Raw genomic sequence first — 57671 nt, forward strand, 5'->3', positions numbered from 1 at the left:
TAACAACTTTTCGAACTGTAGTATCTAGCGTAGCAAATAATTTATTTTCTGCAAACACATCACTTTTACTTACAACATTCATCAAAGTTGATTTCCCAACATTTGTATATCCAACCAATGCTACTCGAACCATTTTTCCACGATTCTTTCTTTGCACTGACATTTGCTTATCTATTGTTTCTAATTTCTTTTTTAACAAAGAAATTTTATCACGAATAATACGACGGTCTGTTTCTATCTCTGTTTCACCAGGTCCACGCATTCCAATCCCCCCTTTTTGTTTATCAAGGTGGGTCCACATTCTTGTTAATCGTGGCAATAAATATTGATATTGTGCCAGTTCTACTTGTGCTTTAGCCGAACTTGTTTGTGCTCTACTAGCGAAAATATCTAAAATTAAGTTTGTTCTATCTAATATCTTACAATCTAAAATACGCTCAATATTTCTCAATTGTGCTGGTGATAATTCATCATCAAAAATAGCTGTACCTATGTTATTAGATTCAATATACATTTTAACATCCTCTAACTTACCACTACCTAAAAATGTTTTAGGGTTAGGTTTTTCCATTTTCTGCACAAAACGTTTTACCGTAATACCTCCTGCAGTTTCAGTTAAAAACTCTAATTCATCTAAATATTCCTCAGCTTGTTGCTCGTCTTGATGTTGGGTTATAATACCTATTAAAACCGCTTTCTCAGATATGGCTACTCTTGTTTCAATCATAGAATGCAAAAGTACAAATTTCTTGTTGTTACAAACACATTTAAACTAGCAGATTAAAATTATAACTGACATTTTTGGAACCTTCAAAAATCAATACTCTAATTATACAAAACATAAAAAAAACCTCATTGAAAAATGAGGTCTTTACACACAACTAAAAAGTTATTATTTCGCCTTTACAACTAAAGGCATTCTATAAACCTTATTTTTTATAATTAACTCACTTGAGATTTTTTTATAGTTTAATTTTGACTTTACATAACCACATACTTGTTCATTTTTACAATCAATATCAAGAATAACGATCTCACCATTCTTATTGATTAAAAACTCAACACTTGTTTTAACATCTTTAGATACTGTAAAACTTGTTTTCCCTAAAAGTTCAACAATTTTACTTCTAATTTCATTTTTTGCAGGGTTTTCGTTAACCGCAAAAGAAGAGGCGCTTAACAACATTACTACTACAAGAACAACTAATTTTTTCATTTTTTTAAAGTTTAAAAAGTTAATAATTACGTCTTATCTAAACGCACTACAAACATAACTCAGCCTTCTAGTTTTTTCTGTATTTTTGAAGTTATTAAAAGTTTCTTTATTTGTTAGTTACGTATTAAACAGCTTCTTTATTTACAAGGGCTTAACATTGTTTATTTAAAAGAAATCTTCTCTTTATTTTCCTTTTTTATTAGTGTTTACCTCAAATAAATAGTATCCTTTTAAAACAAAATCGTTTACATATAGAAAAATTGAAAAAACAGTTAATTAGAAGTGTTAAAACATAATTAATTCATACCTTAGGAACCCTCGTTTTAATACTTTTTAATTTGAAAAATAGAAGAAAAAACACTTTTACAGTTGGATTTTATAATGTAGAAAACTTGTTTGACACAGTTAATAATCCGAACACAGCTGATGACGATTTTACTCCGAATGGAAAACATAGATGGAATAAGAAAAAGTATTATCAAAAAATTAGAAAAATAACATCTGTTATTTCTCAAATAGGAAAAGAACAATCGAATCTACCACCAGTTATTGTTGGTCTGGTAGAAGTAGAAAATGCTACTGTTGTAAAAGATTTAGTACGTCATAAAAACTTATTGAAATACAATTATGACTACGTGCATTTTGAATCAAATGATGAAAGAGGTATTGATGTATCCTTAATATATAACAGGAATTTTTTTATCGAGCTTTCTTCTAAGACCTATTCATTAAACTTAATCGATGATGATGGTTCACCAGACTACACTAGAGATGTATTAGTAGTTAAAGGAAGTCTCTATAACGAACTTGTTTACATTATTATAAATCATTGGCCTTCGAGAAGAGAGGGTGAAGAAGAAACAAAGCACAAACGCATTAAAGCCGCTGAATTAAACCAATACATAATTGAGGAAATAAAGAAAGAAACTGAAAATCCTAAAATACTCATCATGGGAGATTTTAACGATAACCCTACAAGTGAAAGTATTCAAAATCATTTGGTTTCGGAAGAACTTTATAACCCAATGAAAGAATTATATAAAAAAGGTAAAGGAACTTTAACGTATTATAAGGAGTGGCATTTATTTGATCAAATTATCATTTCGAAAAACTTTTTTGATTCTAATAGCTATCACAGTTTCTTAAAGGCACGTGTTTTTGCTAAAGATTGGTTGAGAAGCCATAGAGGAAAGTATAAAAACAGTCCTTTTAGAACCTATATTGGTCCTTGGCATCAGGGAGGATACTCTGATCACTTCCCTGTATATTTAACTTTTGAAAAAGAAGAATAGTGGATTCTATTCTTCTTTCTTTTCTTCAGTTTCTATAATTCCTAGACGCTTAGCTCGTTTCTCCCAGCTTTTTCTGGCTAAGTTTTGAAGATCTTCTACATTGTCGCTTTCATCCATAATTTCAAAACCAAGTAAGGTTTCAATAACATCTTCTTGAGTTACTAAACCACTTACAGAGCCATATTCATCTACTACTAATGCTAAATGCTCTCTTTGTTCAATTAACTTCTCAAATAAACTTGGAATTGATAAATCTCTAGAAGCAACAATGATATTCCTTTTAATAGAACTTAAAGGCTCATTTCCTTTATTATCTACCATTGCTAATAACATCTGATCTTTTAATATATATCCAGTTATGTTATCCGCATTATCTGCATACACCGGTACCCTTGAAAAGCGTAATGACTTATTTCCTTCAAAAAAAGATTGAATTGTTTGACTTTCATCAGCTGTTTTTAATACAGTACGAGGAGTCATTATATGTTTTGCTTGTACTTCTTTAAAGTTAATCATATTACGAATAACTTTACTTTCACTTTCTTTAAAAACTCCTTCTTGTTCTGCAATATCAGTCATCGCATGAAAATCTTCTCTACTTAATACACTTTCTCCATGCGCACCTTTACCCCCTATTAATTTAGTAGTTAATTGGAGCATCCATAAAATCCCTGTCCATTTTAAAGGAAAAATTAATGCATTTAGAGCTTTCGCAGTAAAATTGGCTAATCCTTTCCAATAGGTAGCACCTATTGTTTTTGGTATAATTTCAGAAACTACTAAGATTAAAATAGTCATAATAGCTGATACTATTCCTACCATATTAACTCCTAAAACTTCAAATTTATATGGTAATTGTTCTGCTTGTACCCCAACAAGAATTGCTCCAACAGTATGTGCAATTGTATTTAGGGTTAAAATAGCAATTAAAGGTTTATCAACATCTTTTTTAAGCTCTTCTAACTCTGTTGCAAAAGCTTTCCCTTCTTTTTTCTTTACATTAATAAAGGTTGGGGTAACACTTAATAATACCGCTTCTAAAATAGAACATAAAAAGGAAAAAAATATAGATACGATTGCGTAAACTATTAATAAAGTCATTCTTCAAAATTTTATTCAAAAATACACAAAAAAGAAAACCTTAAGAATTTCTTCTTAAGGTTTATTATTTTTTATTAGATAGTTTCTAATTAAAACGTATAATTAACTCCTAAACCAAATACTTCTCTTGTTTGAAAACCTCTAAAGGCGTTATCATCATAAATAGTTTGTAATGCTAAGTTTGCTGATAAAAACTTATTAATCTTCATTACAACATTTACAGTATAGTCGATATCTACATTTTGAAAATCTTCTAAGTAGTTACTATATAAGTTTAAAATATTTTCTACAGATACATTTTCCATTAACTCAAACTTGTAATACCCGCTAATTGAAGCACCTAATTCATAACGTGTAGTCTCGTTTGGAGCAACTCCAAAATAAGATCCTCCTGCTGGTAATCCGTTTGTGAAATCAGCATCTACAACCACTAATTTAGAAGTTGCTGGCGCAATGTTTACTTTTAAGTTATCGTGTTTTTTCCACAACATACCTGGTCCAAATTGGAAATATGCTGGTGAGAAAAAGTGTGAAGTTTGCACTCCATTTACATCTGTAGAAGACATTTGTGTTTTAAAGTTAAAAAACGCTGAGTAATACCAATTACCATGAGCTTTTTTACCTAACAAAGAGTTTAACTCAAAACGATCATCTGTTTTTTGTAAGCTCTGACCTCTTAACTTTGTTAAACCGTAAGAAGCAATTATTTTGTTATCCCAATTCCAATCTCCTTTCGCATAGTTGAAATCATAGTTTAATCCTAAAGTTCCAGAAATATTGTTAGTTCCTCCAGCTAACCAATTGTTAAATGCAGATTGATTAAATAAAAAGCTAATATTTCCTTCTTTTTTCCATCCTTCTTTCTTTTCTTCCTTTTTTTCCTCCTGTGCACTCACTGTTAAAGCTCCAAATAAAACAGCTATAGCTAATAATTTTTTCATTGTTTTGTTATTTTACTATTTTGATTTTTTAGCGCGCAAATATACGTACTCGCTATAGTTAGACAAAGATATTTTAAAAAAGTCACTTTTGATGGAAAAGATAATTAATCCCTAAACCAAAAACTTCTTTAAATTGTATTTTACTAGAAGCATTGTCATCAATAATAGCATGAAACCCAAGGTTCATAGACAACCATTTATTAACTTTTACAAAAAAGTTTAATTGATAATCTACATCAACATTCTGAGGGTTATTCAAGTAATCAGAGTAGACTGCTAAAATGTTTTCCATTGTTACATCTTCCATGATTACATATTTAAAGTATGCCGATAAATTGAAACCTAAACCTAGATCACTGGTTTTCCCTTCATCAACACCATATTTACCAGAAAACTCATCTGTAACAAAGGTAAAACGTGCAGTGGCTGGCGCAATATTTATACGTTCATTGTCTGATTTTTTCCATAGCATACCTGGTCCAAAACTCCAATATGCTGGTGCAAAAAAGTTCGACACTTCTACTTTCGGTTCTTGTTTATAATCATATCCTTTAGTATACTGTGTTTTAAAATTACTAAAGAATGAAAAAAACCAATATCGCTGTGCTTTTAAACCCAATAAGGAATTATACTCAAATCTATCGTCGGTTTTTCTGATTCCTTGTTCATCTACATAACTCAACCCGTAACTCGAGATTACCTTGTTATCCCAGTTCCAATTTTTCTTTTTGTAGTTAAAATCGTAGTTCACTCCAATATTTCCAGCAATACTATTGCTTCCCCCTGCAGTCCAGTTAGAAAACGAAGATTGATTGAATAAAAAAGTTAGCTTCCCTCCTATAGTCCATTTTTTGGGAATGCTATCTTTCTTTTCTTGAGATTGGATTAATTGAACACAACAAATGAAAACGAGTAGTAGTATTTTTTTCATTTTGAAGCTTACTAAGCAGGGGGTTATTTTTTCTTTTTAAACAAGGGTACTGTTGAACATGCCTCACCAAACATAATGGTTCTGGCAACAGGTTGTATTTTTTCTATTAATAAGGTATACGCTGAAGGAGGGATAGGTTTATTCGCACATCCTTTTACAATAACAGGCTTGTTTTCGTACTCCGTTATGTCTAACTCACTAATAATCTCTTGGTAAAGTACTGTTTCTAACAACTCCAAGCTACCTACTACCACTTTATTAGTGTACACAGATAATTCAGTTGTTAATAATAGATAAGCCCATGATGGAATAATAGCATCAGTTGAACATGTCAATGCTACATAGGTATCTTGGTACTGTGCCCAATCGTGATTTTTAACCTGCTCTCTAAAGTCTTTTTCTCTTAAGATTAAGCCTTCAAACAACCAATCTTTAACATCAAAAACCACACGACTCCCTTTTGGATAGAAATCTTCCAAATCAATAGTAACTAATTTACTATTGGCTACTCTATTTACAATTTCATCTGCCATTTTATAAAAGCCCTAATTCTAATTTAGCTTCTTCACTCATCATATCTTGTGTCCAAGTTGGATCAAAAGTAATTTCCACCTCACAATTATTAATTTCATCAAGTGTTTTTACTTTGTCTTCTACCTCAACAGGTAAAGTTTCTGCTACCGGACAATTTGGTGAGGTTAACGTCATTAATATTTTTGCATCATTATCTTCTGAAACAAAAACATCATAAATTAACCCTAACTCGTAAATATCAACTGGAATCTCCGGATCAAAGATTGTTTTTAATACTCTTACAATTTTATCACCTAACTCTTCTAATTTATCTTCTGTCATAATCTTTTCTTTAGTTTGTTAATTTAGATTGCTGTGCAATTGCATACATTTTTATTTGTTTCACCATAGACACTAATCCATTTGCTCTTGTCGGACTTAAATGTTCTTTTAATCCAATTTCATCTATAAAGCCTGTATCTGCATCTAGAATGGCTTGTGGTTTTTGGTCGGAAAAAACACGCAATAATAACGCTACAATCCCTTTTGTTAAGATAGCATCACTATCTGCGGTAAACTTTAAAATATCTCCTTCCAAATCAGAATGTAACCACACCTTAGACTGACAGCCTTTAATTAAATTTTCATCTAATTTATAGGTCTCATCAATCAATGGTAACGACTTTCCTAATTCAATTATATATTCATAACGCTCCATCCAATCCTCAAACATTGAGAACTCATCAATAATTTCTTCTTGTATTTCTTTGATAGTCATTTTTTAGAACTATTTTTGCACTGTCGCAGACAGATTTTATTTGAATGTGCAAAATTACATATTAAATTTAAGAAATGAGTAAATTATTAGCAGTAGGTACAGTAGCATTTGATGCAATTGAAACCCCTTTTGGAAAAACTGATAAAATTTTAGGAGGATCGGGAACTTTCGTTGGTTTAGCAGCTTCTCAATTTGGAGTAAAGACTGGTGTTGTTTCTGTAGTGGGAGGAGATTTCCCTCAAGACTATTTAGACATGATGAATTCTAAAGGAATCAATACCGATGGAATTGAAATCGTTAAAGATGGAAAGACCTTCTTTTGGAGTGGAAAATATCATAACGATATGAATTCTCGTGATACATTGGTAACTGAATTAAATGTTTTAGAACATTTTCAACCAGTAGTTCCAGAAGAGTTTAAAGATGCTGGTATTGTAATGCTAGGTAATTTACACCCATTAACACAAGCTTCTGTATTAGATCAAATGAACGAACGTCCTAAGTTAGTTGTCTTAGATACAATGAATTTCTGGATGGACATTGCTTTAAATGATTTACATGAAGTTTTAAAGCGTATTGATGTAATTACAATCAATGATGAAGAGGCTCGCCAATTAAGTGGAGAATATTCATTAGTTAATGCTGCTAAGAAGATTCATGAAATGGGACCTAAATATGTAGTAATTAAAAAAGGAGAACACGGAGCTTTATTATTTAATGAAGGAAAAATGTTCTTTGCTCCAGCATTACCATTAGCAGAAGTATTTGACCCAACGGGAGCAGGAGATACTTTCGCAGGAGGTTTCTGTGGATATTTAGCTAAAACCGAAGATGTTTCTTTTGAAAATATGAAAAACGCAATTATCTACGGTTCCAACTTAGCATCGTTCTGTGTTGAAAAATTCGGAACACTGCGCATGGAAGAGCTAACTAGCGAAGAAGTTCAAACTCGCTTGCAAGCATTTAAAGAATTAACACAATTTGATATCGAATTATCATAATTATAAATCCGCGCTTTTTGGTGCGGATTTTTTTATACAACAACACACACCTACAACACAACTAAATAACTAAAAATTAAATGAGTGACGCTATAAAACACGAATGCGGAATTGCAATGGTAAGATTGTTAAAACCATTGGAATACTATAAAGAAAAATATGGAACTGCATTTTATGGTGTAAACAAAATGTACTTGTTAATGGAAAAACAGCACAATCGCGGACAAGATGGTGCAGGTTTAGCAAGTATCAAATTTAATGTAGAACCTGGAACGAGATACATTAGTAGAATTCGTTCTAACAAAACACGTCCTATCCAAGATATCTTTGGACAAATTAACGAGCGTGTTAACGGAGTTTTCCAGAAAAACCAAGACAAACTTGATGATGTAAAATGGCAAGAAGAGAACATTCCATATTTAGGAAATCTATTCTTAGGACATGTTCGTTATGGTACTTTTGGAGGAAATAGTATTGAAAATGTACACCCTTTCTTACGTCAAAGTAACTGGAGACATCAAAGTTTAATCGTTGCTGGTAATTTTAACATGACCAATTCTAGAGAGTTAATGGACGAACTTATTGAATTAGGTCAACATCCAAAGGAAGCTACCGATACTGTTACTGTAATGGAAAAAATCGGACATTTCTTAGAAGATGAAGTAGCAGACATGTACTTAAAAGCCAAAGCAGAAGGATTAAATAAAAAAGATGCTTCACCTTTTATTGAAGAGCAATTAGATATACAACGTATTTTAAAACGTTCTTCGAGAAACTGGGATGGTGGATATGCTATGGCCGGATTAATTGGACATGGTGATGCTTTTGTATTAAGAGATCCATCAGCAATTAGACCTGCTTTTTATTACAAAGATGATGAAGTAGTAGTTGTTGCTTCTGAAAGACCAGTGATTCAAACTACTTTTAATGTTCCTATTGAAGAAATTAAGGAAATTGAACGTGGGAATGCACTTATTATAAAGAAAAACGGGAACGTTTCTATGAAAGAAGTGTTAGCTCCTAGAGAAAAAAAGGCTTGTTCTTTTGAACGTATCTATTTCTCAAGAGGTAGTGATGCTTCTATTTATGAAGAGCGTAAAAACTTAGGAAAATATGTTTTTCCTGAAGTTTTAAAATCTATAGATCACGATTTAGAAAATACTGTTTTCTCATATATACCAAATACAGCAGAAACTTCATTCTTTGGAATGATTGAAGCTGCAGAGGATGTATTAAACAAGCAAAAAACAGATGCTATTATCGCTGGTGAAGGAAAGCTTTCAAAAGAACGTGTTACTGAAATACTATCACAGCGTCCACGTTTTGAAAAAATAGCTATTAAAGATGCTAAGCTTCGTACTTTTATTACTGATGATAGTAGTAGAGATGACTTAGTAGCGCACGTATATGACGTTACTTACGGAGTGGTAAAACCTATCGATAACTTAGTTATTATAGACGATAGTATTGTACGTGGTACAACCCTTAAAAAGAGTATTATTAAAATCTTAGACCGTTTAAGCCCTAAGAAAATAGTAGTAGTATCATCTGCTCCTCAAATTCGTTACCCAGATTGTTACGGAATTGACATGGCTAAAATTGGTGATTTTATTGCCTTTAAAGCAGCAGTTGAATTATTAAAAGAAACAGGTAAAGAACAAGTTATAGAGGACGTTTACAATAAATGTAAACAACAACAAGCAAATCAAGACAAAGACATTGTTAATTATGTAAAAGAGATTTATGCTCCTTTTACCGATGAGCAAGTTTCTATGAAGATTGCTGAAATGTTGAAGACCTCTGAAATTAAAGCAGATGTTGAAGTAATTTTTCAACCGGTAAGCGGACTGCATAAAGCATGCCCGGATAATTTAGGAGATTGGTATTTTACAGGTGATTATCCAACAGACGGAGGTCATCGTGTAGTAAACAATGCCTTTATTAATTATTACGAAGGAAACGACAAAAGAGCATACTAAAAACAAAAACCGTCAATTAAATTGGCGGTTTTTTTATTCATAAATTCTATGAAGTACCCCACTTTATTTATCTTGTTTGTAGTATTTTTAGGTTGTTCTAAACCATCAAAAAACACATCTATGCAAAAGAAGATTGTTGTTGCACATCGAGGAGCCTCTGGTTATTTGCCAGAGCACACTATGGAAGCTAAAGCTATGGCCTATGCAATGCATCCAGATTATATAGAACAAGATTTGGTGTTAAGTAAAGATGATGTTCCTGTGGTGATTCATGATATTTATTTAGATGATGTTACCAATGTTCACGAAATTTTTCCTGATAGAAAAAGAGCAGACAATCGTTATTATGTAATTGATTTTACTTTTGATGAATTACAACAATTACAAGTTACAGAACGATTTGACCCTAAAACAGGAAAGCAATTTTACCCAAAACGTTTTCCAAAAGGAAAAGGAAACTTCAAATTACATTCTCTTCAGCAAGAAATAGAACTAATACAAGGATTAAACTATAGTACTGGTAAGGATATTGGGATTTATCCTGAAATTAAAAATCCAGAGTTTCATCATACCAACGGAAAAGACATTGCCAAAATTACTTTGGATGTTCTTAGCGAATATGGATATAAAACCAAATCCGACAAATGTATTTTTCAATGTTTTGACGCTAAAGAACTGGAACGTGTTAGAAAAGAGCTTAACTCGAACTTGTTTTTAGTTCAATTAATCGAATTTGAAGAAGAAACCAAACAATTAACACATTTTGCCACCTATGCAGATGGTATTGGGCCTTGGTACAAACAAATTTTATCGAAAAAAGTAGATGGGAAATTTACCTTTACAAATTTAGTAGAGCAATCTCATAAATATGGTTTAAAAGTACACCCGTATACTTTTAGAGCTGATCAGTTAGATGAGTTTTCTTCTTTTGATGAAATGATGCATGTTTTATTGATTGATGCAAATGTAGATGGTGGATTTACCGATTTTCCAGATAAAATGGTTGCATTTCTATCTAAACAGTAACCTCAATAAGTTTCTTTCTATAAACAGACAATAATTTAGATTTTGATATAAATCCTAAATACTTATTGTCTTTTACTACAGGAAGGTTCCAAGCACCGCTTTCCTTAAACTTCTGCATGACTTGCTCTGTGGTATCATCATGAAAAATAACGGCAGGAGCACTCTTCATTAATACCTCTATGGTTAACTTATCATACATCTCCTGTTCAAACAATAACGGGCGTATATCATCTAATAAAACAACTCCCATAAAACGTTGTTTATCATCCAATACAGGAAATAAGTTTCTGGATGATTTTGCCACCCCTTCTCTTAACATTTCTCCTAATGTCATGTCTGGATGAATGGCAACAAAATTCTTTTCAATTAACTTATCTATTTTCATCATCATTAACACATTCTTGTCCTTATCATGTGTAATCAACTCCCCTCTTTTAGCCAGTTCAATAGTGTAAATAGAATTTGATACAAAATACTTTGTCAATGCATATGAAATAGCTGCTACCAACATTAAAGGGACGAATAATTCATATCCTCCAGTAATTTCAGCAATTAAGAAAATAGCTGTTAAAGGAGCGTGTAGCACTCCTGCCATTAACCCTGTCATTCCAATAAGCGTAAAATTACTCTCGGAAACATTTCCTCCAAACTGATTAATCACTTTGGCAAATACATTTCCTAAAGCACTTCCCATTACCAAAGTTGGAATGAAAATACCTCCTACTCCACCTGCGGCAAATGTAGTAGTCATTGCTATGGCTTTAAACAGTGTAATTATCAATAAAAAAATAATGACCGTCCATGTATTCTCGAAATTTAAACTGTATGGAATATCTTTTAAAGCTTCTACGGCATTTCCTTCTAATAAACTATTAATTAAATGGTATCCTTCTCCATATAAAGGCGGAATTAAAAACAGTAGCAAACCAATGATAATTCCTCCAAAAATTAGGCGATGTTTAGGCTTCTTGATTCTTTTGAAAAAATTGGTAATTGCAAAATAGATTTTAGAAAAATATACCGAAGCTATTCCTGTTCCTATTCCTAACAGCACGTAAAACAATAAATCATTTATTTGAAATTCATCTTGTAATTGAAATCCAAGCAACACATCTTTCCCTAAGAAAAAATAAGAAGTGATCACTGCAGAAACCGATGCTAATAACAACGGAACTAGTGATGCAAAGGCCAAGTCTAAACTAAAAATCTCTACCGCAAAAATAATGGCTGCAACTGGTGCTTTAAACATCGATGACATCGCTCCGGCAGTAGCACATCCAATAAGTAACATCCGTGTTTTGGTATTCATATGAAACAACTGTGCTACTCCCGATCCTAATGCTGCTCCTGTGCTTACAGCAGGTCCTTGCAATCCTGCTGAGCCTCCAAATCCTACCGTAATAGGTGCTGTTAATAAAGAAGCATACATTTTATAGCGTTCAATGATTCCGCTTCTTTTAGAAATAGCATGTAAGGTAGTTGAAATACCGTGCCCAATTTCTTTTTTAACGAACCTGTTTTTTATGTAGAAAACAATAAAAAGTCCAATTATTGGAAATATAAAATAAAGCAAGTAATGAATATCTTTAATAAATCTTCCTTCTAAGATATCTTGAAAAAAGAAGGTAAGATTTTTAAGCACTAGCGTACCTAAACCCGCTAAAAAACCAACTAAAACACTCAGTACATATACAAACTGTCTTTCAGAAATATATTTATATCTCCAAATGAGTAATTTTTTAAATAGTTTTTTTGTGTTTGGCATTTTACGGTAAACTTTGCGGATAAAATAAACGATTGCCTCATTTCTCGCAACGATATTATTTATTTATTTTTTAAAATATCTGTTCCTAAATAACCATCGTTTTTATTGTAGTACCAAGCTCTATTCTTAGGCATTTTTATCCCATTGACAGTCACCTTATCAGATAATAAAATATACTCTCCACTTGTTGGTTTTTCTTTAAAAAACTGATACACTTCCATGGCATAAGTTTCTGGATTGAAATAGAAATACCAAGTATCTGAGCCTACTTTTTGATCATAGGTAACCTTCAAGACCAAATACTCTTTTCCTTTAAAAGTTTTACGTGTTACTTTATCATGAATAATAGTGCCCTGATCTTTTAACTTCATTGGAAGTCCGTACAAATAGGTATAATAATTCTTGTATAATTTAGCACGATCACAACTCAATTTATGTTCCTTTAAAATTGCTTCTGATGGATTCTCTTGTCCGTTAAACCCAATTCTACACGCATCTTTATCAATGGTATATTCTGTAGTGTTTTCTCCTCTAGATGCTTTTACATAAAAATATTCTTCTGGAAGATTTATTTGTATTTCACTATCTCTATTCGGGCTTTTAGGTGTTTCCATGGTAACTAACAAAGTTCCTTTGAATGTGTCCCAATTTCCATTCGGATCATGATATTGAATTGCTTTATCTAACAACTGTTTTCCTGTAAGCTCTTGGGCATACGATTGAACCGATAGTATCGAAATAAAAAGTATAAGTAGTTTTTTCATATTCTAAAAGTAGCAAAAAATCTTACACTCTTCTTTTATAAATCAATATCTAATAGTTTTTTCAGTTGAAAACTCCCTTTAGAAGTAAGTACTAGCTCTCTAGTATTTTTATGCTTTCGAAACCAATCATTTGCTAACATCATTTCTAAAAAGGCATCACCTAAAGCACCGGCGATATGGTGTTTTCTTTCACTCCAATCTAAACACTGATGAGCAAACGACCTTTTTACATCTTGAATTTCCTCAGTGTTAATTCCTAAATTTAAAAACCAATGTTTTCCTTTATTGGTAACTACATACTGCTTCTCTAAAGGGGCAATGATTTCTTGAGAAATCAAAACTTCTGTAATCTTCACTCCTACTTCACCTGCCAAGTGTTTGTAACAGGTTCTTGCATAGGTAAAAGCTGTAGTCTTTGGTCTTTTAACTTTTTTGTAGTCTTTTTGTAGAGAAAGTAAACTAGCCATAGATTCAATAACCTGAGCTACCTCTGGTGAACTAAACCTGTAATAACGGTGTCTTCCTTGCTTTTCTACAATAAGGATATTGTTTTGAAGAAGTTTTGCTAAATGATTACTTGCCGATTGCAAAGAAACTCCGCTACAGTTGGCCAATTCGGTTGCTGTATATGCTCTACCATCGAGTAGATTCCAAAGCATTATTGCTCTAGATTTATCTCCTAATAAACTGGCTATTTCACTAAAATCGTTTTCTAAACTTTCCATAGGATTAATCCCAAACTTGTGGTCTTGTAATGTTCAATGTTCTTAAATAACTTAATAATTGACCTGTATGAACAGCTTCATGATATACCATTCTATTTAAATAATCTCCCAACTGCTTTATCTGGTTTACTTCTTTTCGATCAATAATAATGTTTGTCAAATCGCTTTCAGATAGTTGTTCTATCATCGCATATAACTCTATTTTATACAGCTCTGCGAATTGTAATTCATGTTGTACATCTATAAACGCTAAACCTTCCCAGGGCGATGCATAATCGCCTAAATTACCTCTATTTTTTATAATGGTATGAAATAAATGCTCTGCTTCTAACACATGTCGAATCATCTCGATACAACTCATAGCTTCACTATCGGGTTTCCAATGTAAATATTCAAAAGGAATTCCTTTCCACAAATTAATACTTCTTCGTCTGGTTTCTTTAAAGTTTAATAAAATAATCGATTTTGAGTCCATGTTTTTTCTTTTCCTCAAAGGTAAATCGATGCTAATTTTAATAGTTCATTTTAAAATGAACTATTCCTTTTTTTGTTGCTCTTTCTTTGTTGAAATCATACATCATTTTATAAATAAAAAACATTCAAGTACTTAAAGATTATGAAAAAAGATTTTAATTATACGGCAGCAGTAATTTGGACTGGAAACAAAGGAAAAGGAACATTGAATTATAATAGTTATGAAAGGAGCTATACTATGAACATAAATAATAAACCACCAATTTTAGGTTCTTCCGATGTAGCTTTTAAAGGAGATGGTACAAAATATAATCCCGAAGAACTTTTAATTACGGCTCTAGCATCATGTCATATGCTTTGGTACTTGCATTTATGTTCTGAAGAAAATGTGATCGTAACCGCTTACCAAGATGGCATCTCTGGTGTTATGAAAATAGATTCTAATGGAAAAGGTAGTTTTTCTAAAGTAACCTTAAACCCAACAGTTACCGTTTTAGAGGCTTCTATGAAAGAAAAAGCAATAGCATTACATCAAAAAGCTAATGAATATTGTTTTATAGCTAACTCAGTCAACTTTGCAATTGAACACAACCCAATATGTATTGTTATGTCATAAAAACAAAACCCCGTTCTCCATTGTGAACGGGGTTTATATTTTATATATCATTGTGAATAAAACAAAGTAATTTTTGTCTTCTGAATTTCAGTAAACAAATTACTTCTCTTTGGCTCGTAATGACCTACTATTATTCTTTTACATCTAATTGAATGCTTAACTCTTTTAACTGTGCATTGTCAATCGTTGCAGGCGCATCAATCATTACATCACGTCCAGAATTATTTTTAGGGAATGCGATAAAATCACGAATTGTTTCTTGCCCTCCTAAAATAGCTACCAAACGGTCTAAACCAAATGCTAAACCTCCGTGTGGTGGCGCACCATATTCAAATGCATCCATTAAGAATCCGAACTGAGCTTTTGCCTCTTCTTCAGTAAATCCTAAATGCTTAAACATGATAGCTTGTGTTTCTTTATCGTGAATACGAATAGAACCTCCACCGATTTCATTTCCATTTAATACTAAATCGTATGCATTTGCTTTTACATCACCTGGTTTTGTATCTAATAATTCTAACTGACCTGGTTTTGGTGAAGTAAACGGGTGGTGCATTGCATGATAATGACCTGTTTCTTCATCTAACTCTAATAATGGGAAGTCAATTACCCATAATGGAGCAAACTCGTCTGGTTTACGTAAACCTAAACGCTCTGCCATTTCCATACGTAAAGCACTTAATTGTGCACGTACTTTATTGGTGTTTCCAGAAAGCACACAGATTAAATCTCCTGCTTTTGCTCCTGTAGCTTCCGCCCATTTTGCTAAATCTTCTTGATCGTAGAATTTATCTACAGACGATTTAAACGAACCATCTTCATTACACTTTACATATACCATTCCTAAAGCTCCTACTTGCGGACGCTTTACCCAATCAATTAATTTATCAATTTCTTTACGCGTATACGAAGCTCCTCCTGGAACAGCAATACCAACTACTAATTCAGCATCGTTAAATACTTTGAAATCTTTGTGTTGTGCTACTTCGTTTAACTCACCAAACTCCATCCCAAAACGAATATCTGGCTTGTCATTTCCGTACTTACGCATTGCTTCATCAAACGTGATTCTTGGGAATTTATCTACCTCAACTCCGTTGATTTCTTTCAATAAATGACGTGTCATTCCTTCAAAAATCTCTAAGATATCTTCTTGCTCCACAAAAGCCATTTCACAGTCTATTTGTGTAAACTCTGGTTGACGATCGGCACGTAAATCTTCATCTCTAAAACACTTTACAATCTGGAAATACTTATCCATTCCACCTACCATTAATAATTGCTTAAAGGTTTGTGGCGATTGTGGTAATGCATAAAACTGACCAGCATTCATACGAGAAGGCACTAAGAAATCACGTGCTCCTTCTGGTGTAGATTTGATTAAATATGGAGTTTCTACATCAATAAATCCTTTATCTGAAAGATACTTACGTACTTCCATAGAAACTTTATGACGGAACACTAAGCTATTCTTTACTGGATTACGACGAATATCTAAATAACGATATTGCATACGAATGTCTTCTCCCCCATCTGTTTCATCTTCAATTGTAAATGGTGGTAATTTAGCTTCATTTAAAACTTCTAATTCAGCAACTAATACCTCAACATCTCCAGTAGGAATATTTGCGTTTTTAGAAGCACGCTCAATAACAGTTCCTTTTACTTGAATTACAAATTCACGCCCTAAGGTTTTTGCCTTCTCCATTAAGTCTTTAGCGGTACGCTCTTCGTCAAAAATTAACTGTGTAATTCCGTAACGATCACGTAAATCTACCCAAATCATAAATCCTTTATCACGTGATTTTTGCACCCAACCTGAAAGGGTTACTTCTGTATTGATATGCGACGCTCTTAACTCGCCACAAGTATGCGTTCTGTACATTTCTTGAAATTTTGAGGTGCAAATTTAACTATAATGTCTGTATGCAAAAAATTACCATCCCTTAGTTTTCTCTTAAATATTGTAATTTTATAGAAAAAATTACAGAACTATTGAAAATAGTATTTATTCTATGAAAATTAACAACCCTGCAATATCTAAACAACAACACTATATCATCTTAACAGCCACTGTACTTATTTTCATCTTATTACAGTTGCCTGTTTTTTCCATAGTACAATATCCTTTTCGATTGTTAGGTACTTGGTTTCATGAAATGGGGCATGGAGTTACCGCATTATTATTAGGTGGTGATTTTAGTCATCTTGAAATTTATAGAAACGGTGGTGGTACTGCTTATACCAGTGTTAGTAGTGCTTTTTTACCCTATAACATTTCGAGAGCTTTGGTGGCAGCCGGAGGTCTCTTCGGAACAACCATTGTAGGTACTTTATTTATCATAAGTGCCAAAACCAAAAGAACTGCTTCTATAGCTTTGCGAATTTTAATTGCTTTTATAATCCTTTCATTACTGTTATGGATTCGTTCTTTTTGGGGAATCATAACACTTAGTGTTTTTGCCCTTACCTTAGGTATCATTTCATTTACCAAAAACAAAACATTAGAACTGAGCACCTTGTTGTTTCTTGGGTTACAAGCAATTTTTAGTAGTTACTTACAATTAGATTATTTATTCACCAAACAATTTATAAGGGGTAATCAAGTGTTAAACTCAGATACTCAAAACATAGCCGAAAATAGTTTTGGAACCTATTGGTTTTGGGCTTTATTAATTATCCTCATTAGCATTTACATAGTCTATAAAGGAGTTCGTTTTTATTTTAGAAAATAATATCATTCAAAGCGCTTTAAAAGTGTACATTTAACACACAAAAACCAGTTATGTATAAAAAATCTTGCCTCCCGCTATTGTTACTTTTAGTTTTTCTGAGTTGTAAAAATTCAAAAGAAACCACACAAACAAGTACTTCAAATTATTTTGATGTTTTAAACCAAGAGTTTACTGGTGATTTAGCCTATAAAACCACTTCTTTTGTAGAAAAATATTGGCGTATTGTAGGAAATACTGGTTTTAATAAAAGTGTATATAAGATTGCGGAAGAGCTGGAGAAGTCTGGATTTGTAAATGAAGAAAAGGCTACAGACGCTCATCTTTTAACGTATAGAATAGAAAAAAGACCTTTAGAAAAACCTACATGGGAATCGGTAGATGCTACTGTAACAATAAATGGTAAAGACATGCCTCTTTTACAACATAGCACCAATAGAAATATGATTGCTTTAAACTCTTACAGTACTCCTAAAGAAGGAGTTTCTGCTGAAGTTGTGTATGTTAAAGATCTAAACACTATTAAAGATCTTGATGTTAAAGGAAAAATTGTTTTTGCAGAAACTCATCCGCACAGAATATTTAACCAAGCCATTGTAGAAAAGGGAGCAGCTGGGCTTATTACTTATAGTAATCCAAAATATTTACAACCTCAAAAAAATACAACGTCTATTCAGTTTAGATCTATTCCATTAAATGAAGAGGTAAAAGCATGGGCAATTGCCATGTCTTATGAAGCGAAAGAGAAATTAAAAGCGGAGTTGTTAAAAGGAAAAGTTTTCTTAAACGTATCTATTAAAACCAATATTTATCCATCTGAAGAATTAACTATTGTTGCTGATATCAAAGGAAACAAATATCCGAAAGAACGTTTAGTCTTTAGCGCTCATATACAAGAACCAGGAGCAAACGATAATGCTACAGGTGTTGGAGTTGCCTTAGAAATGGCCATTCTTACTGCCAAACTCATGAAAGAGAAAAAATTCACCCCTCAAAGAACCTTAACTTTTTTATGGGGAGATGAAATTGTATCTACAAACAGATATGTAAAAGAAGATAATATTCGAGCTAAAAATATCAAATGGGGAATTTCTTTAGACATGGTAGGTGAAGACACTGAAAAAACCGGAGGAACTTTTTTAATTGAAAAAATGCCCGATCCAAGTGCAATTTGGACCCGTGGAAATGATAAACATACCGAATGGGGTGGACGAAAAATGAAGCTTGATGAAATGACACCGCACTATTTAAACGATTTTTTAATTGGCAAGTTTAAAGAGCAAGGTAAAAGAGCTAATTGGGTTGTAAACACAAACCCTTTTGAAGGCGGTAGCGACCATGTTCCTTTTTTAAAAAGCAATATTCCAAGTGTTTTATTTTGGCACTTTACAGATCAATTTTATCATACCGACAATGACCGAATTGATAAGGTTTCTAAGACGACTCTTAAAAATGTAGGAGTTGCCTCTTTGTCCTCTGCATATGCACTTTTAAACAGTGATGATACTACAGCTAACAAGATACTTCATAACATCGAAACAGCTGCCGTTTCTAGATTATTAGAAGAAGAGAAACAAAGTAAAATCTATTTGGAAAAAGGAGATTCTTTAGCTATCCAAAACAAGATTATTACTACTTGGAAAGATTGGTATGTTAAAGCTTCTCAAACAACTTTAGACATTGTAAAAGACTCAAAAAATCATCAAAAACAACTTAAAAAGACTACTAAAAAAATAGATTCTTTAGCTACTGAAATACTAAAAAGACTTCAGGAGTTTAAAAAGAATTAGTTTTTAACTTATCAAAATATACTGTTGCTGCTTTTTTAACTTTAGGAGCCAATATCAAAGTAGATAATACTGTTGGAATAGCCATTAATGCATAGGCGCTATCAATCAAATTAATGACAAAATCTAATTTGATAATAGAGGCTATTACAATAGTAACAATGTAAATATAGTTATAGGACTTCCCTATTTTAGAATTGGTTAAAAAACTCAAACAACTAAAACCATAAAACGAGTAGGTAAACAATGTTGAAAAAGCAAAAATCAATACACAAATAGTCAATATAACACTTCCTGAATTATACGGAAGTACTGCATCAAATGCTGCCAAAGTCATGGATATTCCATTCCCCTCAAAACCTTTCCAAACTCCAGAAGCTAATATGGCAAAAGCTGTTAACGAACAAACTAACAACGTATCTATTGCAGGTCCTAACATGGCTACCAATCCTTCTCTAATTGGTTCCTTAGTTTTTGCGGTACCATGCATCATTGGTGCAGTACCCAAACCTGCCTCATTAGAAAAAGCTGCTCTTTTAACCCCTATAATGATTAAAGCTCCTAAAGCTCCTCCTAAAACAGATTTTCCTGTAAACGCATCTTCAAAAATCAATGTGAAAATCGAAGGTATTTCTTCTATTCTTAAAAGTAAAATAGCAGCTACCGTGATTAAATATACTACTACCATTACAGGTACTAATTTCCCTGCTACACTTCCTATTCGTTTAATCCCTCCAAAAATAACCAAGGCTACAATGATAGCAATCGAAATCCCTAAGAGTAATTTAGCTGTAAAATAATTCGCTTCTTTTACTTGAAAAACATCTATTAACGTTTGAGTGAGTTGATTTGCTTGAAAGGCTGGAAGTGTTCCTACTAAACCTGCAGAAGCAAAGAATACAGCCAGAGGCTTCCATCCTTTTCCTAATCCTTCAGTAATTACATACATAGGACCTCCTTTGGTATTTCCATTTTCATCTTTCCCGCGATACATCACCGATAGGCTACAGGTAAAAAACTTGGTAGCCATTCCTACAAATGCACTTACCCACATCCAAAAAATAGCACCCGGACCTCCTGTTGCAATAGCAATTGCTACTCCACTAATATTTCCCATTCCAACCGTTGCTGCAATGGCCGATGATAAGGCTTCATAATGCGATAAATCTCCTGGAGAATCGTGCTTATCATACTTACCTCTTAATACAGCCACAGCATGACCTATATATCTAAAAGGAATTAATCCTGAGTATATAAATAAAAACAACCCACCTCCTATTAATAAAATTAACAAAGGGATTCCCCATACCCATGAAGAAAACTGGGCTACTGTTTCTTGAATTCCTAAAAACATATATTTCTATTTTAGAGTCAACTAATTTAACAAAACATAAAGCATTTTTACCTCTAAAAAGAGTAATTTAATCAGCTCTAAACAAACAAGAACTAAAACAACAGCACATGTCGGTAATAAACATTCAGGAAAAATTAAATTTATTTTCAGATAGATGGTCTCCAAAAAAAATTGGTGAGTTAAACGGACAACAAATACTACTAGCTAAAATTAAAGGAGAATTTGTTTTTCATAATCATGAAAATGAAGATGAACTATTTATGGTTTTAAAAGGCCAATTAATTCTTGAATTAAGAGATGAAACCATTACGGTAAATGAAGGCGAATTTTATATTGTACCCAAAGGAGTAGACCATAAACCTGTTGCTAAAGAAGAAGTACATCTTCTTTTGTTTGAACCTTTAAGCACCAAACATACTGGGAATGTAATGGCAGATATTACTGTAGAAAGTTACGAGTCTATTTAGTATTTACTATGTAGAAGCAACACTTTGCATTTGTTTTTTATAAATGTACAATACCCCTATATAAATCATATCTACTATACAGCATAACCCTCCTATAACAAGGATAAAGTTACTTTCTAATCCGAATAAAATAGTTGGAGCCAAAGTTCCTATCCATTTACAAATAGCAACTATCATAGAAAACTCTTCTATTTTTGCCCTTTTTAGCAATAAGTCTATAAACAAGAAAGACATTATTAAGTTTTGCAAAAAAGCTGCGTACTTTGCTCCTTGACTTCTTCCAAATTCATACAAAAACATATACTCTACGAGGAAGCAGCTAGCAAAAATTAATATAGACCAAGGAATAAAGAGCTTTCCGGATATTTTCTTCGGAAAGTATTGTTTACCAAACTTAAAATATTGGTACACAATCACCCCATCTAACACAAACCAAAAAATATTAATCCATCGTTGTAAGCTAATATCATTTACATCTAACTCATAAAAACTATAAAAGAACTCCCATCCAAAATTTAGTCCGAGAGCCAATAAAGGCATTCCGTAGCTTTTATACTTAAAACCATTGTAAATTAAAACGATGTATACCGTTGACCAGCAAAGTCCGCTAGTAATTTTTAATATTTCTTCCATGTAGATCGGGGGATAAAGAATTAATAGTTGTTAAAGGTACACTTATTATTTAATAGCAATACCTTTCTTTCCTAAGATATCTATATCACGAGCAAATGCTTCTTGAATGGTTTCTGCTTGGAAGATATAGGTTTTATCATGTAACTGATTGTTTTGAAAAAAAGTTACTTGAAAACGATTGTCTAAAGCAAACAATTCTGGTTGCATTACCTCAAATTTCGAATATGAATTTGCTGGTAATACATCTATCTTTCTTCTAAACAAAGAAGTCTTTTTCGTTTCTGAAAACCCCTGAGAAACAATCACCACCATTTCTAAATCAACTTCTTTTCTATTGATGATATACACTCCCCATTCATCTGAATGATCCTTTTCATTTTTATCTAAAACAACCGCAATTTCTACTCCAGTAACCTCAGGTATATGAATATCTTTTCTCATTTTAATCTATTTTATTGGTAAACTTAAAAGTTTGGTTTTAATTTTTTCGTACAATTCATTCTCCCATGTTATACTCTGTATTTCAGGAAAAGAATCATCTTTTCTAAAATCTTTTGGACTAATAATTACTTCTATTCCTTTATTATAAGCTTTGGACGCCACAACAAAAAGCTCTTCAACAGCTTCATCTCCTATAGGTACACAACCAATCGTTACATTCTTCCCATGAATAAAAATATCACCACCTAATTTAGTTCTACCATCCAATTTAGCTTTTTTCTTATCAAAAGAATTAGGATAGTTTATCTTTAAAGACAAATGGTATGAGCTATTTGGATTCAAGAATTCAATTTGATATATCCCTTCGGGAATCTGCCTATCACCTTCTACTAATTTCGGACCAATCTCACCACTAAAACCAGTAAACTTATATTCTTTTATAAAGTACCAAAAACCATTTCTCCATCCGAGAAGCTGCATCTTTCGTTCTTCTTTAAAAATTAAGATTGAAATCTTATCAGGAAAAGTACCAAGTCCAATTTTAGTTAGGTTCGGTTCTAGTTCTTCAAAAACTGATTTTTCATGTTTTTCGACAATAGATTTTACCGTTTCCTTGCCCTTTATTTTTGCAACAAGAGGTTGATAGAATGAACTATCTTCCTTAAAAAACACAAATAACCCAGCAAGAGCTATGAAAAGAAATATCCAAAAAATTGTTTTTTTCCTTATCATACTCCTACGCTATTTGACAATCTAGATAACCGATTTAAATTGCTCTAAGAAACGCTTATCGTTTTCATAGAACATTCTAATATCTGGAATTTGGTATAACAACATTGCAATACGTTCGATTCCCATTCCAAAGGCATAACCGCTATATTTAGTTGGGTCGATATTACAATTCTTTAATACATTAGGGTCTACCATTCCACATCCCATAATTTCTAACCAACCAGTTCCTTTGGTTATACGGTAATCAGTTTCTGTTTCTAATCCCCAGTAAATATCTACCTCAGCACTTGGCTCTGTAAATGGGAAATACGATGGACGTAAACGAATCTTTGATTTACCAAACATCTCCTTAGTAAAGTATAATAAGGTTTGTTTTAAATCGGCAAAAGACACATCAGTATCAATATATAAACCTTCTACTTGGTGGAAAATACAGTGTGCACGCGCAGAAATATCTTCATTACGAAATACACGTCCTGGGGAAATTGTACGAATTGGTGGTTCGTTGTTTTCCATATAACGTACTTGCACCGATGAAGTATGTGTTCTTAATAAGGTATCAGGGTTCTTTTCAATAAAGAATGTATCCTGCATATCACGTGCAGGGTGATACTCTGGTAAATTTAAAGCGGTAAAATTATGCCAATCATCTTCAATCTCTGGCCCCTCAGAAACAGTAAAACCAATTCGGTTAAACACTTCTATAATTTGGTTTTTCACAAGAGATATTGGATGACGTGATCCTAATTCAATTGGTTCTGCTGGGCGAGTCAAGTCTCCATAAACACCATTCTCCTCAACAGCACTTTCTAGTGCTTCGTTTAACTCACTAACTTTTGTCTCAGCAGATTTTTTTAAGTTGTTTAAAGCTTGTCCAAAATCCTTACGTAATTCAGCATCTACATTTTTAAATTCAGCAAATAAATCTTTTAACAATCCTTTGCTTCCTAAATATTTAATTCTGAATGCTTCAACCTCCTCTTTAGACGTAGCTTTAAAAGCTTGCACATCACCAATCAATTCTTTTACCTTATCTAACATAATTCTTCAAAAAAATTAAGTCGCAAATTTACGCTTTTTTATGAAAAAATAAGAGGAATTTCAACTGTTTACGAAAACGTTTAAGAAAGACGTTAAATAAAGTATAAAATAAAATTTAACGAATTGTAAATTAACTATATTTGCAGGGTAAATTTTGAAACAAATTATAACAGAACAACTAAGTTTTTATGGAATCTAAAATAAATGCTTTTATGGATTACGTTAAGGAACGTAATGCATATGAACCAGAATTTTTACAAGCAGTTCACGAAGTTGCCGAGGCAATTATTCCATTTATAGAAAATAACCCTAAATATCAAGGTAAAAAATTGTTAGAGCGCATGGTAGAGCCAGAGCGTGTTTTAATGTTTAGAGTACCTTGGGTTGATGATAATGGAGAAACGCAAGTAAATAGAGGGTATAGAGTTGAATTTAACTCTGCTATTGGACCTTATAAAGGAGGTTTACGTTTTCACCCATCTGTAAACTTATCAATCTTAAAGTTCTTAGGATTTGAGCAAGTATTTAAAAACTCATTAACTACACTACCAATGGGTGGTGGTAAAGGAGGTTCTGACTTTAACCCAAAAGGAAAGTCTGACCGTGAAGTAATGGCTTTCTGTCAATCATTCATGACTGAGTTAGCTCGTCATATTGGTCCTGATACAGATGTTCCTGCGGGAGATATCGGTGTTGGAGGACGTGAGATTGGATTTATGTTTGGTCAATACAAGCGTTTACGTAATGAATTTACTGGAGTTTTAACTGGTAAAGGTGCAACTTGGGGTGGTTCTTTAATCAGACCAGAAGCTACAGGTTACGGAAATGTATACTTTGCTGAAAATATGTTAAAAGCAAACGGAAAATCTTTTGATGGTAAAATTGTTGCTGTTTCTGGATCTGGAAACGTTGCTCAATATGCTACTGAAAAAGCTACTGAATTAGGAGCTAAAGTAGTTACTTTATCAGATTCTTCTGGATATATTTATGATGAAGACGGAATTGACGCTGAAAAATTAGCTTTCGTTATGGAGTTAAAGAATGTTAAGCGTGGTCGTATTCACGAATATGTAGAAAAATATCCATCAGCTAAATTCTTCAAAGGAGAAAGACCTTGGGGAGTGAAGTGTGATGTTGCTTTACCATGTGCAACTCAAAATGAGTTAAATGGTGAAGAAGCTAAAACATTAGTAGATAACGGATGTATCTGTGTGTCTGAAGGTGCTAACATGCCTTCAACTCCAGAAGCTATTGAAGTATTCCACAACGCAAAAATCTTATTTGCTCCAGGTAAAGCTTCAAACGCTGGTGGTGTTGCTACTTCTGGTTTAGAAATGTCTCAAAACTCTTTACGTTTATCTTGGACTCGTGAAGAAGTTGACAGTAAATTACACGGAATTATGAATAACATTCATGAAGCATGTGTAAAATACGGTACAGAAGGAGGTTATGTTGATTATGTAAAAGGAGCAAACATTGCTGGTTTCGTAAAAGTAGCTGAAGCTATGATTGACCAAGGTGTTGTATAATAATACACTCTTTTATAAAACTATATAATAAAAGCCTCATAGATAAATCTATGAGGCTTTTACTTTGATTTATAGAGATCTCATATATTTCTTTAAACCTATTTCTTTTCTCTTTTCATAAGCTTAAATTAATATGCCCCTCACAAGAGACTTCCCATTGGTTTCCAAAAAGGCATACCTCCCATTTCCTGAAAACAAAATACTATTCACAAAGCATATTTTTATAAAAAATAGAAAAAAGTTTGTTTCAAACAAACAAACTTCTATATTTGTTCTGTAATTAAAGAATTAACCGTCAGGTAAAATTGCTAACTGATACTACTCTTAACACTATTCTTTACCCTCTATTTTTTTGAAAACACAACCTTGTAAGTGCATAAGGTTTAAAAATATTTTTGCAAAAATTGTCATAAGTTATGAGTGACAAAAAAGAAATCATGGAAAAGTTAAACAATTACAAATAATATTAGCACCCTAAAAAATTGCAGTAGTGTTAATAGCATTTGTATTAAAAAATTAAATAGAAAAGATGAATTATAGAAACTTAAAATTATTGTTTTGTTTAGTAGTATCACTATCATTACTGTTATTTTCATGTCAAACAAACGATAAAGAAATTATTGAAAATGATAAGTTATCTTACTTAGAAACCATCGGAAAAGAACATAATGAATTGCTAATTGAGTTTTTAGAAAACAACAAAACGAACAACTTTAAAAACACCAAATCTTTAGTTAGAAGTTTTTATGAGTTTTCAATTAAAAACAACCCAGAATTAAAAGACTATGAAGAATTTTACAACAAGCAACTAGAGGGCTTTAATGTTGGTTTAAAAACATCTGAAATTTACGCTAACTTTAAAGTAGAACTCAATGTATTATCTAACAATAAACATATTAGTCAATACATGCGCGATAACTTATTATCTATAGTTAAGAACCCAACATTAGAGCATACATATGATGTAATTCATAAAATGCAACGTAATCCTAACTTGACAATTGATGAGAAGAATAGCTTAAAGGCGTTTGTAAATGTATTAGAAGCTTCAAAAGATTTATGGCAAAACAGCAAATTTGCTTTAACATCAAAAGGGTTAGACCCAAGTGAAAAAGCCATGATCGGAGACGCTTTAGGTGGAGCATTATGGTGGTGGACAGGACCTGCAGCAGCATTAATCGCAGGAGGTTACTCCCTTGCACTATACAATGCTTAATGTTAAACCAATAAATTTAAAGAAATGGACAAAAGATGTATTAAAATTATACGTAAAAATAGTTATGTAAGCTACGCAAATACATTATCGGTATTTGTAAATGATGAGAAATATGAACTACCGTCTAACTCTACCATAACTACTTATAATGATGACAAACAAGTTCAAATAACGGTAAAATTTCTTTGGGCAAAATCAAAGGTAAAACTTAACAACAAAGAGCAAAATTTTACAATCAATATAAGACCACTTGTAAGTAACAAAATACTATTTTTCTCAGTATTCACACTACTTAGTTTGTTCGTTTTTCGATACTATTATGAATCGAATGTATCTGAATTGATCTTTAAAACTGTTGGGTTTTCATTTATTGGTCTGATGTTTTTTTTATCTACCATCGGAAGCAGCTACTTCTATAAAATAGATGTCAATACCATAAAAACACAGTAAGAATCAAAGAGACTATCTTAAACCGAAGTATTATATAGTTCAACTTATCATAATACGATCAAAGTGCATCAAAATATTGGTGCACTTTTTCACTCCTTCTTCATTAGAATTTGAAACTATCTACAATTCCTTTTAGTCAAACCAACTAATACAGCTCTAAAAAAACGCCCAACAATTTTTCTTGAATACTCAAAGATAACCCATCTACATTTTAGATTTCGCGTTTCACCTAAGCATACAAACTACTACACGTACTCTCTATAAAATACTCTCCATTTAAAAAAGAATATCAATTTTTAAACTGGAACATATGAAAAAAAGAAAAGTAACCTTACTCAAACTAGGAATCCTTTTACTAGGAACCTCCTGTTTTTTATGGAATTGCGAAAAAGAAGACAAATTTATTCAGGATTATAAAAGTGAATTTTCTATTCCACCCATAAAACAAACTAAAAAAGTTTTTGAACAAAATACACTATCCAAAGACTCCCAATTTAAAACAGAAAAAAAATTGGATATCCTTTGGACAGAATCCACCACAAAAGAATTTAAAGACAACATAAATATTCTCTACACCCCAATTGAGTATAACAGCAACAAACGTTTTAAATCTTTACTAGCTTCTATTAAAAACAAGGATAAGATACAATCCTATATTTTAACCTTAGTTTATGATAAAAGCTCCAATAATCAAGAGTTTTCAGGACATATTTTTAAACATGATACTAAAGGTGCTTTTATAGAGGTTTATCAATATCAAAATGGAAATTATATTCAAACATTAAAAGAACTAAATACTACCAATAAAAGCACTAATCGCGGTTGTTCTTGTTCTACTTCTGTTTTAGAAGTTGTAGAACTTATCATGGATGGCTGGGATGTAGGAACCTTATTAGATTGTGTTTGCGTTGGTGGCACTACAGGAGGTGGGTCTTCTACTACTTATGAAACATGGAGCACCCCCAGTAGCAATATCAAAAACCCAATTGATTGGAGTTTAGGTCATAATGACAATCTAGGAAATGGAGCAGGCTCTTCTAGTAATAATTCGAATTCAAGCAACAATAATCCAAATGAACTTAATCTTCAAGATATTAAACCATGGTGGTCAGAAGAGGATAAAATCATTAATGAACTTACTGGTAAAACTAAATGTTTATATGAGAAATTATTAAATTCAAGTTCAGAATTCAAAAATATGATACGCAAATTTGATAGTGATTTCCCTGTAAGTCATTTAAGGTTTAAATTGAGTGATTTACCATTGAATATTAATGCTGAAACCTCCCCTCCAAAAAATTTTGTTATTGATATTAAGATAAATCAAAATAGACTTAATAGACCTAACTTATCTATAGTAAGAACTATTATTCATGAAACTATACATGCCGAAATGTTTAGAAAAATGATATCTTTAGCAAGTAATCATGGCTCTATTGATGTTAAGTTACTTAAAACGATGCTATCCAATGGAGATTATTCAGGAATGATAGATTATTATTCAAGATTTGGAGTAAATGGATTTCAACATCAACAAATGGCCTCGCACTATACTTCAATAATAGGAGGTTTTCTAAGAGAGTTTCAACCAGGATTATCGGAAGACATTTATAATTCATTAGCATGGACAGGTCTCAAAGGTACCATTGCATGGAATTCTTTATCAGACCAAGAAAAAAACAAAATAAACAATACGGTAAGTAACTTTATAAAAAAAGGAAGTGAAAGCTGTATATAAAAAATAAAATATGAAGCATAATTTAAGTTTATTTCTTTTAATGTTGGTTACTTTTTTTTATGCAAATGCGCAGGAAATTAATTATTTCATTTTAATTGAAAAAAAGGATAAACCGGTAATCAAGATAAAAGAAGACAAAACCTTTTTTAGCATCAAAGTATTAATGAAAAATAAAAGAAGTTTTTCTGAAACAGAATATTCAAATGAGGTAGTTATAAGCAAACAACCTCAACAGCCTCTATTTTATGAATTTCAATCATATAAAGAATGGGGAATTCTAAAAAAAATTGATCATTTAGAGTTAAATTCTATAGAAAAACTAAGAGCTAACAAAGATTTTCTAAATCAAATATTTAATGACTATAACTCCAATGTTCATTTTATAATCAAATACAAAAACAACTATAAAATATGGAAAACTAAACCAATTTATTTGGAGTAGTCTTTATTATACCAAATCACATTATTTTTCAGCACAAAATGAAAGACATGCCAAAGAGGGTTCTAAAAGCACTAAGTGCAAATAGTTCTGCATATATAATTCTCATTAGTTTATTTTTCTCATGTTCAGGTACCAGAAATACATCGAAACAAGAAAAAAGTCAATACAAAATAGAAAAAATTAAAACTTTTGATTCGTTAGGTTCATGGATAACCATAAAGACATATGATAAAAGATTAAAAGAAAGTATACCAGCCTTTGTCAAAATAAATAACATATATTTTTCTGAAAAGAAAATATTTGAAGTTGGTGAAGGCAAGCATTCCATAGGGGTTTATTTCGTTCAATTACTCCCTCTTGAATTGAAAAACCTGAACGTAAAAAAAGGAGATTCAATAGTAATTAAAGCTTATCTAAAGGAAGACAACAGCCCTTTGCATTAATTAGAACATGAAAATTCGCTAAAAGTATATACTTCATATTTATTCTAATGATGACCAATAATTTTGATGAAATTTTAGGAAAGAAAATTGATTCTGTTCTATTTTTAGGAGCTTTAAAAAAAACAGACACGGACACTTATCTTATTGATGCTACTAAAGTCACGTTTTTTAACAAAGACATTAGTAAAGTTTTGGTTTTAACAAACAAAGACGAAAATATCGATTTAGTTTATGTGATTTTTAAAGGAAAATTTAATACCTCCGCCTATAAAGAGCTAATAAAAGTATATGGTAATGACCATAATGTATTTCTAAACAAAAAATTAGATTCGTCTATCTCTTATTCTATAAGAAAGGAAAATGAATTTGAAGAGGAAATCAAACAAAAATCTTCAATATTAGAAAAAGGAAATATACATGACTCAAACATCCATTATATCATATGGAACAAAGATTCATTATCCATAACTCTATTTAATAATTATCTTGAAAATAGAACCGAAATTCATTTTAAAAAGAAATAAACAACACAAGTTAAACCTTGTATAATTTCAACTTATCATAATACTATCAAAGTGCATCAAAATATTGGTGCACTTTTTTTATTTTTATTGCTCATAACTGTACCACCTATGAAAAAAAACATCAATCAAGTTTTAGAAGGGACACATAACAAACCCATTCTTGTAGACACTTTTTATAAAGAAACCAACACCTCAAAACCCATCATTATTTTTTGTCATGGTTATAAAGGATTTAAAGATTGGGGCGCCTGGAATTTAATGGCTACATCGTTTGCAAATGCCGGATTTTACTTTGTGAAGTTTAATTTCTCTCATAACGGAGGTACTATAGAACAACCTATAGATTTCCCAGACCTAGAAGCTTTTGGGAACAATAACTACACCAAAGAACTTGATGATCTAGAAACAGTAATTGACTGGTTATACCATAATGACACAATCACACAAGAAGCAGACATCAATGATATTACACTTATCGGTCATAGTAGAGGTGGCGGTATAGTAACTATTAAAGCTTCAGAAAACAACAAGATACACAAGGTGATTACCCTAGCTGGTGTTTGTGATTTTGGAAAAAGAACTGCTACAATTGGTGATTTAGAACAATGGAAAAAAGAAGGCGTTAAATACGTTTTAAATGGTAGAACCAAACAAAAAATGCCACATTTTTATCAGTTTTACGAAGATTTTAAACAAAACGAACACCGTTTAAACATTGAATCAGCCATTAAAAAACTACAGATTCCACATTTAATTATTCATGGAGATAATGATACTTCGGTTTTTATAAAAGAAGGAGAACTCCAACATGAATGGAACCCAAATAGCACTTTTAAAATTATTAAAAATGCCGACCATGTTTTTAACGCTAGACACCCATGGAAAGAACATTTTTTACCCTTAGAATTAGAAGAAACCATACAAACTTGTATTGGTTTTCTATCAAAATAATTCTACACCCCGTATTAACTAAAATTTGCATTTTCTCTTTCCAGTAGAATCTGTATCTTTACTGGTTAGAAATCGTTTCAAAAAGAGAAACTTTATCTAACTAAAAATCAATGATTAACATATTTTTTGATACTGACTTCAAAATCAGATTTAAAAAATATTTATAAAATATATACATAAAATGGGTTGTAGCAGTTGCTCAACTAACAAAAGCGGCGTTCCAAACGGGTGTAAAAGTAACGGAAATTGCGGGACAGGAACATGTGGAAGCGGACATAAACTAGCTGTTTTTGATTGGTTATCGAATATGACTTTACCTTCAGGTGAAGCTCCTTTTAATATTTATGAAGTTCGTTTTAAAAACGGACGAAAACATTTTTACAAAAACACGCAAAACACTTCTGTTTCTATGGGAGATGTTGTGGCTGTCGAAGGTTCTTCAGGCCATGATATTGGTATTGTTTCTTTAGCAGGTGAACTTGTAAAGGTTCAAATGAAGAAACGTAAAGTAGAAGAAAACAGTGAAGATGTAAAAAAGATTTATCGAAAAGCAAGTCAAAAAGATATTGACGTTTGGCAAGCTTCAAGAGATCGCGAACCTGAAACACAACGTAGAGGTCGTGAAATTATAAGCAAGCTTGGTCTTCAAATGAAACTTTCAGATGTAGAGTTTCAAGGTGATGGGACCAAAGCTACTTTTTACTACACAGCAGATGACAGAGTCGATTTCCGTCAGTTAATTCGTGATTTAGCAAGTGCTTTCTCTATTAGAGTAGAAATGCGTCAGGTTGGAATGCGTCAGGAAGCTGCTCGTTTAGGAGGTGTAGGTTCTTGTGGTAGAGAATTATGTTGCTCTACTTGGTTAACAGATTTTAGAAAAGTAAATACTGCAGCGGCACGTTATCAACAATTATCATTAAATCCGTTGAAACTTGCAGGGCAATGTGGAAAGCTTAAATGTTGTTTAAACTTTGAACTAGACACTTACTTAGAAGCTTTAGATAGTTTTCCTAAACAAGACTTGGTACTAAAAACCGAAAAAGGAGATGCTGTTTTTGTAAAAATGGACATCTTTAAAAAGCTTCTTTGGTATACTTATAAAGAAGAAAGTTTTAAGTGGTTTAAGTTATCATTAGAACAAGTTCATGAAATTATTGAACTTAATGAGAATAACGAAGTGTCTTCTCCGTTAGAAGAGTATGAAGCTGAAATACTTGAAGAAGCTAAAATCGATTTTGAAAACGTAGTTGGTCAAGATAGTTTAACTCGTTTTGATACTCCTAAGAAACCAAGGAGAAATAGAAAACGTGGAAGAAAACCAGTCAATAAAAAGACGAGTTCAAACACGAACAAACCAACAAACAAAGGATCAAATTCAAATAAGCCTTCAAATTCCAACAAGACTCAGAACAAACCGGTGAGAAAAGATTCTGGAAAGAAAAATAACAATCCAGAAAACAAACGTACTGAAGGCAAGAGACCTGTTAGAAAAAACAACAGAAATAACAATAACAACAAACAGAGGAGCAACAAGCCTAAACCAGAAGGTACACAAAAACAAAATCAGCCTCAGAGCAAAAAACAAAACAATCAAAAAAGGAGAAATCCGAATAAAAGACAAAATAACAACAACAATAAAAATGCTGGAAATAAAGAGAAATAGTATTTATGTTTTGATAGCATTCCTCATGATTAGTTTTACTTCATGTGATTCTAAACAAGAGTTTGATGAGTACACATCTATTCCAAAAGCAAGTTGGAACAAACAAAATACTGTTACATTTTTGTTTTCAATAAACGATACTGTTCAAAAGAAAAATCTTTTTATTAACCTAAGAAACAACAAAAACTATCCTTTTAGTAATTTGTTTTTAATTGCAGAAATGGATTTTCCAGATGGTCAAAAAATTGTTGATACTTTAGAGTATGACATGACCGACGTAACTGGTAAATTTTTAGGAAAGGGATTTACAGATATTAAAGAAAATAAACTTTTTTATAAAGAAAACATAACATTTCCTAAATCAGGAGAATATACTTTTAGCGTTCGTCAATCGATGAGAAAAAATGGTGAAGTTGAAGGAGTAGCATCTTTAGATGGAATTACTGACGTAGGATTTAGAATTGAAAAAACACAATAATGGCTGAGAAAAAAACAACAAATTTTAGCAAGTTTATCAAATGGTTTTGGGGAATCGTTTTAGGTGGATTACTTTTCGTTTGCTTAATCTTTTTATTAGCATCTTGGGGAGCTTTTGGAGCACTTCCAACTTTTGAAGAATTAGAAAACCCTAAAAGTGATTTAGCAACTGAAGTTATTTCTTCAGATGGTAAAACTTTAGGAAAATACTATGTGAAAGCAAACAGAACTCCCATCCTATACAAAGACCTATCTCCTAACCTAGTAAAAGCTTTAGTTTCTACAGAAGATGAACGTTTTTATGATCATGCTGGTATTGATTTTAAAGGTACCGCTAGAGCCGTTGCTAATTTTGGTAGAAAAGGAGGAGCTAGTACAATTACACAGCAGCTGGCTAAAAACTTATTCAACAAAGGAGGGTCAAGTAACCTTTTAAAAAGACTTTCTCAAAAAGTAAAAGAATGGGTAGTGGCTGTAAAATTAGAACGTCAGTATACCAAAGAAGAAATTATGACCATGTATTTAAATACACAAGGATTCTTGTTTCATGCAACTGGTATTCGTTCTGCTTCTCGTATTTATTTTGGTAAAGAGCCAAGAGATTTAGATTTACAAGAGTCGGCAATTTTAGTAGCCATGCTAAAAAACCCACGCCAATACAATCCACACAGAGAACGCTCAAAGAAAAAATCATTAAACCGAAGAAATGTTGTTTTTTCTCAAATGGCAAAAAACGGGTTTATTACAGAGCAAGAAAGAGACTCTCTTCAAAAATTACCATTAAAAATTAAGTTTACACCAGAAAGTCATAGTGATGGTTTAGCAACTTATTTTAGAGAAAATGTAAAGCAATTCTTAAAAGGTTGGGCTAAGAACAATCTAAAACCAAATGGTGAACCTTATAATATTTATAAAGACGGATTAAAGGTATATGTTACCATTGATTCTCGTATGCAACAATATGCAGAAGAATCTTTGACGCAACATATGGCTAATTTGCAAAGTTTTTTCAATAAAGAGCAAAAGAAAAATAGAACTGCTCCTTTTTATGATTTAGAGAAAGATCAGATTGCCAGAATTATAAGAAGAGCAAAACAAAATTCTGAACGTTACAAACGATTAAAAGCAGCAGGAAAATCAGAGAAAGAAATTGAAAAGAATTTCAAGACTGAAACTGACATGACTGTATTTACCTGGAAAGGAGACCGTGATACAGTAATGACTCCATATGATTCAATTATTTACTACAAGCACTTCTTACGCTCTGGATTAGTATCAATTGAACCTCAAACAGGACACATTAAAGCATGGGTTGGAGGGATTAACCATAAATATTTTAAATACGATGCTGTACAACAGCAAAAGCGTCAGGTAGGATCTACTTTTAAACCTTTTGTATATGCTACAGCTATCAATCAGTTAAAAATGTCTCCTTGTGATAAACTTCCAAACACTCCATATACCATTCCAAAGGAAAAATATGGAATGCCAGAAGATTGGACACCTAAGAACTCTAATAACAAATACGGAGGAGAGTTAACATTAAAACAAGCTTTAGCAAATTCTACCAATGTTGTTACAGCACAATTAATTGATATGGTAGAACCTGTGAACGTTGCTCGTTTGGCAGAATCCTCAGGAATAGAATCAAAAATTGAAGCAAACCCATCTATAGCTTTAGGTTCAGTAGAACTTTCACTTATCGAAATGACTAGTGCCTATGCTACTTTTGCCAATAAAGGATTACGTGTAAGCCCAATGATGATTACACGAATTGAAGATAAAAATGGAACTGTATTAGAAGAGTTTGTACCTAGAACAAAAGAGGTTTTAAGTGAAGAATCTTCTTATGTAATCTTAGATCTAATGAAAGGTGTTACGCAGTCTGGTTCTGGGGTATATTTACGAACAAGTTATAACTCACGTAAAAATGCTATTACAGGTTTCCCTTATAAATTTACCAATCCAATTGCAGGAAAAACAGGTACTACACAAAACCAATCTGATGGATGGTTTATGGGAATTGTTCCTAACCTAGCTACGGGTGTTTGGACTGGTGGTGAAGATAGAGCAACTCACTTCTACGGTATTGGTCTTGGTCAAGGAGCGGTTATGTCATTACCATCTTGGGCATTGTATATGCAAAAATGTTATGCTGATAAAACATTAAACATTAGCGCAGAAGATTTCGAAAAACCTTCAGAGGAACTAACCATTAATATTGATTGTACTAAGGTTGAAGAAACCAAAGAAGAAATTGAGAAAAAGATAGAAGAGGAAGACGACACCGAATTTTAAAAAACACACAACTAAAATGATAAATAAAAAAGTAAATAACGTACAGGAAGCAGTTGCTGGAGTTAAAGACGGAATGACCTTTATGCTAGGAGGTTTCGGTCTTTGTGGAATTCCAGAAAACGCAATTGCAGAACTGGTACGATTAGGAATAAAAGATGTTACTTGTATTTCCAATAATGCAGGTGTTGATGATTTTGGTTTAGGTTTATTATTACAAAACAAACAAATCAAAAAAATGATTTCTTCTTATGTAGGAGAAAATGATGAGTTTGAGCGTCAAATGCTATCTGGTGAGTTAGAAGTTGAATTAACTCCGCAAGGAACGTTAGCTGAAAAATGTAGAGCTTCTCAAGCAGGATTCCCTGCTTTTTATACGCCTGCTGGTTACGGAACTGAAGTAGCTGAAGGAAAAGAAACTCGTGAATTTGATGGCAAAATGTATGTTTTAGAACCTGCTTTTAAATCAGATTATTCGTTTGTGAAAGCTTGGAAAGGAGACACCGCTGGTAACTTAATTTTTAAAGGTACTGCACGTAATTTTAATCCAAATATGTGTGGAGCATCAAAAATTACGGTTGCTGAAGTAGAAGAATTAGTTCCTGCAGGAGAATTAGATCCAAATCAAATTCACATCCCAGGAATATTTGTACAACGTATTTTTCAAGGAGAGAAGTATGAAAAGAGAATTGAACAAAGAACAGTAACTCCTAAATCGTAAGTCATGGCATTAAGTAAACAACAAATAGCACAAAGAATAGCCAAAGAACTACAACACAAATGGTATGTAAATTTAGGAATTGGAATTCCTACGTTGGTTGCTAATTATATTCCTGAAGGAATTGAAGTTGAATTTCAATCTGAAAATGGACTATTAGGAATGGGACCTTTTCCTGTTGAAGGAACAGAAGATGCCGATTTAATTAATGCAGGAAAACAAACGGTTACCGTATTAGATGGAGGATCTATTTTTGATTCTGCAACCAGTTTTTCAATGATTCGAGGTCAACATGTTCAGCTAACTGTTTTAGGAGCTATGGAAGTTGCTCAAAACGGAGATATTGCCAACTGGAAGATTCCAGGGAAAATGGTGAAAGGAATGGGGGGAGCTATGGATTTAGTAGCTTCTGCAGACAATATTATTGTTGCCATGATGCACACCAACAAACGTGGAGAATCGAAACTATTAAAAGAATGTTCTTTGCCTTTAACTGGTGTAGGATGTGTAACCAAAATTGTTACCAACTTAGCCGTATTAGAAATTAAAGACAATGCTTTCCATTTATTAGAAAGAGCTCCAGGAGTTTCTGTAGCAGAAATTGAAGCAGCTACGGAAGGAAACTTGGTAGTTAATGGAGAGATTCCAGAAATGGCTTTTTAACAAAATAATATGAATATAAAAAAACGTAAAGTACCTGCTTTACGTTTTTGTGTTTTATAAAGAGAGGAAATGAAAATAATATCATACAACGTAAATGGGATACGTGCTGCTTTAAAAAAAGGATTTATTGAATGGTTAGAAGCTGCTAACCCAGATGTAATTTGTATTCAAGAAACCAAAGCACATAAAGAACAATTAGATGTAACCGAATTTGAAAATGCCGGTTACCCATATCATTATTGGTTTTCTGCAGAAAAGAAAGGATATTCATCTGTAGCAATTTTTTGCAAAGAAGAACCCAAACATATTGAATATGGCACTGGCATTGAATCTATGGATTTTGAAGGAAGAAACCTTCGTGTAGATTTCGATAACGTATCTGTTATGAGTATGTATTTACCTTCTGGAACTAACGATGCACGTTTAGGATACAAGTTCAAATACATGGACGAAATTTTAGAGTACGCTACCGAACTAAGAAAGACTATTCCTAACTTAGTTATTTGTGGAGACTATAATATTTGTCATGAAGAAATAGATATTCACAACCCAAAAATGAAAGGTGTTTCTGGTTTTTTACCAGAAGAACGTGAATGGTTAGGGAATTTTATTGACAGTGGATTTATAGATAGTTTCCGTTTTAAAAACCCAGACAGACAAGAGTATTCTTGGTGGAGCTATCGTGCAAATGCTAGAGCCAATAACAAAGGTTGGAGATTGGATTACGCTATGATAACTGAACCTTTAAAAGATAAAATTTCTAGAGCTTATATTTTACCAGAAGCAAAACATTCAGACCACTGCCCTATTGCAGTAGAATTAGATCTATAAAATCAACCAAACCATACTTTTTAATCGCAATGTGATAAACAAAAATTACCTTCCTCTATATATTTTAGGTTAAGGTTATCAATATTAAAAGTATACAATGAAAAAAACCTTTTTACTACTTCTTCTTTCTTGTTCAGCAATTTTTGCGCAACAACAACCTATTGACACTATTATTACTGTTGAAAAACAGATAGACTCAATTGCTGTTGCTAAAGATTCAACCAAAACCATAGAATTATTTACTGACAATGACCTAAAGTTAATTGATAGTTTATTAATAGATGAACGCTTTAACTCTTCACTATTTGATAGTATTCAATATGTGTTAGATGATAAAGACTTAAAGTTTACCAATGGTGACTTTAAGAAAATTGATTCAAATATTTTAAAAGAGCGCTTATCTCTTTTAGATGAAAACACTCCTTTTCATTTAGCTTACAATCCGGCTTTAGAAAAAGTTATCAATAGCTATCTAAAACATCGTAAAAAGTATTATCCAGCCTTAATGGCAAGAGCCGAATATTACTTCCCTATGTTCGAACAACACTTAGACCAATACAATATTCCAATAGAAATGAAGTATTTGGCAATTGTTGAATCTGCTTTAAGACCAAGAGCACAATCTTATGTTGGAGCTATGGGATTATGGCAATTCATGTATGGTACAGGAAAGCAATTTGACCTAAAGATTAGTTCTTATATAGATGAACGTCAGCACCCAGAAAAAGCAACTATTGCCGCATGTAAATACCTAAGTCAGTTATATAAGATTTTTGGAGATTGGGATTTAGCATTAGCCGCGTATAACTCTGGGCCTGGGAATGTATTAAAAGCTATTAAACGATCTGGTGGTTATAGAAATTACTGGAATATTCGTCCTTTTTTACCGAGGGAAACTGCTGGATATGTTCCTGCATTTTATGCTACTATGTATATTTTTAAATATGCAAAAGAACACGATTTATATCCGAAATCACCTAAAATACAATATTTTGAAACGGATACCATTCGCATAAAAAGAACCATTAGTTTTGATCAAATTTCGGAAAAAACAAGCATAGAGACAGACCTACTTACTTTCTTAAATCCTCATTATAAATTAGACATTATTCCATTTGTAAAAAACAGAGATTATTCAGTTAGAATTCCTCGTTCAAAACTCATCGAATATCTAGACAAAGAAAAAGAAATTTATGCCTTAGCAGACTCTATGGATGCCAAACGCGAAAAACCATTACCAAAGTATTTTGAAATGGATAAACGAATCCGTTACAAAGTGCGCAGTGGTGATTATTTAGGTAAAATTGCCAATAAATTTGGCGTTCGCGTCAAAGACATTAAACGTTGGAATGGTTTAAGAAATAATAACTTAAAAATTGGGCAACGCTTAAGTATTTATCCAAGAAGATTATAATTTAAAACTGGAACAATTTTTGGTGAACTAGATTCATACACCATATTAATATAAAACCAATTATGAAAAAACTACTTTTACTACTCACAATAATTTCAGTAGGACTTACTTCCTGTAAAGAAAGCGGAAAGACTGAAATAACACTTCCTACATCAACCGGAAATACCAATACCATATTGGTAGTTACAAAATCTGCCGATTGGAATGGTCAAATAGGAGATGAAATTCGTTCTGTATTTGGAGAACATCAAGTTGGTTTACCACAACCAGAAACGCTTTTATCTGTAAGCCAAATAGATCCTTCTGGATTTGTTTCATTTATGAGAAACAACAAAGCCGTTTTAATTTTAAGAGAAGGTGCAGAAGAGTCAATTAAGGTAAGTAAAAATAAATACGCTCGACCTCAAGTATTGGTTTATGTTACTGCTAAAGACAAAGCAGGTTTGACAAACCTAATTCGTACTCGAGGAAAAGAAATCATGAAAATCTTTAAAGATGAAGATATCAAGTTCATTCAAAACATCTTTAAAAAAGAAAGATTAGATCATACCAAATTTGAAACACTTCAAAATTTAGGAATCACTCTTGATATTCCTAAAAGATACAATATGGTTAAAGACTCTAGCAACTTCTTATGGATGAGACAACATTTAAAGAGTGGTATAGCTCGAGGAGATGGAAGTAATAACATCTTAGTATACAGTGTGCCATTAGAAGATGAAACTAAAGTTGCAGACAACATTACCGCTGTGAGAGATACTATTGGTAAACAGCACATACCTGGAAGTAAAGAAGGAATGTATATGATAACCGAACAAGCTTACACACCACATACTTTTGAAGCAGAAATAAATGGTAAAAAGGCCTATGAAACTCGTGGGAAATGGGAAGTAAAAAATGATTTTATGGCGGGGCCTTTTTTAAATTACACTGTAGTTGATAAGAAAAATAACCGTTTAATTATCGTTGAAGGTTTTACTTATGCTCCTTCTGTTAACAAGAGAGATTTTATATTTGAACTTGAAGCAATAGCAAAATCTTTAAAGCTATAACCAAGACGTAAATAACTGATATACAAAAGCATCAAATTAAATTTGATGCTTTTTTTGTTATATTTGATTACATTAACTATAAACTCTTTATTATAATGGAAACAAACTATTTAGCAATTTTAGGAGCTGCCTTTATTCCAATGATTATGGGATTTGTTTGGTACGGTCCAATGCTCTTTCAAAAGGCATGGATGAAAGAAATGAATTTTACTCAAAAGGATTTAGAAGGTGGTAATATGCTGTTAATTTTCGGACTCAGTTTTGTCTTCAGTTTATTAATTGCCTTTTTTATGCAGTTCTTAGTAATTCATCAATATGGTGCGTTCTCAACACTTGCTGGCGACCCTGGTTTTATGGAACAAACTGGTGGAGCTTATGCATATTTTCAAGAATTCATGAGTAATTTTGGAGACCGTTTTAGAACCTTTAAACACGGTGCTTTACACGGAGTTCTTACAGGAATATTCTTTGTACTACCAGTTTTAGGTACGAAAGCATTATTTGAAAGAAAATCATTCAAATATATATTCATCAATGTTGGTTACTGGACTGTTACTTTAGCCTTAATGGGAGGTATTATTTGTCAGTGGGCATAAGACTTTCTTTTCATAAAATATTATAAGCGTCAAATTTTTTGACGCTTTTTTTGTAACAAAAATACTTTTTATGCTACCTATGAATATCAACTAATTAATTGCCAAATGATAACACGCTTTTTAAATTTAGAATGGAAACAATTTTTTCGTTCTGCTTCTTTCGGAAAAAATGTAGCTCTTAAAATAATCATGGGCTTTTTTGCCCTTTATCTTTTAGTTACCTTTTTATCTCTTGGGGCTGGTGGCTACTTTTTCTTAGAAAAAACATTCCCAGATAAAGATCCTTTTGTGCTCGTAAATCAGTTCTTGATTTTCTTAATAATCTCTGATTTGATTTTTCGCTATTTAATGCAAAAGATGCCTATAATGGATATTAAACCCATGCTTCTTTTACCTATTAAGAAAAGTAAGTTGGTAAACTATATTTTAACGAAGTCTGTTTTTTCTTTCTTTAATCTAGGTTCTTTCTTTTTATACATTCCTTTTGCATTGGTTTTAATCATCAAAGAATATGATGTAACAGGGGTTATAGGATGGACTTTATTTATGCTTATGTTAGCATTGAGCCTAAATTTCATTAACTTTTTGATTAATAAAAATAATATTGCCTTAGGAGTTCTAATTGTTCTTCTAGGAGTTTTGGGTATTGCCTATAAATATAACTTATTCGATGTTGCAGGAATCTTTGGAAACATCTTTTATACAATATATACAACACCTGTATTAGCTTTGATTGGAGTTCCTTTAGTAGGAATATTATACTACTTAAACTTTAAAGAATTATCTAAAGTTATATATCTAGATGGCGCAATTCGAACAGTTGAAAAGGAAGTAAAAACCTCTGATTTATCATTTGTAAATAAATTAGGAGGTGTAGCCCCTTTTATTAAAAACGACATGCGTTTAATTTGGAGAAACAAAAGAACAAAAACAGTATTTTTCATGTCCTTTTTCTTTTTGCTTTTCGGGTTAATGTTCTTTACTATGGAATCGTATAAAGATTCAGAAGTAATGCAATTATATGCTTGTATTTTTATGACTGGAGGTTTCGCTATGAATTATGGACAATTTATTCCTGCTTGGGATAGTGAACATTATAGAATGTATATGAGTCAAAACTTTTCTTATCGTAAGTTTTTAGAAAGCAAATGGTACTTAATGATTGTTATGACAGTAGTATTGTTTGTGTTATGTACACCATACCTTTATTTTGGGCTTCATAAATACCTTCTAATTGTTGCTGGGTTCTTTTTCAACTTAGGGTTCACTCCTTTAGTAATGCTTTATATGGGAGCTTTTAACAAAAAAAGAATAGACTTAGATGCAAGTGGATTTGGAAACACTCAAGGAACGAGTGCCGCTCAATTCATTGTTATGATTCCTGTGCTTTTAATGCCAATATTAGTATATGCCTTAATAAACCATTTCTTTAGTTTTAACATAGCTATTATAAGTATCGCAATGATTGGAGTTACTTTCTTTTTACTTAAAAAACCATTAATGAATTTTATTGAGAAAAAGTATCAACAAAATAAATATGCTACCATCAACGGATTTAAACAAAAAGACTAACCTAACTTAACAGACAATGATTACAATAAATAATATCTCAAAAAAATACGGATCAACTCAAGTACTAAACGTTGAAAATATAGAAATACCAAAAGGCCAGTCATTTGGTTTGGTTGGAAATAATGGTGCAGGAAAAACTACCTTATTTAACTTGTTACTAGACTTGATACGCCCTACTTCAGGAGAAATCATAAATAACGAAGTTGTAGTTAACAAAAATGAAGATTGGAAAACATTCACAGGGTCTTTTATTGATGAAAGCTTCTTAATTAGTTACCTAACTCCAGATGAATATTTTGATTTTATTGGAGACTTAAGAGGAATGAATAAGGCGGATGTTAAAACTTTTTTAGCGCAGTTTGAAGAGTTTTTTAATGGAGAAATATTAGGTAAAAGAAAGTACTTACGTGATTTAAGTAAGGGGAATCAAAAAAAGGCAGGTATTGTTGCTGCAATGATGGGAAATCCGCAAGTTGTAATTTTAGATGAACCTTTTGCTAATTTAGATCCAACAACTCAAATCAGATTGAAAAATTTAATAAAGAAACTTACAGAAGACAAAGACGTAACAGTATTGGTTTCGAGCCACGATTTAAGTCACGTTACTGAAGTTTGTGAAAGAATTGTGGTATTAGATAGAGGAAACATAGTTAAAGACATTAATACTTCTCAAGAAACTTTACAAGAGCTAGAGAGCTATTTTTCTGCATAAGTAATGTTCGGAGGATATGGAAACATACAACCTTTAATTCGCAATAACAAAAATTATTACGTAAGAAAAGTATATTCAAAAAGGGAAATTCACCAAACGATAAAAAAAAGAACCTACAAGGTCTTTATCAAGGTGAACTTTCCTTTAAAAAAGTTTCCAAATACCAACTCAACAGAGTTAAGCGAAGCATAAGAACACAAATTCAAAAAGACCATAGAAAACTACAAATAGCTTTAATTGTAATTTTAACTACTTTTACTGCCATAAGTATTGGTTTATTCATTTATTTCAAAGCAATTGCAAATGAAAAAGTATTAAAAAATAATGAATTGAATAAAAAAGAATACCTTGATAAATATTTACCAAAATTCAACTTCGTTATTCAAGATGGTGATAGGTGGCTAGCTAAAAAACAATATAAAAATGCTATTTACCAATACAACAAAGCTTTAGAATATTTTCCAAACAATTCATTAGCTAAAGAAAAGCTCAATATTGCCTATAAAGAGCGCTGTAAATATTCAAATATTGATTGTGATAAAGTAAATTAATAAAAATCCATTTTTATTACTATTTTTACGCTTTTACATACAATAACATACAAGTAATGTTGTTGTTAAGTAAAGGCGTAATTTGTATGAAGAAAATTTCAAGAATTTTAGTATTCACCGCTACTGTTATTATTACCTACTCTTGTAGTGTAAAAAAGGATTCCTTTGTTAGTCGTAACTTCCATGCACTAACCACAAAGTACAACGTGTTATTTAATGGAGAACAAGCTTATTTAAAAGGCTTAAAGGAAATTGAACAAAAGCATGAAGACAATTTCTGGAAACGATTACAAATAGAGCCTATCACTTTTGACGAGAGAAAAATAGCCTCTCCAACTTTTCAGCCAGGTACTGGTTTTGATGAGAATAGCAAGGATGATGAACAAGTAACCTTAACTTCTTTTGACAAGGCAGAAGAAAAAGCTAGAAAAGCAATTGAAACTCATTCAATGAATATCAATGGGTATGAAAAAAATCGTCAAATAGATGATGCCTATTTATTATTAGGGAAATCAAGATATTACACACAACGATTTATTCCTGCAATTGATGCTTTTAATTACATCATTGCTAACTATCCAAAAGCCAACTTGATTTATGACACAAAGATTTGGCGAGCAAAAGCAAATATTAGACTAGACAATGAAAAATTTGCTATTGAATCTTTAAATTTATTAATAGATTTAGATAAAAACGAGAAAACACTTACCGATTTACAACGTGAACAGGCACATACTGCAATGGCAATGGCCTACGAAAAAACGGATACCATACAAAAAGTAATTGAGCACTTAAAACTAGCTTCAAGAACTTTTAAAAACAAAGAGCAATCGGCTAGAAACATGTTTATTTTAGGGCAAGTTTATAGTGAATTAGACAGAAAAGATTCTGCAACGATGATTTTTAGAAGGTTAGCAGATTTAAAAAAAGCACCTTACAAATATAGAATCAGAGCGAATGTTGAGTTAGCTAAAAACGTAGAAAACGATTCTGCTTCATTAGGAGTTTTATACCGTTTACGTAAACTTATTCGAAACTCAGACAACCGCAAATTCCTAGCGTCTTTATACTATCAAGCAGGTGTTTTAGAGCAACGAAGAGGAGCAACCGATAAAGCTGTAGAGTTCTTTAAAAAATCAATTCAAGCAAAAAACAATTCTAAGTATCAAAAAACCTATGCTTATGAAAGCTTAGGAAATATTGCTTTTCAACAAGAAGATTATTTATTAGCTGGTTCTTATTATGATAGTGTCTTACAAAATGTATCTAAAGACTTTGATCAAGAAAAAAGAATTAGACGTATTAAAAGAAAAAACAAAGGGTTAACTACGCTTAAAAAACATGAAGATTTAGTTACTAACAATGATAGTATTTTAAATCTTGTTTCAATGAACAAAGAGGAGCGAACTGCGTTTTTTGAAGCTTATATCGAAAAGATTAAAAAAGAAGATGAGGATAAGCGTCAGCAAATACTAAACTCTCAAAATTTCGGAAGTTCATTTGGAGGAGGTAGTGCCGTTAACACTAATAACAGTGGAAAATGGTATTTCTACAGCAATCAAACATTGGCTTTTGGAAGAGGTGAATTCCAACGAGTTTGGGGAAATCGTCCTTTAGAAGATAATTGGAGGCTTTCTGACAAATCGGTTATTGGTAATTCTGAATTTGATGAGTTGGCAAGTGCAGAAGACAAAGTAGATCAAAGATATGAGTTATCTACTTACTTAGAAGCAATTCCTACAGATTCAAAAGAAATTGAAAAGTTAAAAATAGATCGCAACGAAGCACTATATCAATTAGGTTTGATTTATAAAGAACAGTTTAAAAACAATAAGAAAGCTATTCAAAACCTAGAGAGATTACAAGAAGTAAAAAAGGATGATCAATTGGAGCTTCCAATTAACTACCATCTTTATCAACTATACACTAGAACAAACGATAATACCAAGGCAGAAGCTTGTAAAAATATCATCTTAACAAAGTATGCAGATACTACATTTGCTCAAATTCTTTTAAATCCAGAAAAGAAGATTGACACTGCAAAGAAGAAAGATGAAGATTTAGAAAAATATAAAGAACTATACTACTTATATAAAGAAAATAAATTTGAAGAAGTTGTAAATCAGATAGATAACTACAATCCTAGTAAAGCTAATTCGGATTTAATCCCTAAATTTGCACTTCTAAAAGCTTTGGCCATTGGTAAATATCAAGACAAAGACGCTTATAAAAAGGCACTGAGTTTTGTTGCTCTGAGTTATGCAAATACCGCAGAAGGCTTAAAGGCAAAACAAATTAATGAACGAATAAAATAAAGAATATTTAATTTCCCCATAACCATGTTTAGTAAAGACAGTAAAAAATCTTCAGGAGAAAAAAAAGTATCAGAAAGAAATATCATCGGACAAAACACTACTATTACAGGTGATATTATTTCTGAAGGAGACTTTAGAATTGATGGTACGTTAGACGGTACTATCAAAACAGATGGTAGAGTTATCATTGGTCAATCAGGTTTTATTAAAGGTAAAGTAGAATGTACCAATGCAGATGTTGAAGGTAAATTCTCAGGTGAATTAGCTGTTACCAATACGCTTACAGTAAAATCATCAGCTAATATTAACGGTGATGTTATTATTGGTAAATTATCTGTTGAGCCAGGAGCTAGCTTTAACGCTACTTGTTCTATGAAAGGAGCAGTGAAAGATTTAAACAAAGATGAAACAAAGCGAAAAGAAAAGACCGCTTAATAAATACATTCGATTCACAGGAATCGCACTTCAAATGGGTTTAACCATTTACTTAGGAAGTTTACTAGGTGAATGGTTAGATCAAAAGTTTCCAAACGAGAATCAACTTTACACAAAAATTTGTACACTTGTAGCCGTTTTCGGAGCCATGCTTTCGGTAATTATACAAGTAACAAAACTTTCAAAAGATAATAATGATTAAGCGTATTCTATATTTTACAGTTATAATTCTTGCTGTATTTGCAATTAGTTTTTTTTCACATGATTATACTTTAAACTCCAAAGAGATCCTTTTATCTTTCTCTTTATTAAAAGTATACAGTTTCCATGTTATCGCAGCTATTATAGTTTATGCTATTGTTGAGTTAGTGGCCGATAATTTACCAAACCAAGCAGGCTATGCCTATTTAGCCTCAATTTTCTTAAAGATTGGTTTTTTCGTTCTTATCTTCCAAGCCTCTATCTTTGCAAATGAAGCACTTAGCAAACCAGAAAGATTTTCTTTGGTAATTCCATTATTCTTATTTTTAATCATTGAAGCAATTGCTGTTTCAAAACTCCTGAATAACAAACAGTTTAGTTAAATCACTTACAAAATTCCTTAAAAAAACTTTTTAAAAAACTAAGATCAAAAAAGGGTTTGTAGTTTTAATTAATTGTGTACCTTTGCACGGAAATTTAGAGAGCATAAATCTATATTTAGTAAAGGTATGATGATAGCAAAAAATTCTATCAAGTTTTTAACAATACTAGCAATAGTATTTTCTTCGTTCACTGCATATGCAGGAGGTGGTGATTCTTCAGATAAAGGAGGACAGGTAAACACACCAGAAAAAATTAACGCGTATATCAAACATCACTTAGCAGATTCGCATGACTTTGCTTTGTATTCGTATACAAACGATGCAGGTGAGCGCAAACATGTTGGGTTTCCATTACCCGTAATTGTTTGGACAAGCAAAGGTTTAAAAACCTTTATGTCTTCAGCATTTCACCACAATGATGACGGAACAGTAATCGTTGATAAAGGTGATGTGAAATTAGTAAAGATTCACAGTAAGATTTACGAATTAAACGAAGGAGCTAGTACAGTTTCTTTTGATGAAACACATCATGCAACAAACGCTCATAAAGTATTAGATTTCTCTATTACTAAAAGTGTTTTCGGTATGTTATTAGCTGGTTTATTAATCTTTTTAGGTTTTAGCGCTTTAGCTAGAGGTTATAAAAAGGGAGCTATTCCAACGGGAGTTGGTCGAGTATTAGAGCCGTTAGTACTATACGTAAGAGATGAAATAGCAAGACCAAATATTGGTGAAAAGAAATACAAGAAGTTTATGCCATATTTATTAACGGTATTCTTCTTTATCTGGATCTTAAACTTAATGGGATTAACTCCATTAGGGTTTAACGTAACAGGTCAAATTGCAGTTACTATTTGTTTAGCTTTATTCACATTAGTTATTTATTTATCTAATGGTAGTAAAGATTTCTGGGCACACACATTATGGATGCCAGGAGTACCTGTGATTTTAAGACCAATCTTAGCAATTATCGAATTAGTAGGTTTTATTGTAATTAAGCCTTTCTCATTATTAGTGCGTTTATTTGCAAACATTACAGCAGGTCACTTCGTAGTAATGAGTTTAATTGCTTTAATGATTACTTTAAAAAATCAATTCGGAGCAGTTGGTTCAACAGGTATTTCATTAGTATTGGCATTATTTATTTCGGTTATCGAAATATTAGTAGCGTTCTTACAAGCATTTATTTTTACAATGTTATCGTCTTTATTCATTGGAATGGCGGTAGAAGAACACGAACATCATTAGAATAAGAATTTGTTTAATTATATAAATCAATTAGTATGTACAATTTAATTGGAGCAGGATTAATCGTAATCGGTGGAGGAATCGGATTAGGTCAAATCGGTGGAAAAGCAATGGAAGGAATTGCTCGTCAACCTGAGGCTGCTGGTAAAATCCAAACAGCGATGATCATCATCGGAGCATTATTAGAAGGTTTAGCATTCGGTGCTTTAATCTTAGGAAGATAATCTCCCAAAGAACAAAAAGAGAAAAACATTTTCCTGTAACGGTTGGTTACAGGAAATGTTTTCAAATTAAACAAAACAGAATTTTAAAAGAATAAATTACATATATAATGGATCAGTTATTAAATGATTTTTCTCCAGGGTTATTTTTCATGCAAGTGATAATCCTTCTTGTATTACTATTTTTATTAGGTAAGTTTGCTTGGAAACCAATTTTAGCTTCATTAACAGAACGTGAAGAAGGTATTCAAAATGCATTAGACGCTGCTGAACAAGCAAAGAAAGAAATGCAAAACTTACAAGCTGATAACGATAGATTATTAAAAGAAGCTAGAGCAGAAAGAGATGCTATGTTAAAAGAAGCTCGTGAGATTAAAGATAAGATCGTTGCTGATGCTAAAGAAGAGGCTTCAGAAGAAGGAGCTAAATTAATTGAAAACGCAAAGGCTTCAATTGAGCAAGAAAAGCAAGCAGCTTTAGCACATGTTAAAAAGCAAGTAGCTGAACTATCTATTGGTATAGCTCAAACTGTTGTTAAAAAAGAATTAGCTTCACAAGACGATCAATTAAAGCTTGTTGAAGGAATGTTAGAAGACGTTACTTTAAACTAATCACTCAATGAAAGCAGCAAGACCAGCATTACGTTACGCAAAAGCAATCTTAAACCTAGCTAAAGAGTCAGGTAAAGAAACAGAGGTGAATGAAAACATGAAGTTTATCATTGACACGATTGCTGGAAGTAGCGATTTAGATGCAATGCTTAAGAGCCCTGTGATTAAAGCTGCAGATAAGCGTAAAGTATTAACTGCACTTTTCGGGGAAAATGTAAATAACATCATTAAAGGTTTGTTTAACTTATTAGAAGAAAACAAACGTATGTTAATGTTAGAACCTATTGCTAAGCAATACTCTGTTATTTACGATTACTACAAAAGCATGCAAGTAGCAAAGGTTACTACCGCAGTACCTTTAACTAATGAATTAGAAGCAAAAGTATTGGCTAAGATCGAAGAGATCACAGGAAACAAAGCTAATATTGAAAATATAATAAATCCAGATATTATAGGAGGATTTATTTTACGTGTTGGAGATGTACAGTATGATGCTAGTATTTCTAACCATTTTAACGAATTGAAAAGAGAGTTTGACAATAGTCATTACATCCCTAAGATCTAATTGCAATGAAAAAGTTTAGTCAGTATTTATTTATTAGTTTCTTCTTTTTATCTCTTGCCTCTTTTGGCCAGAAGGTGAAAATTAAAAAAGGAAAAGTTTTAGTTGATAAAGTAGCATCTGCTTTATTTAAAGAAGAAGGTAGACATGAATATTTATATTCTGATTTAAACACAAAAGCTCCTGTTTTTAAAGCGAAATTAGTAGGTAAAAAAGTTACCAACGAATTGACAAAACAGTGGTTAGAAGTTTCATTACCTGATGGAAGTAAAACAACAGAAGTTGCGTATGAAATTTTAAGTTTTTCATTAAGCATGAAAAAGATTATAAGCTATCTTTTTGTAAAAAAGTATAAACTTATAAAACAAGGAGGAATTGACAATGATGCTGTTACAGCTTTCTTTAATGAAGAAAGACCTTCTATTTCAAAAGAAGTTGATGAACTTATCAAAAATGAAGTTCAAAAAGAGCAAGCAATTGCTGGTATTACAGGTTTTGAAGTAGATACAAAAAGGAATTATATCTTTAAAGATTCTATTCCTTATGGAAAAGATAGAAGAGGGAGTATTTCTTCGGAAGACTTAGAAGCATATGATAATTACTTAGGTTATTATCATTTATTAAGTAATGGACAAACTAATTTTAAAGGTATTTCAACACTTAAGTTCTATGATTTATCTAGAAGAAATGTTGCCATTGCTAATTTTGGAAACTTTGGAGATGCAACTATTGATTTTCCTTTTTTAAATGATGGAAAAGGTGCAAAAGTAAAATATAAATCTTCTGTTCCTTTTATAGATAGAGGATCTGAAGCACAACATAAACTGATAGACGAGGCTTTAAGACATATTATTTATAATGGTGTAACTTTAGGAAACCAGTATAAAGACGAGCAAAAAGCTAAAAAACAGGTTGAGATTGCTAAGTATGAAGAGGCAATGAAACAATCTAATAATGTTTATCATGAAATTGGTTATTACGAAACTAAATCGGGCCAAAAAATAAATGGTCTTATTACCATTATTTACTCAAAACTAAACGGTTTTACGTTTGCACATGAAGATGCCGTTGTTCCAAATGGTGAATATGGTAAGTATTTACATGTAAGAAAACTAAAAGATAGTGGTAATGTTCCAGTTAAGATAAAGGCTAAGTCGCGTATTAAGGCTTGCTTTATTGACGGAAAGCCTTGTTTTAGAGGAGTTAGATTAAGTACTTTAAAGGGTTATAGATATTTAGAAATCGTAGAAGAATTAGATAAAATAGGAGTATACAAAACTTATAAATCTAATGCTTTTTATATTTCTTTATTTAACAACCCGGAAAAACGTAATGCGTTAAGAGTTACAGAATCTACTGCCTTAATCAAATTAGGTAAAGAAGATATTAATAAGAAATTAGAAGATTTTTTAGGTAAGTGTTATAAACCTGAGTATAAAAACTTAAATATGCAGGATTTAGACGATGTTTTAAAACTAGCTAAAGATTATAATAACACTTGTAATTAAATTTAATTATACATCAAATTATATAAGATGGCAGCAATTAAACCAGCTGAAGTATCAGCAATTTTAAAGGAACAATTAACAAATTTCGAAGCGAAAGCTACGTTAAACGAAGTTGGAACTGTATTACAAGTGGGTGATGGTATTGCTCGTGTATACGGTTTATCAAATGTTCAATATGGTGAATTAGTAGATTTTGGTAACGGTTTAGAAGGAATCGTACTAAACTTAGAGGAAGACAATGTTGGTGTGGTATTATTAGGATCATCGACAGGAGTAAGTGAAGGATCTACAGTAAAACGTACAGAAAGAATTGCTTCTTTAAAAGTTGGAGAAGGAATTGTTGGACGTGTAGTAGATACGTTAGGTAACCCAATCGATGGTAAAGGACCAATCGAAGGTGAAACTTACGAGATGCCATTAGAGCGTAAAGCTCCTGGGGTAATCTACCGTCAACCAGTAACTGAACCATTACAAACAGGTGTTAAGTCTGTAGATGCAATGATTCCTATTGGACGTGGACAACGTGAGTTAATCATTGGAGACCGTCAAACTGGTAAATCAACAGTTGCCATTGATACTATCTTAAATCAAAAGGAGTTTTACGATGCAGGTGAGCCAGTTTACTGTATTTATGTTGCAGTAGGACAAAAAGGTTCTACCGTTGCTGCAATCGCAAACATGTTAGAAGAAAAAGGAGCTTTAGCTTATACTACTATTGTAGCTGCTAACGCATCTGACCCTGCACCAATGCAGGTATATGCTCCATTCGCAGGAGCTGCAATCGGAGAATATTTCCGTGATACTGGTAGACCAGCTTTAATTGTTTATGATGATTTATCTAAGCAAGCAGTTGCTTACCGTGAGGTATCTTTATTATTACGTCGTCCACCAGGACGTGAGGCGTATCCTGGAGACGTTTTCTACTTACACTCTAGATTATTAGAGCGTGCTGCAAAAGTAATTAATGATGATGCTATTGCTGCTGAAATGAACGACTTACCAGAATCGTTAAAAGGTAAAGTAAAAGGTGGTGGTTCTTTAACTGCATTACCAATTATTGAAACTCAAGCTGGAGACGTTTCTGCATATATTCCAACAAACGTAATTTCGATTACTGATGGACAGATTTTCTTAGAGTCTGATTTATTCAACTCAGGTGTGCGTCCTGCAATTAACGTAGGTATTTCTGTATCTCGTGTAGGAGGTTCTGCTCAGATTAAATCAATGAAAAAAGTATCTGGTACATTAAAATTAGACCAAGCTCAATACCGTGAATTAGAAGCATTCGCAAAGTTTGGTTCTGACTTAGATGCAGCTACTATGAACGTTATCTCTAAAGGTAAGCGTAACGTAGAGATCTTAAAGCAAAATCAAGGAGATCCTTTTACTGTTGAAGATCAAGTTGCAATTATCTATGCAGGTTCTAAAAACTTATTAAAAGATGTACCTGTAAACAAAGTAAAAGAATTCGAAGCTAACTATATCGAGTACTTAAACGCTAAGCACAGAGATACGTTAGACACTTTAAAAGCTGGGAAATTAACTGACGAAGCAGTAGCTGTATTAGAAGACGCTGCTAAGGAGATTTCAGCTAAGTATACAGCTTAATAAACAAGAAAAATAACTTCCCGCTTTCGGGCGGGAGCTTTTATAATTTTAAGTTCAAATTAGATGGCAAACTTAAAAGAAATACGTAACAGAATTACTTCAATTGGATCAACAATGCAGATTACCTCTGCCATGAAAATGGTATCGGCTGCTAAGTTGAAAAAAGCTCAAGATGCAATTACGGCAATGCGCCCATATTCATCTAAGCTTACTGAATTATTACAAAGCTTAAGCGCTACTTTAGACAGTGATGCCGGTGGAGTATACTCAACTCAAAGAGAAGTAAACAAAGTATTATTAGTAGTTGTAACTTCTAACAGAGGTTTATGTGGTGGTTTTAACTCTTCTATTGTGAAACAAACAGTTAAAACAATCAATGAAAAATACAATAATGCTACTGTTGAATTATTAACTATTGGTAAAAAAGGAAACGATATATTATCAAAAGAATACAATGTTATTGACAGCAGAAATGATGTTTTTGATAACTTAACTTTCGATAATGTTTCTGGTATTGCTGAACAGTTAATGGATTTATATGTTGATGGATCTTACGATAAAATCGAAGTTATTTATAACAGATTTAAGAACGCTGCAACTCAAATTCCTCAGGTAGAGCAATTCTTGCCTATTAAGCCTGTAGAAGCTGATGCAAACGTAAACTTAGACTATATCTTCGAACCATCGAAAGAAGAAATCGTTTTAGAATTAATTCCAAAGTCATTAAAAACTCAGTTATACAAGTCAGTACGTGATTCATTTGCTGCCGAACACGGTGCTCGTATGACTGCAATGCACAAAGCAACTGATAATGCTAAGGAATTACGTGACGATTTAAAGTTAACTTATAACAAAGCACGTCAAGCTGCAATTACAGGAGAAATCTTAGAGATTGTAGGTGGTGCTGAAGCATTAAACAACTAGACTTTTAATTAAATAAAGGTCACATAATATAAAAAACGAACCATAATGGTTCGTTTTTTTTTGAAACTAAAAACGCTATGAAACACACATTTATTATTGTAGTTATACTATATTCAACTTCTTTATTTTCTCAATCTCAAGAAGCTAATTATGCTACTGAAAATGAAGTTAAATTACCTGAAATTAAATCTATCAATGAAATAAAGGACGTTCCTTTTAAAATAATAGAGGAGGTTCCTGTACATCCCAAATGCAAAAGGTTCAAAACAAATTCAGAAAAGAAAAAATGTCTTAATATCATGATGATAAAGCATGTTCAAAGACATTTTAATCATAAAATGATAAGTTGTTTAGAAACCAAACTTGTCTATGATGAAGCTACTCAGAAAGAGGAACTTAGATGTGTTAGTTTAAAACCAGGAAAAAAAAGAATTTATGTTCAGTTTAAAATTGACATCACAGGGAAAATAATAGACATTCATGTTAGGGCTCCTCACCCTAAGTTAGAACAAGAAGCTATTAGAGTTGTGAAAAAACTACCAAAAATGAAACCCGGTAAGCAAAAAGGCAAACCTGTAAGAGTAGGTTATACCCTACCTATTACATTTAATGTAGAATAAAATCTTCAAACTCGTTAAATCTCCTTTTAGTTTTTTAACGAGTTTTTTAATTTTATAATAGTCGTTTTAATTGATAAGGAATCAATACCACATAATTCTTGCAATTGGTGTATCGTTCCATGATGAATAAAATCATCCGGCATACCCAATACTTTAATTGTTCCTTTGTAATCTGCCTCTGCGGCGTATTCTAAAACAGCAGATCCAAAACCTCCTTTAACAGTTCCATCTTCAACGGTAACAATAGTTTTGAATTTCTCAAAAATTGTATTTAGTAATGCCTTGTCTAAAGGTTTCACAAAACGCATATCATAATGCGCAACCGAATCCTTGTTATTTAAATTTTCTATAGCCTCTGAAACATTATTAGCAATCGTTCCAACTGATAGTACCGCAAGATCCTCTCCTTCTTTTAAACAAGCTCCCTTTCCTATATCTATTTTAGTAAACGGTAATTCCCAAGTTTCTAATTGTCCTTTTCCTCTCGGGTATCGAATTGCAATAGGATGTTCTAACCCAAACTGGGCAGTATACATTATATTCCGTAACTCAATTTCGTTACGTGGTGCAAACACAATTAAATTAGGTATGCAACGTAAATATGCCAAGTCAAATACTCCGTGATGAGTGGCTCCATCCTCCCCTACTAATCCAGCTCTATCCAAGCAGAAAATTACTGGTAAGTTTTGCAATGCCACATCATGTATTACCTGATCATATGCTCTTTGCAAGAACGTTGAATATATATTACAAAATGGAACTAATCCTTCTGCTGCCATACCTGCAGCTAAAGTAACTGCATGTTGCTCGGCAATACCCACATCAAAAGTACGCTCAGGAAACTTCTCTAACATAAATTTTAAAGAACTTCCAGTAAGCATAGCGGGTGTAATTCCAACAACCCTTTTATTATGCTCTGCTAATGCTACAATAGTTTTTCCAAAAACATCTTGAAACTTAGTAAACTTACTTTCTTCCTTTGGCAAAACATCTCCTGAAATTTTATCAAACTTCCCTGGAGCATGATATTTTACCTGATCCTGTTCCGCCTGCTTCAGTCCTTTTCCTTTGGTAGTTATTACATGTAAAAACTTTGGACCTTCAATTTGTTTTAATCGATGCAACTCAGCTATCAACTCTTCTAAATTATGTCCATCAATCGGACCAGAATAATCAAAATTTAAAGCCTCAAAAATATTATGTTGCTCTACATCATTACGAAAAGATTTCATGCGGGTTAAATAGTCTTTTAGCGCTCCCACGGACGGATCTATCCCTATAGCATTATCATTTAAAATAACCAATAGGTTTGCATTCGTATCTCCAGCATGATTTAACGCTTCAAAGGCCATTCCACTTGCAATAGAAGCATCTCCTATTACCGCTACATGATGTTTCGCCTCTCCTTTCAATTGTGAAGCTATTGCCATACCTAAAGCTGCCGAAATAGACGTAGAAGAGTGTCCCACTCCAAAAGTATCATACTCACTTTCACTTCGCTTCGGAAAACCAGAAATTCCTCCTAATTGACGATTGGTATGAAAAATATCTTTTCTTCCAGTTAAAATTTTATGCCCATAAGCTTGATGTCCTACATCCCAAACCAATAAATCTTCAGGCGTATCAAAAACATAATGCAACGCTATTGTTAATTCAACAACACCTAAACTTGCCCCTAAATGACCTTCTTTGGCAGCCACAACATCAATAATAAACCCTCTTAACTCCTTTGCCAATAAGGGTAATTCAGTTATAGAGATGTCTCGAACATCTTTCGGAAACTTAATATTTTCTAACAGCTTATTTTGCATAAAACAAAAGTACAAAAAGCTTTGTACTGGCATTTAATTAGTATAAAAACTTTGTAGTTTTGCAGTATGAGTAAATTGTATATCGTACCAACCCCAATTGGAAACTTAGAAGACATCACTTTTCGTGCTTTAACTGTTTTAAAAGAAGTAGATTATATTCTAGCAGAAGACACTCGTACCAGTGGAAAACTTTTAAAACATTTTGATATTACCACTCCTATGCAATCGCATCATATGCACAATGAGCATAAAACAGTAGATACTGTGATTAAACGACTGCAAAGTGGTGAAACGTTTGCTTTGATTTCTGACGCAGGTACTCCAGCAATTTCAGACCCAGGTTTTTTACTTACACGTGCTTGTATTCAAAACGATATTGATGTAGAATGTTTACCTGGTGCAACCGCCTTTGTTCCTGCTCTGGTTAACTCAGGTTTACCAAACGATAAATTTGTTTTTGAAGGTTTTTTACCCGTAAAAAAGGGACGACAAACTCGTTTAAAATTACTAGCCGAAGAATCTCGTACCATGATTTTTTATGAGAGTCCACATAAATTGCTAAAAACATTAACGCATTTTGCTGAATATTTTGGGGAGGACAGGTTGATTTCTGTTTCTAGAGAATTAACCAAATTATTTGAAGAAACCAAACGAGGAAGTGTAAAAGAAGTGCTATCATATTATACTAAAAAGCCTGCTAAAGGTGAGATTGTAATTGTTGTTGAAGGAAAAAAATAACTTTCTAAACTTTACTTAATTTATATTCTGGATATTGTTTTTCTAAAAGTTCTTCTGATCTATTTGGAATCACTACCATGGTAATATATCCAATAATGACTGCCAAGCTTGTAGCTAGCGCAACGAATATTTTTCCATAGACAGTTATATCTGTTGTTTGCTCGGGAGCAATAAAATATAACAAATAATAGCTAAAAAAAGCGACGTTTCCATATCCTTGAGAAATAATAATATCTTCAAACATCCATCGTTTTCCAGTAACTTCTATCTTTTTATTGTACTTTCTTTTTTTAAGATACATCATAAAAATCTCAACGGCAAAAACAACTAAGTAGACTGC

General features: G+C 32.3%; 61 protein-coding genes (2 of these 61 only partly in view). 41 read left to right on the top strand and 20 right to left on the bottom strand.

Annotation, left to right across the window (positions count from 1 at the left end; genetic code table 11):
• On the bottom strand, window positions 1-727 hold the 5' portion of the coding sequence (hflX, locus tag Q0873_RS06855; RefSeq protein WP_299105343.1) for a GTPase HflX. 476 nt of this gene lie to the left of the window's left edge; the window shows 727 of its 1203 coding nt (coding positions 1-727); the start codon lies at window positions 725-727; its stop codon lies off the left edge, out of view.
• A gap of 165 nt (window positions 728-892) precedes the next feature.
• Window positions 893-1216 (bottom strand): hypothetical protein, encoded by a 324-nt coding sequence (locus Q0873_RS06860; protein WP_299105346.1) that lies wholly within the window; start codon window positions 1214-1216, stop codon window positions 893-895.
• A 338-nt stretch (window positions 1217-1554) separates the two neighbouring features.
• On the opposite strand from Q0873_RS06860, the gene Q0873_RS06865 reads away from it, so the two are divergent.
• Window positions 1555-2508, top strand: coding sequence for an endonuclease (locus tag Q0873_RS06865; protein WP_299105349.1), 954 nt, complete (start codon window positions 1555-1557; stop codon window positions 2506-2508).
• Window positions 2509-2514: 6 nt separating this feature from the next.
• Here Q0873_RS06865 and Q0873_RS06870 read toward each other — a convergent pair whose 3' ends face one another.
• The 6 genes from Q0873_RS06870 to Q0873_RS06895 form a co-directional block, all read right to left on the bottom strand.
• Window positions 2515-3609, bottom strand: coding sequence for a hemolysin family protein (locus Q0873_RS06870; RefSeq protein ID WP_299105352.1), 1095 nt, complete (start codon window positions 3607-3609; stop codon window positions 2515-2517).
• Between the two features lie 89 nt (window positions 3610-3698).
• Window positions 3699-4550 (bottom strand): DUF3078 domain-containing protein, encoded by an 852-nt coding sequence (locus Q0873_RS06875; RefSeq protein ID WP_299105355.1) that lies wholly within the window; start codon window positions 4548-4550, stop codon window positions 3699-3701.
• 82 nt (window positions 4551-4632) lie between these two features.
• Window positions 4633-5481, bottom strand: a complete 849-nt coding sequence (locus Q0873_RS06880; RefSeq protein WP_299105358.1) for a DUF3078 domain-containing protein — start codon at window positions 5479-5481, stop codon at window positions 4633-4635.
• Between the two features lie 23 nt (window positions 5482-5504).
• Window positions 5505-6014 (bottom strand): DUF2480 family protein, encoded by a 510-nt coding sequence (locus Q0873_RS06885; RefSeq protein ID WP_299105360.1) that lies wholly within the window; start codon window positions 6012-6014, stop codon window positions 5505-5507.
• A gap of 1 nt (window position 6015) precedes the next feature.
• Window positions 6016-6336 carry a DUF59 domain-containing protein gene (locus tag Q0873_RS06890; RefSeq protein ID WP_299105362.1) on the bottom strand — a complete coding sequence of 107 codons (321 nt, stop codon included), beginning with the start codon at window positions 6334-6336 and terminating at the stop codon, window positions 6016-6018.
• A gap of 10 nt (window positions 6337-6346) precedes the next feature.
• Window positions 6347-6772 (bottom strand): SufE family protein, encoded by a 426-nt coding sequence (locus Q0873_RS06895; RefSeq protein ID WP_299105365.1) that lies wholly within the window; start codon window positions 6770-6772, stop codon window positions 6347-6349.
• A gap of 74 nt (window positions 6773-6846) precedes the next feature.
• On the opposite strand from Q0873_RS06895, the gene Q0873_RS06900 reads away from it, so the two are divergent.
• The 3 genes from Q0873_RS06900 (at window position 6847) to glpQ (ending at window position 10778) form a co-directional block, all read left to right on the top strand.
• On the top strand, window positions 6847-7773 hold the full coding sequence (locus Q0873_RS06900) for a PfkB family carbohydrate kinase (RefSeq protein ID WP_299105368.1): 927 nt from the start codon (window positions 6847-6849) through the stop codon (window positions 7771-7773).
• Between the two features lie 80 nt (window positions 7774-7853).
• Window positions 7854-9752: an amidophosphoribosyltransferase gene (locus Q0873_RS06905; RefSeq protein WP_299105370.1), complete on the top strand. Its 1899-nt coding sequence runs from the start codon at window positions 7854-7856 to the stop codon at window positions 9750-9752.
• 48 nt (window positions 9753-9800) lie between these two features.
• The gene (gene glpQ, locus Q0873_RS06910) at window positions 9801-10778 is read left to right on the top strand and encodes a glycerophosphodiester phosphodiesterase (RefSeq protein ID WP_299105372.1); all 978 of its coding nucleotides are present in this window, start codon (window positions 9801-9803) and stop codon (window positions 10776-10778) included.
• On the opposite strand, the gene Q0873_RS06915 is transcribed toward glpQ, so the two are convergent.
• The 4 genes from Q0873_RS06915 to Q0873_RS06930 are packed head-to-tail and all read right to left on the bottom strand — an operon-like array spanning window position 10768 to window position 14507.
• Window positions 10768-12543, bottom strand: a complete 1776-nt coding sequence (locus Q0873_RS06915; RefSeq protein WP_299105373.1) for a chloride channel protein — start codon at window positions 12541-12543, stop codon at window positions 10768-10770. The two genes, glpQ and Q0873_RS06915, sit on opposite strands and share 11 nt — an antisense overlap.
• A 59-nt stretch (window positions 12544-12602) precedes the next feature.
• The gene (locus Q0873_RS06920) at window positions 12603-13307 is read right to left on the bottom strand and encodes a DUF6503 family protein (RefSeq protein WP_299105374.1); all 705 of its coding nucleotides are present in this window, start codon (window positions 13305-13307) and stop codon (window positions 12603-12605) included.
• 35 nt (window positions 13308-13342) lie between these two features.
• Window positions 13343-14032, bottom strand: a complete 690-nt coding sequence (locus tag Q0873_RS06925; protein WP_299105376.1) for a helix-turn-helix transcriptional regulator — start codon at window positions 14030-14032, stop codon at window positions 13343-13345.
• Window positions 14033-14036: 4 nt separating this feature from the next.
• Window positions 14037-14507 (bottom strand): DinB family protein, encoded by a 471-nt coding sequence (locus Q0873_RS06930; protein WP_299105378.1) that lies wholly within the window; start codon window positions 14505-14507, stop codon window positions 14037-14039.
• A 141-nt stretch (window positions 14508-14648) separates the two neighbouring features.
• Between Q0873_RS06930 and Q0873_RS06935 the strand changes: the two genes are divergently transcribed.
• Complete coding sequence (locus Q0873_RS06935; RefSeq protein ID WP_299105379.1) at window positions 14649-15122, top strand: OsmC family protein; 474 nt, start codon at window positions 14649-14651, stop codon at window positions 15120-15122.
• Between the two features lie 130 nt (window positions 15123-15252).
• On the opposite strand, the gene aspS is transcribed toward Q0873_RS06935, so the two are convergent.
• The gene (aspS, locus tag Q0873_RS06940; RefSeq protein WP_299105380.1) at window positions 15253-17007 is read right to left on the bottom strand and encodes an aspartate--tRNA ligase; all 1755 of its coding nucleotides are present in this window, start codon (window positions 17005-17007) and stop codon (window positions 15253-15255) included.
• A 130-nt stretch (window positions 17008-17137) separates the two neighbouring features.
• Between aspS and Q0873_RS06945 the strand changes: the two genes are divergently transcribed.
• Both Q0873_RS06945 and Q0873_RS06950 read left to right on the top strand, forming a co-directional pair.
• Window positions 17138-17857, top strand: a complete 720-nt coding sequence (locus tag Q0873_RS06945) for a M50 family metallopeptidase (protein WP_299105381.1) — start codon at window positions 17138-17140, stop codon at window positions 17855-17857.
• Between the two features lie 50 nt (window positions 17858-17907).
• A complete protein-coding gene (locus Q0873_RS06950) occupies window positions 17908-19644 on the top strand; it encodes a M28 family peptidase (RefSeq protein ID WP_299105383.1) in 1737 nt (578 codons plus the stop codon).
• Here Q0873_RS06950 and Q0873_RS06955 read toward each other — a convergent pair.
• Window positions 19631-20995, bottom strand: a complete 1365-nt coding sequence (locus Q0873_RS06955; RefSeq protein WP_299105384.1) for an alanine/glycine:cation symporter family protein — start codon at window positions 20993-20995, stop codon at window positions 19631-19633. The two genes, Q0873_RS06950 and Q0873_RS06955, sit on opposite strands and share 14 nt — an antisense overlap.
• A gap of 107 nt (window positions 20996-21102) precedes the next feature.
• On the opposite strand from Q0873_RS06955, the gene Q0873_RS06960 reads away from it, so the two are divergent.
• On the top strand, window positions 21103-21462 hold the full coding sequence (locus Q0873_RS06960; RefSeq protein ID WP_299105386.1) for a cupin domain-containing protein: 360 nt from the start codon (window positions 21103-21105) through the stop codon (window positions 21460-21462).
• Window positions 21463-21468: 6 nt separating this feature from the next.
• Here the strand turns inward: Q0873_RS06960 and Q0873_RS06965 are convergent, their stop codons facing one another.
• The 4 genes from Q0873_RS06965 to pheS are packed head-to-tail and all read right to left on the bottom strand — an operon-like array spanning window position 21469 to window position 24309.
• Complete coding sequence (locus Q0873_RS06965) at window positions 21469-22095, bottom strand: hypothetical protein (RefSeq protein ID WP_299105388.1); 627 nt, start codon at window positions 22093-22095, stop codon at window positions 21469-21471.
• Window positions 22096-22140: 45 nt separating this feature from the next.
• Window positions 22141-22536, bottom strand: coding sequence for a hypothetical protein (locus tag Q0873_RS06970; protein ID WP_299105390.1), 396 nt, complete (start codon window positions 22534-22536; stop codon window positions 22141-22143).
• 6 nt (window positions 22537-22542) lie between these two features.
• Window positions 22543-23268, bottom strand: a complete 726-nt coding sequence (locus Q0873_RS06975) for a L,D-transpeptidase family protein (protein WP_299105392.1) — start codon at window positions 23266-23268, stop codon at window positions 22543-22545.
• A gap of 21 nt (window positions 23269-23289) precedes the next feature.
• Window positions 23290-24309, bottom strand: a complete 1020-nt coding sequence (pheS, locus tag Q0873_RS06980) for a phenylalanine--tRNA ligase subunit alpha (protein ID WP_299105394.1) — start codon at window positions 24307-24309, stop codon at window positions 23290-23292.
• A gap of 188 nt (window positions 24310-24497) precedes the next feature.
• Between pheS and gdhA the strand changes: the two genes are divergently transcribed.
• The 32 genes from gdhA (at window position 24498) to Q0873_RS07140 (ending at window position 54782) form a co-directional block, all read left to right on the top strand.
• A complete protein-coding gene (gene gdhA / locus Q0873_RS06985; protein ID WP_299105396.1) occupies window positions 24498-25838 on the top strand; it encodes an NADP-specific glutamate dehydrogenase in 1341 nt (446 codons plus the stop codon).
• Between the two features lie 529 nt (window positions 25839-26367).
• Window positions 26368-27054: a hypothetical protein gene (locus tag Q0873_RS06990; RefSeq protein WP_299105398.1), complete on the top strand. Its 687-nt coding sequence runs from the start codon at window positions 26368-26370 to the stop codon at window positions 27052-27054.
• A 24-nt stretch (window positions 27055-27078) separates the two neighbouring features.
• Window positions 27079-27504 (top strand): hypothetical protein, encoded by a 426-nt coding sequence (locus Q0873_RS06995; RefSeq protein ID WP_299105401.1) that lies wholly within the window; start codon window positions 27079-27081, stop codon window positions 27502-27504.
• A gap of 310 nt (window positions 27505-27814) precedes the next feature.
• A complete protein-coding gene (locus Q0873_RS07000; RefSeq protein ID WP_299105403.1) occupies window positions 27815-29242 on the top strand; it encodes a hypothetical protein in 1428 nt (475 codons plus the stop codon).
• 10 nt (window positions 29243-29252) lie between these two features.
• Window positions 29253-29684, top strand: a complete 432-nt coding sequence (locus Q0873_RS07005; RefSeq protein ID WP_299105405.1) for a hypothetical protein — start codon at window positions 29253-29255, stop codon at window positions 29682-29684.
• 38 nt (window positions 29685-29722) lie between these two features.
• A complete protein-coding gene (locus tag Q0873_RS07010; protein ID WP_299105407.1) occupies window positions 29723-30127 on the top strand; it encodes a hypothetical protein in 405 nt (134 codons plus the stop codon).
• A 47-nt stretch (window positions 30128-30174) separates the two neighbouring features.
• A complete protein-coding gene (locus Q0873_RS07015) occupies window positions 30175-30651 on the top strand; it encodes a hypothetical protein (RefSeq protein WP_299105409.1) in 477 nt (158 codons plus the stop codon).
• A 108-nt stretch (window positions 30652-30759) separates the two neighbouring features.
• The gene (locus Q0873_RS07020; protein WP_299105411.1) at window positions 30760-31602 is read left to right on the top strand and encodes an alpha/beta hydrolase; all 843 of its coding nucleotides are present in this window, start codon (window positions 30760-30762) and stop codon (window positions 31600-31602) included.
• A 181-nt stretch (window positions 31603-31783) separates the two neighbouring features.
• Window positions 31784-33265: a regulatory iron-sulfur-containing complex subunit RicT gene (ricT, locus tag Q0873_RS07025; protein ID WP_299105413.1), complete on the top strand. Its 1482-nt coding sequence runs from the start codon at window positions 31784-31786 to the stop codon at window positions 33263-33265.
• A gap of 25 nt (window positions 33266-33290) precedes the next feature.
• On the top strand, window positions 33291-33743 hold the full coding sequence (locus Q0873_RS07030) for a gliding motility lipoprotein GldH (RefSeq protein ID WP_299105415.1): 453 nt from the start codon (window positions 33291-33293) through the stop codon (window positions 33741-33743).
• Window positions 33743-36040 (top strand): transglycosylase domain-containing protein, encoded by a 2298-nt coding sequence (locus Q0873_RS07035; RefSeq protein WP_299105418.1) that lies wholly within the window; start codon window positions 33743-33745, stop codon window positions 36038-36040. Before Q0873_RS07030 ends, Q0873_RS07035 begins: the two co-directional genes overlap by 1 nt.
• 16 nt (window positions 36041-36056) lie before the next feature.
• Window positions 36057-36758, top strand: a complete 702-nt coding sequence (locus Q0873_RS07040; protein ID WP_299105420.1) for a CoA transferase subunit A — start codon at window positions 36057-36059, stop codon at window positions 36756-36758.
• A gap of 3 nt (window positions 36759-36761) precedes the next feature.
• Window positions 36762-37418 carry a 3-oxoacid CoA-transferase subunit B gene (locus Q0873_RS07045; protein WP_299105422.1) on the top strand — a complete coding sequence of 219 codons (657 nt, stop codon included), beginning with the start codon at window positions 36762-36764 and terminating at the stop codon, window positions 37416-37418.
• A gap of 69 nt (window positions 37419-37487) precedes the next feature.
• Entirely contained in the window at window positions 37488-38249 is a 762-nt protein-coding gene (locus Q0873_RS07050; RefSeq protein WP_299105424.1) for an exodeoxyribonuclease III, read from the top strand.
• A 97-nt stretch (window positions 38250-38346) separates the two neighbouring features.
• A complete protein-coding gene (locus Q0873_RS07055; RefSeq protein ID WP_299105425.1) occupies window positions 38347-39663 on the top strand; it encodes a lytic transglycosylase domain-containing protein in 1317 nt (438 codons plus the stop codon).
• Between the two features lie 62 nt (window positions 39664-39725).
• On the top strand, window positions 39726-40715 hold the full coding sequence (locus Q0873_RS07060; RefSeq protein WP_299105426.1) for a DUF4837 family protein: 990 nt from the start codon (window positions 39726-39728) through the stop codon (window positions 40713-40715).
• A gap of 95 nt (window positions 40716-40810) precedes the next feature.
• Window positions 40811-41311 carry a DUF1761 domain-containing protein gene (locus Q0873_RS07065; protein ID WP_299105427.1) on the top strand — a complete coding sequence of 167 codons (501 nt, stop codon included), beginning with the start codon at window positions 40811-40813 and terminating at the stop codon, window positions 41309-41311.
• 105 nt (window positions 41312-41416) lie between these two features.
• On the top strand, window positions 41417-42883 hold the full coding sequence (locus Q0873_RS07070; protein WP_299105428.1) for a DUF5687 family protein: 1467 nt from the start codon (window positions 41417-41419) through the stop codon (window positions 42881-42883).
• Between the two features lie 16 nt (window positions 42884-42899).
• Window positions 42900-43595 carry an ABC transporter ATP-binding protein gene (locus Q0873_RS07075; RefSeq protein WP_299105429.1) on the top strand — a complete coding sequence of 232 codons (696 nt, stop codon included), beginning with the start codon at window positions 42900-42902 and terminating at the stop codon, window positions 43593-43595.
• A 329-nt stretch (window positions 43596-43924) separates the two neighbouring features.
• Entirely contained in the window at window positions 43925-44146 is a 222-nt protein-coding gene (locus Q0873_RS07080) for a hypothetical protein (protein ID WP_299105430.1), read from the top strand.
• A gap of 86 nt (window positions 44147-44232) precedes the next feature.
• Window positions 44233-46461: a tetratricopeptide repeat protein gene (locus Q0873_RS07085; RefSeq protein ID WP_299105431.1), complete on the top strand. Its 2229-nt coding sequence runs from the start codon at window positions 44233-44235 to the stop codon at window positions 46459-46461.
• 24 nt (window positions 46462-46485) lie between these two features.
• Window positions 46486-46896: a polymer-forming cytoskeletal protein gene (locus tag Q0873_RS07090; RefSeq protein WP_299105433.1), complete on the top strand. Its 411-nt coding sequence runs from the start codon at window positions 46486-46488 to the stop codon at window positions 46894-46896.
• Window positions 46865-47098: an AtpZ/AtpI family protein gene (locus Q0873_RS07095; protein WP_299105435.1), complete on the top strand. Its 234-nt coding sequence runs from the start codon at window positions 46865-46867 to the stop codon at window positions 47096-47098. Before Q0873_RS07090 ends, Q0873_RS07095 begins: the two co-directional genes overlap by 32 nt.
• Window positions 47091-47480 (top strand): DUF6168 family protein, encoded by a 390-nt coding sequence (locus tag Q0873_RS07100; protein ID WP_299105436.1) that lies wholly within the window; start codon window positions 47091-47093, stop codon window positions 47478-47480. Before Q0873_RS07095 ends, Q0873_RS07100 begins: the two co-directional genes overlap by 8 nt.
• 126 nt (window positions 47481-47606) lie before the next feature.
• On the top strand, window positions 47607-48728 hold the full coding sequence (gene atpB, locus Q0873_RS07105; protein WP_299105438.1) for a F0F1 ATP synthase subunit A: 1122 nt from the start codon (window positions 47607-47609) through the stop codon (window positions 48726-48728).
• 35 nt (window positions 48729-48763) lie between these two features.
• Window positions 48764-48952 (top strand): ATP synthase F0 subunit C, encoded by a 189-nt coding sequence (atpE, locus tag Q0873_RS07110; protein ID WP_136950250.1) that lies wholly within the window; start codon window positions 48764-48766, stop codon window positions 48950-48952.
• Window positions 48953-49059: 107 nt separating this feature from the next.
• Window positions 49060-49560: a F0F1 ATP synthase subunit B gene (locus tag Q0873_RS07115; protein WP_299105445.1), complete on the top strand. Its 501-nt coding sequence runs from the start codon at window positions 49060-49062 to the stop codon at window positions 49558-49560.
• A 7-nt stretch (window positions 49561-49567) separates the two neighbouring features.
• The gene (gene atpH / locus Q0873_RS07120) at window positions 49568-50125 is read left to right on the top strand and encodes an ATP synthase F1 subunit delta (RefSeq protein WP_299105447.1); all 558 of its coding nucleotides are present in this window, start codon (window positions 49568-49570) and stop codon (window positions 50123-50125) included.
• A 5-nt stretch (window positions 50126-50130) separates the two neighbouring features.
• Window positions 50131-51630: a hypothetical protein gene (locus Q0873_RS07125; protein ID WP_299105449.1), complete on the top strand. Its 1500-nt coding sequence runs from the start codon at window positions 50131-50133 to the stop codon at window positions 51628-51630.
• A 27-nt stretch (window positions 51631-51657) separates the two neighbouring features.
• The gene (atpA, locus tag Q0873_RS07130) at window positions 51658-53238 is read left to right on the top strand and encodes a F0F1 ATP synthase subunit alpha (RefSeq protein ID WP_299105451.1); all 1581 of its coding nucleotides are present in this window, start codon (window positions 51658-51660) and stop codon (window positions 53236-53238) included.
• 63 nt (window positions 53239-53301) lie between these two features.
• Window positions 53302-54162, top strand: coding sequence for an ATP synthase F1 subunit gamma (atpG, locus tag Q0873_RS07135; RefSeq protein WP_299105452.1), 861 nt, complete (start codon window positions 53302-53304; stop codon window positions 54160-54162).
• A 77-nt stretch (window positions 54163-54239) separates the two neighbouring features.
• Window positions 54240-54782 carry an energy transducer TonB gene (locus Q0873_RS07140; RefSeq protein ID WP_299105453.1) on the top strand — a complete coding sequence of 181 codons (543 nt, stop codon included), beginning with the start codon at window positions 54240-54242 and terminating at the stop codon, window positions 54780-54782.
• A 26-nt stretch (window positions 54783-54808) separates the two neighbouring features.
• Here Q0873_RS07140 and dxs read toward each other — a convergent pair whose 3' ends face one another.
• Entirely contained in the window at window positions 54809-56593 is a 1785-nt protein-coding gene (dxs, locus tag Q0873_RS07145; protein WP_299105454.1) for a 1-deoxy-D-xylulose-5-phosphate synthase, read from the bottom strand.
• A 66-nt stretch (window positions 56594-56659) separates the two neighbouring features.
• Here dxs and rsmI point away from each other — a divergent pair, with 66 nt between their 5' ends.
• Complete coding sequence (rsmI, locus tag Q0873_RS07150) at window positions 56660-57331, top strand: 16S rRNA (cytidine(1402)-2'-O)-methyltransferase (RefSeq protein ID WP_299105456.1); 672 nt, start codon at window positions 56660-56662, stop codon at window positions 57329-57331.
• Window positions 57332-57335: 4 nt separating this feature from the next.
• Here the strand turns inward: rsmI and Q0873_RS07155 are convergent, their stop codons facing one another.
• Window positions 57336-57671, bottom strand: the 3' portion of a protein-coding gene (locus Q0873_RS07155; RefSeq protein ID WP_299105458.1) for a hypothetical protein. It continues 363 nt past the right edge of the window; only the last 336 of its 699 coding nucleotides appear in the window; its start codon lies beyond the right edge, outside the window; its stop codon occupies window positions 57336-57338.

Source organism: uncultured Tenacibaculum sp., from assembly GCF_947498805.1.
GTDB lineage: Bacteria > Bacteroidota > Bacteroidia > Flavobacteriales > Flavobacteriaceae > Polaribacter.

Excerpts from the sequence above, each read along its gene's own strand:
- Q0873_RS07000 (WP_299105403.1), top strand. The coding sequence starts at position 27,815 with ATGAAAAAAAGAAAAGTAACCTTACTCAAACTAGGAATCCTTTTACTA.
- Q0873_RS07115 (WP_299105445.1), top strand. The coding sequence starts at position 49,060 with ATGGATCAGTTATTAAATGATTTTTCTCCAGGGTTATTTTTCATGCAA.
- Q0873_RS06950 (WP_299105383.1), top strand. The coding sequence starts at position 17,908 with ATGTATAAAAAATCTTGCCTCCCGCTATTGTTACTTTTAGTTTTTCTG.
- Q0873_RS07075 (WP_299105429.1), top strand. The coding sequence starts at position 42,900 with ATGATTACAATAAATAATATCTCAAAAAAATACGGATCAACTCAAGTA.
- dxs (WP_299105454.1), bottom strand. The coding sequence starts at position 56,593 with ATGCAAAATAAGCTGTTAGAAAATATTAAGTTTCCGAAAGATGTTCGA.
- Q0873_RS07140 (WP_299105453.1), top strand. The coding sequence starts at position 54,240 with ATGAAACACACATTTATTATTGTAGTTATACTATATTCAACTTCTTTA.
- Q0873_RS07065 (WP_299105427.1), top strand. The coding sequence starts at position 40,811 with ATGGAAACAAACTATTTAGCAATTTTAGGAGCTGCCTTTATTCCAATG.
- Q0873_RS07055 (WP_299105425.1), top strand. The coding sequence starts at position 38,347 with ATGAAAAAAACCTTTTTACTACTTCTTCTTTCTTGTTCAGCAATTTTT.
- Q0873_RS06860 (WP_299105346.1), bottom strand. The coding sequence starts at position 1,216 with ATGAAAAAATTAGTTGTTCTTGTAGTAGTAATGTTGTTAAGCGCCTCT.
- atpG (WP_299105452.1), top strand. The coding sequence starts at position 53,302 with ATGGCAAACTTAAAAGAAATACGTAACAGAATTACTTCAATTGGATCA.
- Q0873_RS06870 (WP_299105352.1), bottom strand. The coding sequence starts at position 3,609 with ATGACTTTATTAATAGTTTACGCAATCGTATCTATATTTTTTTCCTTT.
- Q0873_RS07020 (WP_299105411.1), top strand. The coding sequence starts at position 30,760 with ATGAAAAAAAACATCAATCAAGTTTTAGAAGGGACACATAACAAACCC.
- Q0873_RS06965 (WP_299105388.1), bottom strand. The coding sequence starts at position 22,095 with ATGGAAGAAATATTAAAAATTACTAGCGGACTTTGCTGGTCAACGGTA.
- atpB (WP_299105438.1), top strand. The coding sequence starts at position 47,607 with ATGATGATAGCAAAAAATTCTATCAAGTTTTTAACAATACTAGCAATA.
- gdhA (WP_299105396.1), top strand. The coding sequence starts at position 24,498 with ATGGAATCTAAAATAAATGCTTTTATGGATTACGTTAAGGAACGTAAT.
- Q0873_RS06930 (WP_299105378.1), bottom strand. The coding sequence starts at position 14,507 with ATGGACTCAAAATCGATTATTTTATTAAACTTTAAAGAAACCAGACGA.
- Q0873_RS06905 (WP_299105370.1), top strand. The coding sequence starts at position 7,854 with ATGAGTGACGCTATAAAACACGAATGCGGAATTGCAATGGTAAGATTG.
- Q0873_RS06920 (WP_299105374.1), bottom strand. The coding sequence starts at position 13,307 with ATGAAAAAACTACTTATACTTTTTATTTCGATACTATCGGTTCAATCG.
- Q0873_RS06900 (WP_299105368.1), top strand. The coding sequence starts at position 6,847 with ATGAGTAAATTATTAGCAGTAGGTACAGTAGCATTTGATGCAATTGAA.
- Q0873_RS06935 (WP_299105379.1), top strand. The coding sequence starts at position 14,649 with ATGAAAAAAGATTTTAATTATACGGCAGCAGTAATTTGGACTGGAAAC.
- Q0873_RS07030 (WP_299105415.1), top strand. The coding sequence starts at position 33,291 with ATGATTAGTTTTACTTCATGTGATTCTAAACAAGAGTTTGATGAGTAC.
- Q0873_RS06955 (WP_299105384.1), bottom strand. The coding sequence starts at position 20,995 with ATGTTTTTAGGAATTCAAGAAACAGTAGCCCAGTTTTCTTCATGGGTA.
- Q0873_RS06945 (WP_299105381.1), top strand. The coding sequence starts at position 17,138 with ATGAAAATTAACAACCCTGCAATATCTAAACAACAACACTATATCATC.
- Q0873_RS07050 (WP_299105424.1), top strand. The coding sequence starts at position 37,488 with ATGAAAATAATATCATACAACGTAAATGGGATACGTGCTGCTTTAAAA.
- Q0873_RS07060 (WP_299105426.1), top strand. The coding sequence starts at position 39,726 with ATGAAAAAACTACTTTTACTACTCACAATAATTTCAGTAGGACTTACT.
- Q0873_RS07005 (WP_299105405.1), top strand. The coding sequence starts at position 29,253 with ATGAAGCATAATTTAAGTTTATTTCTTTTAATGTTGGTTACTTTTTTT.
- Q0873_RS06885 (WP_299105360.1), bottom strand. The coding sequence starts at position 6,014 with ATGGCAGATGAAATTGTAAATAGAGTAGCCAATAGTAAATTAGTTACT.
- Q0873_RS07015 (WP_299105409.1), top strand. The coding sequence starts at position 30,175 with ATGATGACCAATAATTTTGATGAAATTTTAGGAAAGAAAATTGATTCT.
- Q0873_RS06970 (WP_299105390.1), bottom strand. The coding sequence starts at position 22,536 with ATGAGAAAAGATATTCATATACCTGAGGTTACTGGAGTAGAAATTGCG.
- Q0873_RS06975 (WP_299105392.1), bottom strand. The coding sequence starts at position 23,268 with ATGATAAGGAAAAAAACAATTTTTTGGATATTTCTTTTCATAGCTCTT.
- Q0873_RS06875 (WP_299105355.1), bottom strand. The coding sequence starts at position 4,550 with ATGAAAAAATTATTAGCTATAGCTGTTTTATTTGGAGCTTTAACAGTG.
- Q0873_RS06915 (WP_299105373.1), bottom strand. The coding sequence starts at position 12,543 with ATGCCAAACACAAAAAAACTATTTAAAAAATTACTCATTTGGAGATAT.
- Q0873_RS07010 (WP_299105407.1), top strand. The coding sequence starts at position 29,723 with ATGAAAGACATGCCAAAGAGGGTTCTAAAAGCACTAAGTGCAAATAGT.
- Q0873_RS06880 (WP_299105358.1), bottom strand. The coding sequence starts at position 5,481 with ATGAAAAAAATACTACTACTCGTTTTCATTTGTTGTGTTCAATTAATC.
- Q0873_RS07095 (WP_299105435.1), top strand. The coding sequence starts at position 46,865 with ATGAAACAAAGCGAAAAGAAAAGACCGCTTAATAAATACATTCGATTC.
- Q0873_RS06990 (WP_299105398.1), top strand. The coding sequence starts at position 26,368 with ATGAATTATAGAAACTTAAAATTATTGTTTTGTTTAGTAGTATCACTA.
- Q0873_RS06995 (WP_299105401.1), top strand. The coding sequence starts at position 27,079 with ATGGACAAAAGATGTATTAAAATTATACGTAAAAATAGTTATGTAAGC.
- Q0873_RS07035 (WP_299105418.1), top strand. The coding sequence starts at position 33,743 with ATGGCTGAGAAAAAAACAACAAATTTTAGCAAGTTTATCAAATGGTTT.
- Q0873_RS07040 (WP_299105420.1), top strand. The coding sequence starts at position 36,057 with ATGATAAATAAAAAAGTAAATAACGTACAGGAAGCAGTTGCTGGAGTT.
- atpE (WP_136950250.1), top strand. The coding sequence starts at position 48,764 with ATGTACAATTTAATTGGAGCAGGATTAATCGTAATCGGTGGAGGAATC.
- Q0873_RS06890 (WP_299105362.1), bottom strand. The coding sequence starts at position 6,336 with ATGACAGAAGATAAATTAGAAGAGTTAGGTGATAAAATTGTAAGAGTA.
- Q0873_RS07070 (WP_299105428.1), top strand. The coding sequence starts at position 41,417 with ATGATAACACGCTTTTTAAATTTAGAATGGAAACAATTTTTTCGTTCT.
- Q0873_RS06895 (WP_299105365.1), bottom strand. The coding sequence starts at position 6,772 with ATGACTATCAAAGAAATACAAGAAGAAATTATTGATGAGTTCTCAATG.
- Q0873_RS06925 (WP_299105376.1), bottom strand. The coding sequence starts at position 14,032 with ATGGAAAGTTTAGAAAACGATTTTAGTGAAATAGCCAGTTTATTAGGA.
- pheS (WP_299105394.1), bottom strand. The coding sequence starts at position 24,309 with ATGTTAGATAAGGTAAAAGAATTGATTGGTGATGTGCAAGCTTTTAAA.
- atpH (WP_299105447.1), top strand. The coding sequence starts at position 49,568 with ATGAAAGCAGCAAGACCAGCATTACGTTACGCAAAAGCAATCTTAAAC.
- Q0873_RS07100 (WP_299105436.1), top strand. The coding sequence starts at position 47,091 with ATGATTAAGCGTATTCTATATTTTACAGTTATAATTCTTGCTGTATTT.
- aspS (WP_299105380.1), bottom strand. The coding sequence starts at position 17,007 with ATGTACAGAACGCATACTTGTGGCGAGTTAAGAGCGTCGCATATCAAT.
- Q0873_RS07125 (WP_299105449.1), top strand. The coding sequence starts at position 50,131 with ATGAAAAAGTTTAGTCAGTATTTATTTATTAGTTTCTTCTTTTTATCT.
- rsmI (WP_299105456.1), top strand. The coding sequence starts at position 56,660 with ATGAGTAAATTGTATATCGTACCAACCCCAATTGGAAACTTAGAAGAC.
- Q0873_RS06960 (WP_299105386.1), top strand. The coding sequence starts at position 21,103 with ATGTCGGTAATAAACATTCAGGAAAAATTAAATTTATTTTCAGATAGA.
- Q0873_RS07045 (WP_299105422.1), top strand. The coding sequence starts at position 36,762 with ATGGCATTAAGTAAACAACAAATAGCACAAAGAATAGCCAAAGAACTA.
- atpA (WP_299105451.1), top strand. The coding sequence starts at position 51,658 with ATGGCAGCAATTAAACCAGCTGAAGTATCAGCAATTTTAAAGGAACAA.
- Q0873_RS07090 (WP_299105433.1), top strand. The coding sequence starts at position 46,486 with ATGTTTAGTAAAGACAGTAAAAAATCTTCAGGAGAAAAAAAAGTATCA.
- ricT (WP_299105413.1), top strand. The coding sequence starts at position 31,784 with ATGGGTTGTAGCAGTTGCTCAACTAACAAAAGCGGCGTTCCAAACGGG.
- Q0873_RS07085 (WP_299105431.1), top strand. The coding sequence starts at position 44,233 with ATGAAGAAAATTTCAAGAATTTTAGTATTCACCGCTACTGTTATTATT.
- glpQ (WP_299105372.1), top strand. The coding sequence starts at position 9,801 with ATGAAGTACCCCACTTTATTTATCTTGTTTGTAGTATTTTTAGGTTGT.